This window comes from Lysinibacillus sphaericus, from assembly GCF_005217585.1.
GTDB classification, from domain to species: Bacteria; Bacillota; Bacilli; order Bacillales_A; family Planococcaceae; genus Lysinibacillus; species Lysinibacillus sphaericus.
The window spans coordinates 173,015-228,686 of the sequence record NZ_SZPT01000005.1; the positions used below are offsets into that span (position 1 = coordinate 173,015).

Consider the following 55,672-nt stretch of genomic DNA (forward strand, 5'->3'; position numbering starts at 1 on the left):
TAACCGCTGGAAAAGATCGTATTTAGCATTGAAATCACTTATTTTTTTGACAATTACTATTGTTAATGGCGATCTTTTAAAATCAATTCTTTGTGTAGATGTAAAACATTTTTCAGAGGACGGATCTCCATCCCATTTTAGATCTTCTAATTCTGGAACGTCTTCAGTTCCAAGCAATTCAAAAGGTTCAATAATTTCCCCTTCCTTGTTCTTCAATAATCCAACAAAATTTAATATTGTTGAAAGTCGTTGTAATCCATCAATAACTTCCCATTTTCCGTCCTCTCTCTGGGAAACATATATGGGAGGAATAGGTATTCCAAGAAGTATTGATTCAATTAATTTAGATTTTTGTATATCAGTCCATCTATAGAATCTTTGAAATATGGGATTTAGATATAGCTCTTGATCTCTATATAAATTTATTACTTCCCCTACTGACATATTATACTGTTGAGTATGTATGTTCCTTCTTTTTACATTTAGAATCTCTTCAAGATTGGTCATATTAAATCCTCCTAATAATGTGGAATCTTCTTACAATTATACCGTATAACATTAAATTGAAAATACTTATTTTAGAAATATTCTGTACGGTTGTATTAGTAAAGAAGAAACGACTTCAATTTGGGAAATTTCTTGGTATTTATTCAGAGTATTCTTAATAAACCGAACAGTGTTATAGCTGTAAGTCTCTATGGTGGTACGATTTGGATAATTTTTAATCTGCAATTCAAATATAAATTCTTTTAACAAGTCTTTAATAACCACGAAAAAACCTGATTTATAAGTGTTTATCACACTTATAAATCAGGGGTTGAACAATACAGTTGTATTACTAAATTCACTTAAATATATGACATAGCTCAAGCCTTACTAAAGTGTCGTATATGTCTAAGTTCAAACCATTTTTCATACAAGTAACACCTTATTTTAAGTTATAGAAAGAGTTTAAACCAAGGTATTCTGATGTTGCACCAAGTTGATCTTCGATGCGTAGAAGTTGGTTGTATTTCGCAACGCGGTCTGTACGAGATGGCGCACCAGTTTTGATTTGACCAGCATTTGTCGCAACTGCGATATCAGCGATTGTCGCATCTTCTGATTCACCAGAACGGTGAGAGATAACAGCTGTGTAACCAGCGCGTTTCGCCATTTCGATTGCTTCGAATGTTTCTGTTAATGTACCGATTTGGTTTACTTTGATTAAAATTGAGTTACCAACGCCTTGCTCAATACCAGCAGCTAATTTTTTCGTATTTGTTACGAATAAATCGTCTCCTACTAATTGAACGCGAGCGCCAATGCGATCTGTTAATAATTTATGACCAGCCCAGTCGTTTTCATCTAAGCCGTCTTCGATTGAGATGATTGGGTATTTAGCCGTTAACTGTTCATACCAGTCCACCATTTCTTCAGATGTTTTGACAACACCTTCACCATCTAAATGGTATTTGCCGTCTTCTTTATTAAATAATTCAGAAGAAGCAACGTCCATTGCTAATTTCACTTCTTCACCAGCTTTGTAGCCAGCTTTTTCGATAGCTTCAAGGATTACAGTGATTGCTTCTTCGTTCGAACCAAGGTTCGGTGCGAAACCACCTTCATCACCTACAGCTGTGTTGTAGCCTTTGTCTTTTAATACTGCTTTTAAGCTGTGGAAAATTTCAGCACCCATACGTAATGCATGACGGAAGTTTTCTGCGCCAACTGGCATTACCATGAATTCTTGGATGTCTACGTTGTTATCCGCATGAGCACCACCATTTAAGATGTTCATCATTGGTACTGGTAATTGTTTTGAGTTGAAACCGCCAAGATATTGATAAAGAGGTACATCTAAATAATCTGCTGCAGCATGTGCAACTGCCATTGATACACCTAGGATTGCGTTCGCACCTAGTTTACCTTTGTTTTCTGTGCCATCTAGCTCGATTAAAGCTTTGTCAATTACTACTTGGTCAAGAACTGAGAAATTACCTTCTAATTCTTGTGCAATAATTGTGTTTACATTTTCGACAGCTTTTAATACACCTTTGCCTAGGTAACGTGATTTGTCACCATCGCGTAATTCTACCGCTTCGTATTCACCTGTAGAGGCACCTGATGGCACGATTGCGCGACCAAAAGCACCTGATTCTGTAAATACTTCAACTTCTACTGTTGGGTTCCCACGTGAGTCTAAAACTTCGCGCGCATAAACTTGTGTAATAAATGGCATAACTAATTCTCCTCTTTTTCGATTAATGATTTCCCTGTCATTTCAATAGGTTGTGACACCTCTAATAATTCTAACATGGTTGGCGCCAAATCGGCTAAAATGCCACCATTTCTTAACATTAAATTTGGTTTTGTCACAATTACTGGAACAGGATTTGTTGTATGAGCTGTCATCGGTTCCCCTTCTAACGTAACAACCTCGTCAGAGTTACCGTGGTCAGCTGTAATAATAGCTGCACCGCCTTTTGCCAGCAGAGCATCTACTACTTTCCCAAGACATTCATCCACTGCTTCAATTGCTTTGATCGTTGGCTCTAACATGCCACTATGTCCCACCATATCGGGGTTCGCAAAGTTTAGAAGGATGCCATCAAATTTATCGGCTGCAATCTCTGCAAGCAATGCTTCTGTTACTTCATATGCACTCATTTCAGGTTTTAAATCGTATGTTGCGACCTTTGGAGAAGCAATTAAAATACGTTCTTCACCAGCGAATTTCTCCTCACGACCACCACTCATAAAGAATGTAACATGTGGATACTTTTCTGTTTCTGCAATACGAAGCTGTGTTTTCCCATTAGAGGCTAACACTTCACCTATCGTATTTTTTAAGTTGTCATTTTCATAAGCAACTTGCGCATTCACTTCATCACTATAATGAGTGAACGATACGAATTTTACATTTTGCGGGTGTTTTGCAGAGAGCGCAAACCCGTCAAATGTTGGATTTGTAAATACTTTTGATAATTGAATTGCGCGGTCAGGTCGGAAATTAAAGAAAATAACCGCGTCATTATCTGCAATTGTCGCAACGGCTTCACCATGTTCTTGCACACTAAATGGAATAACAAATTCGTCGGTTACTTCACGCTCATAGGACTCCGTCACACCAGCAATTGCGCTGTCCGCTGTTTGTCCTACACCATCCACCAGCACATTATACGTCAATGCCACTCGATCCCAACGCTTGTCGCGGTCCATTGCATAATAGCGACCATGAATCGAAGCGAATTTACCAATGCCAATCGAAGCCATTTGTTTTTCAGTTTCTTCAATATAGTTGATTGCTGTCGTTGGACCTACATCACGACCATCTAAAAATGCATGAACAAATACTTCATCTACGCCTTGTTCCTTCGCTAGCTTTAACAGCGCAAACATATGCTCATAATGGCTGTGAACACCACCATCTGATAGTAAACCCATTACATGTAGCTTCGACCCATGTGCTTTCACATGCGCTACAGCATCTAAAAATGCTTGGTTTTTAAAGAAGTCTCCTTCACGAATCGACTTGTTTAAACGTGTTAAGCTTTGATAGACGATACGACCGGCACCAATATTTAAGTGTCCTACTTCAGAGTTCCCCATTTGACCATTTGGCAACCCTACTGCTTCACCTGCCGCTGTTAATGTTGCATGTGGAAACTGATTCCAAAAACGATCAAAATTTGGTTTCTTTGCTTGCGCAACTGCATTTCCGAATGTTTCATCACGAAATGCAAAACCATCTAGTATAATTAATGCTACTGGCTTTTTAGGCATTTGCAGCCGCCTCCAATAATTTTAAATATGATTCGGCTTGTAAGCTCGCACCACCGACTAACGCACCATCGATATGCTCTTTTGATAACAATTCTTCAATATTATCAGGCTTTACGCTACCACCGTATTGAATACGAACAGCCTGTGCTGTTGCGGTATCGTATAATTTTTCAACAACTGCGCGAATAGCACCACATACTTGGTTGGCATCTTCTGCCGTTGCTGTTTTACCTGTGCCGATTGCCCAGATAGGCTCATAGGCAAGTACCATATGCTCCACATCCTGTGCCGCAAAACCGGCAAGTGCTGCTGTAATTTGACCAGCTACCTTTTGCTCTGTCGTACCAGCCTCACGTTCTTGCAATGTTTCACCACAGCAAATAATTGGGACGATATTATGCGAAAGTGCTGCAGCCACCTTTTTGTTAATAGCTTCATCTGTTTCGTTATAATACTCACGTCGTTCAGAGTGGCCTAAGATGACATAGTCCACAGCAACGCTCGCAAGTTGCGCAGGGCTAATTTCGCCAGTAAACGCCCCTTCATTTTCGTAATGCATTGTTTGTGCGCCAATTGCTAATTCAGATTCACTAGCAATTTGCACAAGCGTTGGTAGGAATAGTGCCGGTGCGCAAATAACTGCATCTACGTTGTCATTTGAAGGTAGTTTATCCTGCACAGCTTCAACAAACTGTATTGCCTCTTCAAATGTTTTATACATCTTCCAGTTACCTGCAATAATTGGTTTACGCATCGTTTATGCCTCCTATCTATTATGTTTGCTAAAAAGATTACTTTGATAAACGCTATTATTTGTCGTTTAATGCCACAATGCCAGGAAGCTCTTTGCCTTCCATTAACTCAAGTGAAGCACCGCCACCTGTCGAAATGTGATCCATCTTATCAGCTACTTCGAATTTTTCGACTGCTGCTGCAGAATCTCCGCCACCGATTACCGTGTAACCAGCAGTTGTTGCCATTGCCTCTGCTACAGTTTTCGTACCATTTGCGAATGGTTCCATTTCAAATACGCCCATTGGTCCATTCCAAATGATTAACTTCGATTTTTCAATCACCTCTGCATAATGCGCAGCTGTTTTCGGTCCAATATCAAGACCCATCCAATCAGCAGGAATAGCATCAACATCGACAATTTTTGTCTCTGCGTCTTTCGAAAATTCATTTGCTACTACCGCATCAATTGGCATATGTAACTGCACGCCTTTTGCCTGTGCTTTTTCAATGAAAGATTTTGCTAGTTCAATTTTATCTTCTTCTAATAAAGATTTACCGATATCATGACCTTGCGCTTTAATGAAGGTAAATGATAGTCCCCCACCAATAATTAAATGATCGACCTTTTCAAGTAAGCTCTCAATCACACCGATTTTATCTTTCACTTTTGCGCCACCAATAATAGCTGTGAAAGGACGCTCTGGGTTTGATAATGCTTTACCTAGCACATCTAATTCCTTTTGCATAAGGAAACCTGATACAGCAGGAACATGCTTAGCAATGCCTTCTGTTGATGCATGTGCACGGTGAGCAGCACCAAATGCATCGTTCACATAAATGTCCGCAATTTTAGCAAATTGTTCCGCTAATGCAGGATCATTTTTCTCTTCACCAGCATGGAAGCGTACATTTTCAAGCAGAACGATATCGCCGTTTTGCATGTTCGCGACAGTCGCTTCTACGTTTTGACCGATGGACTCGTCTAATTTAGTAACAGGCTTGCCAATGATTTCTGCTAGGCGAATACCGACTGCTGTTAAACGCATATCTTCTTTTACTTCACCTTTAGGACGACCTAAATGAGATGCTAAAATCACCTTTGCCCCTTGTTCGACTAAATAGTCAATCGTAGGAATGGCTGCACGAATACGCGTTTCGTCTGTGATAACCCCATCTGCCATTGGTACATTAAAATCAACACGTACGAAGACGCGCTTACCTTTTACATCAATATCTTTCATTGTTTTCTTATTTAACATGAAGAAACCCCCTTCAAAGTTCGTAGTACGGACATAATAAAATGTGCTTCACCCATCTTGGCTGTTCACATTTTGAATTGGCGAATAACAGTTTTGGTAACAAGATTTTTCGAGTATGCTTGTAAAATTCCTTTGCTTATCGAATGGCAAAATGTCCAAGCAAGTGAAAGTATACCTTTACCAATTTTAATAGTAGCAAAAGTACCGTTTGATGTCTTGCATCTAACATCTCCTATATCTGTGTACGTTATAACAAGCCATGCGCTCTAAATATATTTATTAAAAAAAGGAGTAAGGGTACATCCCTTACTCCTATTACCCTTGTATATTATATCTTTTCGATATTATAAAGGCTATACTATTTTTGCGTAAAAAGCCGTATTATGTCACACTTTTTACTTCAAATTGCGAATTATGACACTTATTTATGATTTAACCCTTGTTGAGCAATGTATAATGCAAGATCCATTAAACGAGTAGAGTAACCAATTTCGTTATCGTACCAAGCAAGAACTTTCACCATACAATTTTCTAAAACCATTGTAGAAAGGCCATCCACAGTTGAAGAATGATGATTACCATTGTAATCAATTGATACTAATGGTAGTTCATTGTAACCTAAAATACCTTTTAGCTCATTTTCTGAAGCTTCTTTTAAAGCGGCATTAATAGACTCTTTTGTAACATCTGCTTTTAGTTCTACCACTAAATCCACACATGATACATTCGGTGTTGGAACACGCATAGAAAATCCATCTAGTTTACCTTTTAATTGAGGTAATACTTTGGAAACTGCTACTGCTGCACCTGTCGTTGTTGGAATCATTGACACTGCCCCTGCACGCGCACGACGCGGATCAGAGTGCGGGAAGTCAAGGATACGTTGGTCGTTTGTATAAGAATGGATTGTTGTCATCATACCGCGTTCAATGCCAAATTTTTCATCTAAAATTTTGGCTACTGGTGCAAGACAGTTTGTTGTACAAGATGCATTTGAAATGACATCGTCTGTTTTTGGATTGTAATCCTCATGATTCACACCCATTACGAATGTCGGCATATCTCCTTTAGCTGGTGCAGATAAAATGGCTTTTTTAGCACCTGCTTCAATATGCTTCCCTACATCTTCCATTGAACGGAATCGACCTGTACATTCAAGGACAACATCTACACCAAGCTCGCCCCATGGCAACTGCGCTGGGTCTTTTTCAGCGTATACTTTAACCTTTTTTCCATTCACTACGAAAGAATCTTCATCTGCATTTACATCAGCATCATAGATACCATGTACAGAATCGTATTTTAATAAGTGTGCAAGCTGACCAGCATCTGTTAAGTCATTCACTGCAACTACTTCAAATTCATCATGCTTCATTGCTTCACGAAATACTAAACGACCAATACGTCCAAATCCATTAATTGCTAACTTTAATGCCATTGTCAATTCCTCCAATAATGTTTTCATTGATTTATTTTTACAGTAAACGTTCAGCGATTGCCTTTGCTGCAGCTTCATCTGTTATAAAAATCGTCTGCTTCGGTGCTACCTTAAAATAAGATAGCATGGCATTCACTTTTTGTTTGCCTGCTGCCACCGCAATAATATGCTTACATTTTTCAACTTGTTCAAGTTGAATACCAATCGTGCGAATACGATGCACAATTTGTCCTTCGGCATTAAAATAATAGCCGAATGCTTCACTAACAGCACCTTTTTCTTCGAGAATACGTAAATCTTCGGCAGATGTATTACGACGAATCGCCATTTCTTCAGCAGAGCCGATACCATGAATAACGCAGTCAGCACGGTCATAGTAAGCCATTATTTCTGTTACCATAGGCTCTGTTAACATCGCTTGATAAGCCTGTTCACTTAAATGCTCTGGTAAAAATAATGTACGGTGCTGGGCATCCATTTGCATAGCGAACGTAGCAACCAGTGTATTGGCCTGCATGTGCATTTCATGACCGATACCACCACGAGCAGCAACAAATGTAATATTTTGCTGATGATCGACTGGTTGTAAAAACTGCGCTAAGGAGGCAACTGATTTCCCTCCAGTAACAGCCACTACTTGCTCATTGGTAATAGTCAAAAGAAATTGCTGTGCCGCTTCTTTTCCGAGCAATGTTAAAACGGTTTCGTCATCGTTGTAATCACCTGGTACGACTAGCACATGTTGCAACCCTAATTGTTGTTCGAGCGCTTTGCCTAGTTGAGTAAGACCCGACCATTCATACACTAATGCTCTTAGCTGTTCAATCACTAATTCACCATCACTCGTACATACCATACCCGACTTTTGGGAATCTAATAACCCTTGCTCACGTAAAATATCTGTTTCTTTACGGATTTCACGTTCTGTCATTTTTAGTGACTCTGCCAGCGTTCGTCTACCAATTGGTTGCATCAGCTGTACCGATTGTAGAATACGATATCTCGATTGTAGAAGCGGATTCATTTCCGGAAGTAGTCTTCGCTGTGCCTCAGGTACAGTTAACATATCTATCTACTCCCTCTCACCTATAGTGGGTCAATTTTTATCCCACTGTATTAAATAATGTCCCACTTACAATTTAATTATAATATGCTTTATAAAAAAGAGCAAGTAATTAATGGTATGTGTTGCTAGTACAACCTTTATACACAGCGACACCCATTATTAGCAAAGTAAAAATGACATGCTGTACTGTTTTGTTGGCACAAAAAATCTCGCAATCATTCAATCTGATTGCGAGATGACTTTGTTCTTATTTAGTGAAAGACAATACTGCGTTTTTCTTGAAACCTGCTAAAGCTTTTGTAGCTTCTGTTTTGTTTGTGTATTCAAAAATACGAACGTCCTTTTGTTCAAATACTGTAATAACCCACATAGTCAAATCTCCCTTTAAGTTTATTTTTGTAATATAACAACCACGTAAAAATGTGATACTTTTTCTAATCTGTTTTATAACAACCTTTACTTGATTCTTATTCTACTCCTATTTTTTAAAAAATAAAGCTTTGTGTGAAGGTCTTCACAAACTGTTCATATTCATAACGCTTTCATTGAACAATTTGTGAATAACGTGAATATACAGGTTTAAAAATATAAAATCCGCTATTCTCTCGGCTAGAGAATAACGAATTTTTTCGCTTTATTTATAACCTTTTACCTCATTCGATATTACTTCATTTAGTGAATGATAATTTAGTTGGCTAAAATAGCTATGTTCTTCTCACGTAATAGCTCTTTGATTTGTCACAAACGTTCCATTAATGTTACATAATCTAAATTGCCATACTGTATAACTTCTCCATCCTTTTCCACTACCGGTATCATCAGCATATATTTTTCATGTATCGCTTCATCGGTTTCAATATCAATCATATCAATGGTAAAACCTAACTCTTCTTGAACAATTTTTAATGTGCGTAATCCTTCCACACAAAGCTCGCACTGGGAACGACTAAAAAATTTCACGTCCATTTTACCAACCCCTTTTACTTTATGGTGCCAGGCACGCAAACAATTCGCACACAATTTCGATTTACGTGCCTTGGCGTAATTATCTTTCTTTATTTTAAATGAAAAAAGACTGTGCAAGGTAATTTTTGCACAGTCTCATCGTTTGTTATTTTTTTAAATGGCTGTCGAAGAATTTAACCATTGCATTATAGAATTCAATGCGGTTTTCTTCGTTTTGGAAGCCATGCCCTTCATTTTCTTTCAGCATGTACTCTACTTCCACACCTCTCGCACGTAATGCTTCTACGATTTGATCAGATTCTGCCTGATTAACTCGTGGATCGTTTGCACCTTGCGCAACAAATAATGGTGTTTTAATTTTATCAACATGGAAGACAGGAGAAGCTTCTGTTAATAGCTCTTTGTCTGTCTCTGGATGCCCTACACGCTCATAGAACATGTTACGCATTGTTTCCCAATATGGTGGGATTGTATCAAGCAATGTGAAGATATTTGATACACCAACATAGTCAACTGCCGCAGCATATAAATCAGGTGTCTTTGTAATACCAGCTAATGTAGCATAGCCACCGAATGATGCACCATAAATACCGATGCGGTCAGGGTCCGCGATGCCTTGATCGATTGCCCATTGCACGCCATCTGTAATATCATCTTGAATTTTCAGACCCCATTGCTTATTACCAGCTTGTAAAAATTCTTTTCCGTATCCAGTTGAAGAACGGAAATTCACTTGTAGCACAGCATATCCTCGGTTTGCAAGAAGCTGTACTTCTGGGTTAAAGCCCCACATATCACGTGCCCATGGACCGCCGTGTGGATTCACGATAAGCGGTAAGTCTTTTGCTTCTTTGTTTTTTGGTAATGTTAAATAACCGTTAATTGTCAGTCCATCTCGGCTCTTATACGAAATTGGATGCATTTCAGCAAGTTCTTCTGACTTTAACCAAGGACTTAATGTTGCTAGTTCTGTTATTTCATCTGTTGTTGAGTCATAATAATAATATTTGCCGTATACAGTGTCACTTGACACGCTGACGATAAACTTAGTCATTTCTTTATTGTAGTCATTGATGCCTATTTCGCTTTCTTCAACACCTAGTTTGTTTTGAATTTTGCGGAATAGTTTCTCAAAATCTTCATCAAAGAATTGATAATGTACTTTATCAGTCATATATGCACCGTATAAAATTTTATCTTTTTCGCTATTATATAATACGCCTGCAACGTCTACTTCATCGTTCGACATAATTACTTCTTCTTTACCTTCAAGATCATATTTCACAGCTTGTACTTTATCTCGACCTTTATTAGAAGTAGCGTAAATATATTTATTATCTTTAGAGAAGGCAAGCGGATTTACTTCATCTCCTGCAGCCATTTCAATAAATGGTTTGAATTCATCTTTTTCTGTTTCTCGGTATAAAATTGTACCTTCTACACCATCAGAAACGACAGCGATACGAATATTGCCATCACGGTCCGCTACCCAATTCGATACGTTCCCAGGATTTTTGGCAACATGTTTTGTTTCGCCTGTTTTGACATTAAGCTTGTACACATCGAAAACTTTCGCATCTTCTTTGTTCATCATAATTAATATTTCATCTTTAACACCTTGTAAATTACTTAATACCCCTACAGTTACACCAGGGTAAGGTGTTAAATCTTTTTCTTCACTACCATTAAATGAAGATGAATAGATATGGAAGTTCTCATCGCCGCCTTTATCTTTTGCATAAAGCAATGTATCGTCTTTCCAGAAGAATCCTGAAATATCACGATCTTTTGAACTTGATACACGAACAGGTTCACTATCGTCATTCATTTTCTTCACAAATACATTTGAACGAGATTCCCATGCTGAAGCAAATGTAATGTAATTACCATCTGGTGACAATTGGTAACCGAAGTTTCCTGGATTTTTCATAAAATCCTCTACAGAAATTTCTTTTACCCCTTCGTTAGTCGTTCCGTTTTTTATAGACTTAAACGTTGTAAATATTTTAGTAGCATCTTGTTTTGAGATGGTTTCACTATTTTCAGAAATACCTTTAAATAAGCCTAGCTTATTCGCTTTTTCTAAATAGTCTGCTAATGATGCTTCTTTTTCCTCTTTATCAAGAGCTCTTACTAAAATTCGAGCAACTTCATCACGTTTAATGGCAGTACTTAAATTTTGTAATTCTCCCTCTTTAACCCACTTATCCATAATTTCTTGACGCATTGCTTGTGACCCATGTTGGAAAGTTAAAGAAGTCACAGCCAATTCAAGAAATTCTTTTGCTGTTAAGCGCTCCTCTTGTGCAACAATTACATTGCTCGTTTCATTTGCAGCTCGTACTTCCTGAATGGAAACAGGATAGACAACAGAAGCTGTTAAAATGACCGCTAAAGATGCTGACAAAAATCTTTTTTTCAAAATGATTCCTCCTTATATCAGTGTGCGTTATATCGTTAGTCGATACAAAGAAATTATAACAAATCTAGTTTTTTTGTCAATAAATGATAAAACTTATTTAATTATCCTCTTTATCCAAATTAAAAAGACTCTTCATATGTAGAAGAGTCTTTTAGCTAGTAAATTATTTTATTACGAAAACGTGTCAATCCACTGCGGTTCTAGCGACAAAATTGTTTGGGTGCCTGTCACCATTTTCGGTCACCATTTTCGGCTAGCGCCGCCACCAGCAGATGAGCCTCCGCCAAAGCCTCCAAATCCTCCGCTACCGGAGCCGCCTCTGCCAAAACCTCCACCAAAACCACCTGGATAACCTCCTCTTCCCCGTCCTCTTGAACGTGGTCCGCCTCCTCCATTGGAGAAGATAATGACGACGAGTACGAGGATTACGAGTAGTACAAACATCCAAGTGGGCATCGATTCATCCTCTACTGGTTGAGTTGGCATTTGACCTTCCCAATGATATTCTTGCGCTACAGTTTGATACAATGCTGTATACGTCGCTTGAAATGCTTGGTCAATTTCACCATTACTTGCAGAAGGATAAAAAGCAGAATCCAATATCCGTCCTAATTTCCCATCTGGTAACGCGCCCTCAAGCCCTTGGCCCACCGCGATCACCACATCATTTTTTCCTTGCCCTTGCTCAAATGTAGCCAGTAGCAAAACGCCGTTGTTTTTCTGCGCATCACCAATGCCCCAAGCACGAATCAATTGGGTAGCATACATTTTAGCTTCTTGCCCATGAATACTATCCACCGTTACAATCATAATTTCAGCACCAGTGCCTTTATCTAACTGCTCTGAATAAGAATTGAGTTCTTCCTTTACAGACGTTGATAGTACATTAGCGAAATCATGAATGTACGTATTTTTCATCGGTGTTGGGAACTGGGCATATGCATTGTCGACTGTTACAAAAAACATGAAACAAGCAAGTATTACGGTCAAACGCTTCATTATTGTTTACCTGAATCACTAAAATCTACTGCCGGTGCTTTTTCAGCCCCAGCTGCTGCCTTAAAGTATTCCTTTTGCTCGAAGCCAAACATACCTGCTACTACATTACCTGGAAAGCGTTTTACTATTTTATTAAAACCTTGCACTTCATTATTGTAATCTTCTCGTGCTACTGCTAAACGATTTTCCGTGCCTGCAAGCTCATCCATTAATTGGCGGAAATTCGCATCTGCTTTTAAATTCGGATAATTTTCTACCACTACAAGCAATCGACCAAGCGCACCATTTAACGCATCATTGGCGATCGCTTGTTGCTCTGGTGTTTGTGCATTACCTAACTGTGCACGTGCCTCTGTTATGCTGGCAATGACTTCTTGCTCATGTTTTGCGTATCCTTTGACCGATTCCACTAAATTCGGAATTAGATCGTAGCGGCGTTGTAGCTGATTTTCGACTTGAGCCCATTTCGAATCCACATTTTCCTCTGCCGTCACAAGGCTATTATATTTTGGAATAAATAATAAAGCGAATACACCTAAAATAATGACAATGATTGCGACAGGTCCAAAAATTTTTTTCAATTTTACAGCCTCCTTACTTTCTTTTCTTATACCTCTAATGTGTTGCAAAAAAACATCGCTATGCTAAATATATGCAAACAGTTTTATGTCGTATGAAATATGGCGAACAAGACATACTAATTACTGCAACAAACTATACATTCAGGAGGCGTTTTTTTTGTCACAATCTTTTTATAATGAATCAAATGATGTAACATCATCTAACCAACAACAAAGCCTAAACCACGGTGGACATGAAGTAATGGACATGCATGAAGCAATTGGCGAAATTATTGCATGTCTGAATCAATCCATGCTTTTACGTCCGCAAGTAAAAGATCCAGAATTACTTAGCATTTTGGACAATCAATATAATTTCACACTCGGTATGTACAATACGATTGTGGAGTCATTTAAAACAGGACATGATCCATCTGTGCCAACAGGTCGTTATGAAATGCAAACAGGAAACAACTTCCAATATGGCATTACGCCTTCACAGCCGAAAAAGCCAATGCAAAATGTGAGTGAGATTAATGATGAAATCATTTCTGGCTTCTTGCTTGGTGCACATAAAGGGTCTGCTAAATGTTTAACGGCAGCAGCGACAGAAACAACAAATCCAGTTGTGCGTCGTGTTGTTGCTGATAGTATTCCCAACTGTATCGAAATGGCATACGAACTTTCTATTTACCAAAATAAGCATGGCTATTATCAAGTGCCGCAATACTCACAACAAGATATGCGTGCATTGCTTGATTCGTACGGCACTACTACAAATCCCCTCCATTAATAACAAAAAACCATTCATTGCAAAATGCAATGAATGGTTTTTCCTATTATTAAAAATTAAAGAACTTTCCCTAAAAAAGCCTTTGTTCGCTCATTTTGTGGATTACCAAAAATCTCTTCTGGCGTACCTTCCTCTACAATAAAACCACCATCCATGAACACAACACGGTCGCCCACTTCTCGTGCAAAGCCCATTTCATGTGTGACTACAATCATTGTCATCCCTTCAGAAGCTAGATTTTTCATAACATCTAATACTTCTTTCACCATTTCTGGGTCAAGTGCAGAAGTTGGTTCATCAAATAATATAGCCTTTGGTTTCATCGCTAACGCTCTAGCAATCGCTACTCGTTGTTGTTGTCCACCTGAAAGCTGCTCAGGATAGCTATAAGCTTTGCTATCAAGACCGACCTTTTTCAAAAGCTCATGACCTAGTTGCTCTGCATCTGAACGGCTCATTTTGCGAATTTGCATCGGCGCCATCGTGACATTATCAATGACATTCATATGAGGGAACAAATTAAACTGTTGGAATACCATCCCGACTTCTGCTCGAATGGCATTAATATTTGTTTTTGGTGCATTTATCTTGATATCTTCTATATAAATGGCACCGTCCGTTACTTCTTCCAGCATATTGATGCAACGTAAAAAAGTACTTTTCCCTGACCCTGAAGGGCCAATGACACAAACGACTTGCTTCTCTTGTATTTCGTAATCAATGCCCTTCAATACTTCGAGCTTCCCAAAGTATTTGTGTAGGTTTTCAATTTTAATCATCTTGCTTCTCTCCCTTCTGCTTTACGAGGGACATAACTATTGCTAAATCGCTTCTCTATAAATGCGACTACCTTTGTTACAACATATGTTAAAACCAAGTATAGTAGGGCAGCGACAATATACGGTTCCCAGAAACGGAAACTCGCACCCGCTACTACTTTACTTGCATATAAAATATCTGGTGCTGCAATAACCGTTACTAGAGAAGAATCTTTTAGTAACGCAATAAATTCGTTACCAAGTGGTGGAATCATACGTCTAAAGGCTTGTGGTAAAATTACTTTTTTCATCGCTTGATTGTGTGTTAAGCCAAGTGAACGTGCTGCTTCCATTTGCCCTTTATCAATGCTCTGAATACCCGCACGAAAAATTTCTGCATTATAAGCAGCACAGTTTAGTACAAGTGCTGTAATACCAGAAACCATATAACCTAATGAATGACCAAAAATTGTTGGAATAACCGCTAAATGAATTAGTAAAATTTGCACAAGCATTGGTGTTCCACGGAATAAATCCACATATAGTTTAGATGGCCAGTAAATTAACTTATTTTGCGATAGTTTTCCTAAACCTAATAGTAAGCCTAAAATAATACCACCAAAATAACCGCTGAGTGTTAAAATGATTGTTATACCTATACCACGTATAAACATATCACGGTAGTTCCAAACTATGTCCCATTGTAAATCAAAGATGTCCATCAGAACCCCTACTTTCCCATTCAAATTCTCTACTATTAAATCCCCTAATAAATCAAATGAGCCGCTAGCATGATTCGGCTAACGGCATCGTTTATTACTTAAAGTCCTGACCAGTAATTTCTGCTAATTTACCATTGTCTTTAATTTTTTGTAGACCTTCATTTAATAGTTTTAATAACTCCGTATTGCCTTTTTTCACCATAAAGCCATAGTATTCTTTTTCAAATGCATCATCTTCAATTACTTTAAGTTTTGCATTTGGATTTGCCTTGATATATTCGTAAATAACTGCATTGTCGCCAATTGTTGCATCTACGTTACCGTTTAACATTTCTTGAATAGCAACTGGTTGGTTTTCAAATGCCATGATGTTTGTACTTGCATCGCCTTGTAATTTTTTTGCTGCCATATGACCCGTTGCATTAATTTGTACTGAAATCTTTTTATCTTTTAAATCAGCTAATGACTTAATATCAGAATCTTCTTTTACAACGATTAATAATTGAGATTCATAATATGGTTCTGTAAAATCAAATGATGCTTTACGTTCTTCATTGATCGTAATACCAGATGCACCGATATGTGTTTCACCATTTTTAATTGTTTGGAATACTGGCTCCCAGCCAATGTTTTCCCATTCTACTTTAAAGCCCATTTCATCAGCAATCGCTTGCAAAATATCGACATCTAATCCTACAATATTGCCTTTATCGTCAATTGACTCGAACGGTGCAAATGTAGCCTCTGTTCCTACCTTATACACCTTGTCCTTCGCGCCACCATCAGCCGGTGCATCACCAGTAGATGTGTCTTCTTTAGCACCGCAGCCCGCTAGCACAAGCGTAAATGCCGCCACGATCATCAATAACGTCCAAAAACGTTTTTTCATAGTTTTTCCCCCTAAACATTTAATCATTTTCCGACCACTTCATTTTTCTCAATTCGGAAATGTTAGACTATTAGGTCAATTATAGTGTCAATAGAGTTGATATACAATACGATTTCGTATAAAAGTGATTATTTTTTCATAAAAATGAATTTTACTAAGCATAATGAAGAAAAATTATGTAATAAAAACAAGATACTTGTCACAAAATGTATACTTATGCAATTTTAAGATCGTTTTTATACAGATTTTAGATATTTTTGGGCACAAAAAAAGAATCCCCTCAGATAGGATTCTTCTTTTGGGCTAGCGTGCTAGCCTCACGTTCGGTATGTTCACTAAAAAAAATTTTTGGAGTTGTTGCTTTTTGAAGGTTTAGAAAGGAATAAATCTGGGAATAATGCCTACGGGACAATATTCCCCCCTATTCCTCTCTTTCTCCCCTAAGCAGGCTGCTAAACTACTTATAGGAGAACGAGCTATAAAAGTATATCAAATAATCAGTAAAATGGCGCCCTCGGAGGGAATCGAACCCCCAGTGCAAGAACCGGAATCTTACGTGTTATCCATTACACCACGAGGGCAATTGAACATAAAAAAAAAGTACTCACTCTAAGGCTTTACGGTAAAGCATCATGTAGATAATCCTCATTTCAGAAGCATACCTGCAAAATAGTGTACTGTACTTTAACTTACGACCTTTCCATTATACAAACGTCTTGCCCATTTTTCAACTATAAATTTTTATTTTTGTTATATATTTTATTTCTTAATATCAGCGTTAATATTTGACCTTCCCTGACTATAATGTGTATGATAAGGTTACAACTGAAATATAATGGATGATTTCAGTAAAAGTATTCGAATTTAGTTTTTTAAGGAGGATTTAACATGAATTTAATTCCTACAGTTATTGAACAAACAAGTCGTGGTGAACGTGCTTATGACATTTATTCACGACTACTAAAAGACCGTATTATCCTATTAGGTAGTGCGATTGATGACAACGTTGCAAACTCAATCGTTGCACAGCTTCTATTCTTAGAAGCAGAAGATCCAGATAAAGATATTTCTCTTTACATTAACTCACCAGGTGGTTCGATTACAGCTGGTATGGCCATCTACGATACAATGCAATTCATCAAGCCAAAAGTACAAACAATTTGTATTGGTATGGCTGCATCTATGGGTGCTTTCCTACTTGCTGCTGGTGAACCTGGTAAACGTTATGCATTACCAAATGCAGAAGTAATGATTCACCAACCACTTGGTGGTGCACAAGGTCAAGCGACTGAAATTGAAATTGCGGCAAAACGCATTTTATTCCTTCGTGAAAAATTAAATGGTATTTTATCTGAACGTACAGGTCAGCCATTAGAAGTCATCTCAAGAGATACAGACCGTGATAACTTCATGACAGCTGAACGTGCGAAAGAATACGGCTTAATCGACCATATTTTTGTACGTAACGAACGCTAATTAGAAAAACCGCTAAGCTCAAATGGCTTAGCGGTTTTTTTAATGGGTGCTAAGCTCTCACGTAAGACATAAAACATCCGCTCACTAGCGAGAGTCGCAACTTTCATATGTGTCCGCCCAACGGCAATATCAAAAACCTCTAAGCTCTTGTGACTTAGAGGTTTTTGATTAGTCTTCCTTTTCAATAAGCGCAGCTAAGGATGAAACCGCTTGCTCTGCATCGCTACCTTCACTGCTTAAAACAACCTTCGTGCCTTTTGCAATGGCTAAGCTCATTACACCCATAATGGATTTGGCATTTACTTTTTTATCGTCTTTCTCAAGAAAAATATCAGCGCTGAAACGATTTGCTTCCTGTACAAACAACGCTGCTTGTCTAGCTTGAAGTCCTAATTTTAATTTTACCTGGACTGTTTTTTCAGTCATTCGCAATACTCCCCTTCACTACCGTTCATCTATTAGTATTATATTACCTCACTTAACAGCAGAAGAACAATAAGCGATTGTGCTTGCTTTCATATCGAATACGCATGAAAACTTAACCGCCTATCTTTTCACCTCTTCTTAATGCATCTGCTATTTCGTCTATTTTACGCAATCGATGATTGACTCCTGATTTACTAACCGTTCCACTTGATACCATTTCACCAAGTTCTTTTAACGTCACATCTTGATATTCCACACGTAGGCGTGCAATTTCGCGCAATTTTTCAGGCAACTGATCCAAGCCAATGGAATTTTCGATAAATCGAATATTTTCTACCTGACGCAGTGCAGCACCTATTGTTTTATTCAAGTTTGCTGTCTCACAGTTCACAATACGATTCACACTATTGCGCATATCGCGTAATATACGAACATCTTCAAATTTCATCATGGCTTGATGGGCTCCGACAATATTTAAAAAGTCGGAAATCTTTTCCGCTTCCTTTAAGTATGTCACAAAGCCCTTCTTGCGTTCAATGGTTTTTGCATTCAATTCAAATTCGTTCATTAAATCCATTAATGCCTCACCATGCTCTTTATACAAAGAATAAATTTCTAAATGATAGGCAGACGTTTCTGGATTATTTACCGAGCCACCTGCTAAAAACGCTCCACGTAAGTAGGCTCTTTTATGACCACTCTTTTTAATCAGCTCTTTAGAAATCGTATGATTAAATTGAAAATCATCTGAAATAATAGCTAAATTAATGAGCAATTCCCGTGCACCTTCACGTACACGACATATATACACATTATTTTTTTTCAATCGCATTTTCTTACGTACAAGTAGCTCCACATTATATGGATACAACTTCTTCATTATCGTATAAAGCCTTCGTGCGATTGCAGCATTTTCGGTTTGCACGTCTAAGCTAAGTTGTTTGTTAGCAAAAGATAACGAACCATTCATACGAATTAACGCGGATACTTCCGCTTTCATACAGTAGTCGTCCGCTTCTACCTGTGTAAGCTCTTTTTTTGTTTCTGAAGCAAATGACATAGCACGCCCCCCTTTCGACCTTTATTTCTATGTATATGTTCATCTTACCATATACAACAAGCATTCTTTAGGACTCTATTGTAGGCTTCCTTACTTTTTGGGTAAGATTTTTGCATAATCCACAAGCCATTTTGCAACATTTGCCGCATTATGGCGAACTGTCCCATCAGGTCGAATGGTTGCAATATCTCGTTTAATAACTTCTAATCCCATACTTTCAAGCTTTCCTACATCAAATGTTACAGGCTCTGCACATTCTTCTTTATATAGTTCTTTTACAGGATGTGGCAGTTGCTCATCATTGACTAAAATAGAATCGATAAAAGAATTACCAACATGCTTGTGTATCGCTTGCACATGGTCACCTGCTGTATAGGAAATTGTCTCACCTTTTTGAGTCATTAAATTACATACATAAATTTTGCGACCCCTTGCTTTTACAACAGCCTCCCCAATTGCTTTCACAAGCAAATTCGGAATAATACTCGTATATAAGCTTCCAGGTCCTATTAAAATATAGTCTGCCCGATTAATTGCCCGTATTGCTTCTGGTAGCGGTTGCACATTTTCAGGCACTAAAAAAACGCGGTTAATGCGTTTTGATGCTGTCGGGATTTTAGACTCACCTTCAATTATTACGCCATCTTCTAACTCGGCATGTAAAGTAATCTTTTTATTAGCAGCTGGAATCACTCGCCCATGTACTTTTAGCACTTTTCCCATCTCACTAATAGCATGGCTAAAATCCCCAGTTATATCTGTTAAAGCCGTTAACATTAAATTACCTAAAGAATGACCGTTCAAATCATCTGATACAGAAAAACGATATTGAAACATTTGCTCAACAAGTGGCTCCACGTCTGATAATGCAGCGATGACATTGCGGACATCCCCTGGTGGGGGAATATCATAGTCATCACGTAGACGTCCTGAGGAACCACCATCATCCGCAACTGTTACGATTGCAGTGATATCAAACGGGTGATGCTTTAAACCACGCAGTAACGTGGAAAGGCCAGTACCACCACCTATTACAACTAGCCTTGTATGCTTTTTCCCCATTCACTCAATCCTTTCTTCGATTGATGTCACGGTGCGATATCACAGCATTTTCATTTTTGGCTAAGCAAGCACCAAAATATTCTGCCAACGTCACCGAACGATGCTGTCCTCCTGTACAACCAAAAGCAATGACAAGTTGTGATTTCCCCTCTTGTTTATAAAGCGGTACCATAAATTCAAACAAATCCGTTAGTTTTTGAATTAGGATTTGTGTATCCTCTAACGCTAATACATAAGAAGAAACTTCTGTTTGCAAACCTGTTTTATGGCGCAATTCCTCCACATAATATGGATTTTTTAAAAAGCGCACATCAAATACTAAATCTGCATCTATTGGCATACCATGTTTAAATCCAAAGGACATAATATTAATTGAAAAAGTATGATCTGCATCGCTTGCAAATTCATTGACAATTTTCTCGCGTAACTCTTTTGGTTTCATGTTGGAGGTATTATAAACAAATTTAGCGCGGCCCTTCACTTCAGATAGAAGTATACGTTCTTGTTTAATACCATCTAAAGGTAAACCGGTTACAGCTAATGGGTGTGCACGTCTTGTTTCCTTATAGCGTCTTACAAGCGTCTGATCATCAGCATCTAAAAATAAAATCCGCGCAACAATATCGCCTTCTTTTAATATATGGTCAAGCGCACCAATGAGCGAATCGAAAAAGTCACCGCCACGCATATCCATGACCGCGGCAATACGTGTAATATTTTTACCTGAATCTCTAAGTAAAGTTAAAAAAGTTGTGAGTAACGCTGGTGGTAAATTATCAATACAGTAATACCCTAAATCCTCAAAGCTTTGAATAGCTACCGTTTTTCCAGCTCCAGACATTCCTGTAATAATGACCAATTCATGTTGTTGACTTTCAACCACCACTGTCATGCAGCTCCTTTATTGTTCTATTGATATTTGTATTTTTTCATGAAGTAATTCAAAATCCTTCGTGTATTCGAATGTACCGTACTGAATGCCTGATTGTGATACAGCAAATTGTAAATTTGTTCGGTCACCTTCAGCCATTGGCAAATGTTTCAAATCCTCAATTGGGTGCCATGCAAGCTTACCTTCTCTTGTTTCTTCGAATGGTACACCTTCTATATCCTTCGCTACAAAAGTATACAACATCCATTCATCTACCTTAACGTTATCTTCTTTAATAACCATCGTATAGACACCTTTTAAATGCGCTTTCAATGGGATTACATTTGTTTCTTCCTGAAACTCACGTAAAGCAGCCTCATAAATAGACTCACCGCTCTCCATTTTCCCGCCTGGTGCTACATACCAGCCACGTCTCGGCTTTTGAAGTAATAATACTTGGCCGTCTTTTACGGCGATTAAGTTTGCAATTCTTTGCATAGGCACACCTCTAATCTCTTTTGCATTCTATTTTTTATTATAGCAAGACCTATCAGAGTTTGTCCTCATTTCACAACTATGGAATCTTGCGCAAAAAAATGATTAAATCAACTTATCCCAAAGGTTTCAAATGCATGCAGAAAAGGTCAACGCATCTTTCAATAACCATTATTTTACACTATTCCCTCTACATATAGTATACAGTTTTCTACTGTAAGACATGACATATCCAAAATAATTAGCATTAGGCTTACTATTACGTAAAATAAGCTACTTGCAACGCTTTAAAAATTCAGAATTGTTTGAGTGACTGGCACTAAAAATAGGTTGCTCCCACCTAATTTAGGCGGAAACAACCTACTAAAAAAATAAAAGGGGGATTGCTAATTACAGTCTTTATATTACACCTTTTATATGTCATTCAAGTTACAGCAATATTAAAACCGTATTAAAAATTTGTATTTTTTTCCGGTAATAACGGCCAATTGCAATGCACTTCTAAGATTTTTGAGACCATCACTCGGTATAACGCTTATTATGCGTTAATTTTTTCTAGTAATTCTTCAACATAATGTTGTGCTGCTTGCGCCGCAATACTGCCATCGCCAGTCGCAGTAACGATTTGACGAAGCGTTTTTTCACGCACATCCCCAGCAGCAAAAATACCTGGTACATTTGTTTCCATATTGTCGTTAGTCACAATATAACCAGCTTCATTTAAAATGCCTAGTGATTCAAAAGGTTTTGTTAATGGCAACATCCCAATGTAAATAAATACGCCATCAGCCGCAAATTCAGATTCTGTGCCATCGACAGTTGATTGCAATGTAACGCTGCCTACTTTACCATCAGCTTCGTTAATTTCTTTCACTGTTGCATTCCAAATGAAATCAATTTTGTCGTTTGCAAATGCACGATCTTGTAGAATTTTTTGTGCACGTAATTTATCACGACGGTGAACAATTGTTACTTTATCAGCAAAACGCGTTAAATACACACCTTCTTCAACAGCAGAATCTCCGCCACCTACGACAACGAGATTTTTTTGTTTAAAGAATGCACCATCACATACAGCACAATAGCTGACACCACGTCCACCAAGCTCTTTTTCACCAGGTACACCCATTTTTTTATACTCTGCACCAGTAGAAAGTATAATTGAGCGTGTTTTATATTCCTTAGCACCTGATTTTATCGTTTTATATTCTTCACCATCAATGATTTCTGAGACATCACCGTAAGCATATTCAGCACCAAATTTTTTCGCATGCTCGAACATTTTAGTAGATAGCTCAGGCCCTAAAATAGTATCAAATCCTGGATAGTTTTCTACTTCTTCCGTATTCGCCATTTGTCCACCAGGGATACCACGTTCAATCATTAATGTTGAAAGATTTGCACGTGATGTATAAACAGCCGCAGTCATTCCGGCAGGACCTGCACCAATAATTACAACATCATAAATTTTTTCTTCTGACATACTTACTTCCTCCTAAACTCGTAATACTTTTTTATAATAACGTTCAGTATGTTCATCGTATGTGAAAGCATGAAGTTATTCAACTAAGTTGCTCACAACTTCAATTTAACTCGTTGGTAAGTACATTAATATTTCATCTATATATTTCGATAATGTTGCTACAGATATGCCATATTGCTCTGCGATTTCTTTTTTCGTCACCTTCAACATGCGAGATGAGCGGAATAAAAAGTCATTTGCACCTGCAATAGCAGCCGGATTTGTAAAGCGATAATTTTGACTAAGTGCTTGTTCACAAAGCACGAACCACATTTGGAACATTGGTGCGACGATTGTCGTCAACTTTCCATAGTGCTCCAACAAAATCTCGGGTACACGTACGGCTCTTAAAAAACTTGCCTCTACTTTGTTTTTCTCATCAAACTGATGGCCGAGTGCATAAGCTAAAAAAAGCTTTTCAAAAGCACCAAATTGCTCTACATCTATCCATTTAGGATGCGCAATGATTTCCTGCTTATGCGCTGTTCCTCGTAATAAAAATAAGCCAAATAAACGATCACTTATATACTCACTTTCAAGCTTCGCTACAATGAAGTCACGATCATGCTCTAATGCGTCAAGCTCATATGTATTTTCCTGCTGACGCCAAGGTTCAAAACCTTCTTTATCTGGATCTAACTCAAGCAACTGCTCCCAAGCATTTTTAGCAATATCATCGTAACCAGAAAAGTAGGCCGCATGAGATAACCAAAAGTAAAACCCTGGATCTCCTAAATAACCACGCTTCTGCATGCTTCGTAGCCATTTAAATGCAGTTTCATATTGACCAATCAGTGCAAGCGTTGCGCCCAATTTGTAACGATGATCCCAAGCATAAGGTTGAATTTTCACCAATACTTCTAAAAGAGCATTTAATTCCTCATCATTTTTCTCATAGTAGGCAATAACCGTTAGATTACACAATGCATGGAGATTCCCTTTATTCTCACGCAAAACCGTGTTCAAAATCGCTTTAGCCTGTTCCGCTTCACCTACATAAAAATAAGCTAAAGCTAAATTATTGTATGCTGACCAAAATTCCGGTCTATCTTCTACTAATTGTTCTAAAATATTGATTGCTTCTGGAAAGTCACCCTTTTCCATGCAACGACGTGCTTGCTCCTGCCGATATAAATCCTCGCCACTGCCTTCCAGCTCTTCATATTCATTGTGCTCAAAAGCAACAAAGTCTAATATTTCTGCCGCTTCATCCGCATATGCACCCTCAGGTTCCATTTCTAAGTATTGCTCTGCAAAGCGTTTGGCATCTTGAATAATGCCGACACATCCTGATACCTCAGCCATATAAAAAATAATTTCTGGCTCATTTGGGTCTAATTGATAGGCACGACGAAGCAGATCATAGGCTTCCTCAAAACCTTGACCTTCTAACTCTACAATCGCTAATTGCAATAAAATCATAGGATCATCTGGACTTAAATCTACAGCACGTTGTAAGTATTTATAGGCTTTATCCATTTGACCACTATTCATCGCTTGAATTGATTTTTTATAATAATAGTCGCCTGTTGGAATGAACGATACGACATTCGTTTGCTTCTCTTTTTGACGTTTCTTTTCCAAAATATTTCCTCCGAAACAAGAAATAAGGAACGTATTATACGTTCCTTTTTACAGTAACTTATATTATACCATACAATATGCGATATGCTGTTATTTCTCCTCGTGACGTTTTTCCAACACATGTAATACGTCAAAAACATTTACTTTTTGTTCTTGCAGTAAAACTAGTAAGTGGTAAATTAAATCAGCCGCTTCCCATTTTACTTCTTCTGCATCACGATTTTTTGCACCGATAACTACCTCTGTTGCTTCTTCCCCAACTTTTTTACAAATTTTATCGATGCCTTTATCGAATAAATATGTAGTATATGCACCCTCAGGCATATCTTGCTCACGCTTTTCAATGACTTTGACTAGCTCAGGGATAATACTAACCGAACCAACTTTTGCTTTTTCTTGCAGTACTGTCGTAAAGCAAGATGTTGTGCCATTGTGGCATGCGGGACCAGCAGGAAGTACTTCTACAACTAATGCATCGCCATCACAGTCGGCTTTAATGGACACTACTTTTTGTACGTTACCACTCGTCGCTCCTTTATGCCAAAGCGCTTCACGAGAACGTGAGTAAAACCAAGTTTCGCCTGATTCTAATGTTTTTTCTAATGATTCTTTATTCATATAAGCTACAGTTAATACTTCTTTTGTATTGGCATCTTGCACAACTGCTGTAACAAGACCTTTATCGTCAAATTTAATGTTCTCTATCATCTTACTGCCACTCCTTTTTCACGTAAGTATTGTTTTACTTGCGCTACACTCGTTTCTTTGTAATGGAAAATGGATGCTGCAAGTGCTGCATCTGCATCTACATCGTCCGCTAATACTTCGTAAAAATGTTCGGCATTCCCTGCACCACCACTTGCAATGACTGGGACTGTCACGGCCTGTCGTACAGCCTTCGTTAAAGCTAAATCAAAGCCAGATTTTTCACCGTCTTGATTCATACTTGTTAATAAAATCTCGCCAGCACCTAAGCGGACAGCTTCTTTTGCCCACTCTATTACTTGCCAAGATGTTTTGTTGCGACCACCGTGTGTATAGACCATCCACGTGCCGTCTTCTTCACTATAGCGCGCATCAATTGCAACAACAATACATTGTGCTCCGAAATAGTCAGAACCTTCTTTAATCAGCGCTGGGCGTTCTAAGGCAGAAGTATTAACAGATACTTTGTCAGCACCTGCGCGTAAAATACGCTTCATATCCTCTAACGAGCGAATACCGCCACCAACAGTAAATGGAATGGCTAGTGTCGCCGCAGTTTGGCGCACTACATCGACCATTGTGTCACGGCCTTCATGCGATGCTGAGATATCTAGGAAAACAAGCTCATCTGCACCTTGTTCATCATAAAACTTTGCAAGCTCTACCGGATCTCCTGCATCACGTAATGATACGAACTGTACACCTTTAACAACTCGTCCTTCCTTCACATCAAGACATGGAATAATACGTTTCGTTAGCACGCCGCCACCCCTTTTAACCATTGTTCTAATAAGTACACGCCTAACTCACCTGATTTTTCAGGATGGAATTGCATACCTGTGATCGAGCCTTTGGCAACAATCCCTGGGACTTCAATGCCATGGTAGTCAGCATAGGCCACTAGTTCTGTCGGTTCAATATTCGTCGCATAAAAAGAATGGACAAAATAAACGTGCTCGGCAGGTGTCTCGCCTTTGAGCCATGCTGGTCGATTCATCACAATTAATTCATTCCACCCCATATGAGGTACGCGATAGGATTGCTCCCCTTGAATGCCGCTAAAACGTTGAATGCTGCCTTTGAAGAAACCTAGTCCCTTCGTTGGTGTCACCTCTACGCTTTCCTCAAATAATAACTGCATGCCTAAACAAATACCGAGCAATGGTCGATTTTCTGCTTGTACTTTTTGTAAATAGCAATCTAATTTTGTTTCAGCTAAACGTTTCATAGCATCGGGAAAAGCACCCACACCTGGCAGTAACAAGGCATCAGCTTCATCTAGTTTCTGTTCTTGTGCTGTTACAATGACTTCACAGCCAAGTCGTTTTAGTGCTTGTTCAACACTAAATAAATTACCCATCCCATAGTCAATCACACCTATTTTCACGTTAACAGCCCCTTTGTGGAAGGTACACCCTTAACGCGAGGATCAATTTCAACTGCCGCATCAATGGCACGAGCTAATGCTTTAAAAATAGCTTCGATAATGTGGTGTGTATTATGACCGTACGGTACGATAACGTGGACATTCATTCTTGCTTCAAGCGCAAATTTCCATAAAAACTCATGCACTAACTCCGTATCAAAAGTTCCTACTTTCTCTTTTAGTTCAGGCACACGATACTCTAAATGTGGACGATTTGAACAATCGACAACAACTTGTGCCAGTGCATCATCCATTGGTACAAAGGCATTACCATAACGTTTAATACCTTTCTTATCGCCGAGCGCTTGACGAATGGCTTGTCCTAATACAATGCCAAGGTCTTCCGTTGTATGGTGGTCGTCAATATGCGTATCACCATTCGCTTGAATTGTGCCATTAAATAGACCATGTTTAATAAATAAATCCAGCATGTGATCCATAAAGCCAACACCTGTTTGGATATCCGCCTTGCCCTCTCCATCTAACTCAATGGCAACTGAAATTTGTGTTTCATTTGTTTTGCGTTCTACCTTTGCGTAGCGTTTCTGTTCTGTCATCGTATTACTCCTTTTCCCATCCACGAGATTCTACAGCACGAGCATGGCCCTCTAAGCCTTCCATCCGAGCTAAGCGTGCAATTTTCGGGGCGTTCGTTGCCCAAGTTTTTTCAGTATAATAAACGATACTCGATTTTTTTACGAAGTCATCCACATTTAAGCCACTTGCAAAACGCGCTGTGCTGTTTGTTGGTAGCACATGGTTTGTGCCAGCAAAATAATCTCCAACAGGCTCGGAGCTATATCGACCGATGAAAATACCACCTGCATGGCGCACTTGCTCTGCCACCGCTTCGGCATTTTTGGTCACGATTTCTAAATGCTCAGGGGCTAATGAATTAATTGCCTCCACTGCATCTGACATCGTTTCAGCAATATAAATTGCGCCAAAATTTTCGATTGAGGCACGCGCTACTTCTTCACGTGGTAAAGTCGCTAATTGTTTTTCTACTTCCAGCGCCACATTGTGAGCAAGTTGCTCAGACGTTGTCACTAAAATAGCACAGGCCATCTTATCGTGTTCTGCCTGTGATAATAGGTCTGCAGCTACCTCATCTGCAAAAGCTGTATCATCTGCGATTACGGCAATTTCACTTGGTCCAGCAATCATATCAATCGCGACCTCACCAAATACTTCGCGTTTAGCAAGTGCAACGTAAATATTACCTGGACCAGTTATTTTATCGACGGCTTGAATTGTTTCCGTTCCATAGGCAAGTGCTGCAATTGCCTGTGCCCCACCAATTTTATATACTTCTTCCACACCTAATATATGAGCGGCGGCAAGTACACCAGCAGGTAATTTCCCGTCACGCCCCGCAGGTGATGTGATAACAATTCGCTCAACACCCGCTACTTGAGCAGGAATAACGTTCATCAACACGGAAGAAGGATAGGCCGCTGTTCCTCCAGGAACGTAAAGACCTACTGCATCGAGTGCGGTAATCCGTTGCCCAAGCCAAGAGCCATCTGCTAATTCCAAACGATAGCCAGAACGTTTTTGTTGCTCATGATAAACGCGAATATTGTGGGCAGCTTCTGTTAAATCTGCAAATAATTGCGCGTCGATTGCCTCTACTCCCTCTTTAATCTCTGCCTTTATAACACGTAAATTGTCTGGAGCAAAGCCATCCCATTTTTCTGTATATGTACGTATTGCGCTGTCACCTTGTGCTCGCACATCTGCCAATACTTGTCGTACAATTTTTAATTGTTCTTCGTTGCCACCTTCAAGTGGTCGTTTCAAGGAAATACCTTTTGCTAACTTTGTGATTTTCATGGAAAAGTCTCCTTTAAATTTCTAGCTATTCGTGCAGTTCCTTTTCGCAACTTGCGTCTTTGCAATTATTACGATGAAACAACATTCATTAGTCGACACACTTCTTTAAACGTTTCACCAAATCGATTATGCGGTCACCTTTCATGCGGTAACTTACGGGATTGGCAATTAAGCGTGATGAAACTTCTGTAATATACTCATACTCAACTAAGCCATTTTCTTTTAACGTACGTCCAGTTGATACGATATCCACAATGCGGTCCGCTAAACCAATCATTGGCGCAAGCTCAATCGACCCGTTTAATTCAATAATTTCTACTTGTTCGCCAATCCCTTTATAATACTTCATGGCAATGTTCGGATACTTCGTCGCAATGCGTGGTGCAAGTTCGTTCATCGTCGTATTTGGTAAGCCAGCTGAAGCAATATAGCAAGTACTTATTTTCAAATCAAGAAGCTCATGTACCACGCGCTGTTGCTCCAGTAAAACATCTTTTCCAGCAATTCCAATATCGGCTACACCGTGCTCAACATAAACAGGTACATCCATAGGTTTCGCTAGAATAAAACGAATTTTTTCTTCTGGGATTTCGATCATTAATTTACGCGACATTTCAACCTCTTCTGGTAAATTAAAGCCCGCTTCAATAAGCATTTGGTATGCCTCTTCAAAAATGCGCCCTTTCGGCATAGCAATGGTTAATTCATTCACCGCGAATTTCCTCCTGTCCAACAACAACTACCTTTGTAAAATGCGTTAAAAAGGCTGCTTCATCAACTAAACTACTTCTCAACTGTAAAGTCGCTTGTTTACCTGCTGCTCTTAAAGCCTCTATTTTTTCTAGAGCCTCTTCAAAATTTTCTTCTTCGAATAGCACCACAATGGCTTCTTCCTTGTCCGAAGCTTGTGCAGTAATCGTTTCTAATAATCTATCTACACGAATGCTAAAGCCTGTAGCACCGACCTTTGATCCAAATACTTCAAGCAAACCATCGTAACGGCCACCATTTCCTAATGGGAAACCACTGCCTGAAGCAAATACTTCAAATAACATACCTGTGTAATAGCTCATATGGCTTGAAAGAGTAAAATCAAACGCGACATACTGTGCAAGATCAGCGACTTCTAATAATTTTGCAAGTTGTTGCATATATTCTAATGCGTCATTTTTACGCACATATTTTTCAATATCACGAATTTCCTTTAAGGTCATTGCCTCTTCAATAAACTGTAACAATGCATCTGATTTTGTTTTTGGTAAATCAAATGATGCAACTGCCTCCTCAAAGCCTACATAATTACGTTGTACAAGCAGTGTACGCAGTACATCTTCTTGTTCGATGCTTTCTGTATAGTCCTGTAAAATACAATTCAAGACACCTGCATGTCCTATTGTGACTTTGAAATTTTCTAATCCAAATTGTTTTAATAACTCCATTGCTGTAACAATTACTTCTGCATCCGCAAACACGGAATGATCACCAATTAACTCAATACCCATTTGCTCAAATTCTGCGGGACGTCCACCTTCTGTTTCCTGTGCACGGAATACACTTGCAAAGTAAGCTAAGCGCAGCGGTATCATTTCTTTCAATAATTTTGAAGTGGCTACTCGAGCAATCGGTGTTGTCATATCAGGACGTAGAACGAGCGTGTTGCCCTGACTATCTACAAGCTTAAATAAATGCGCATCGGAAATTGCAGATGCTTTCCCTACTGTATCGAAATACTCTACTGTAGGCGTTTTGATAAATTCATAGCCTCTTGAGCGTAAAAAATTTCGACCTGTATGTCTTACAGCTTCTACTTTTTCATAAATTTGCGGAAATTTATCACGCATACCAAGTGGCTTTTCGAACATTTTAATCGACGACATGTGGACACTTCCTTACGTTTCACTTTAATTCACTAGAGTATTAGAGAATTAGAATATGAAAGTATTTTAACTCATTCCTTCAGTTCAGTCAATGTTTTACACATTAAATTCACAAATAATTTCAATACTTCTGTTAATTATACACCTATTTACACAAAGTGAAATGTTTATCGAGACTATTGCCTCACTTATGTAGGGGACATCAAAATGCGGACATTACTTTAAATTTAGCTGTTCTTGCTTTAAAAATATAATAATTGCAAGCGAAATGAGTTGAAGGTTGCAGCCTTACTGTACTGAGCAGAAAGAACCGCTGAAGCGTACAATAACGCCATAGCAAAAAAAGAGGTTGGGACATTACTAAAAAATTTAAAGAACAGAGGAAAGGTGTTCATAAATTTTTGCTATATGGAGAACTTAGCTATTCTTGCTTTTGCAATAAATTAGAAGTGTTCACTAGTTGTTAGTAGCGAAGGCGGTGACTCCAGCACAGAACGCGCACAACGTAAGACGCTGGCATTCTGCGCGTTAGCGAGGGTTGCGGCTTACTGTGCTGAGCGGAAAGCACCGCCGTAATGTACAATAACGCCATAGCAAAAAAGTGTTAGATTGATTTGCAGTCAATCTAACACTTTTCATCTTCTTTACTTTTTCGGCGTGCACCATTGGACAACTTCACTTCGTTTACGCTCCGCCATCTGTTCCGCAGTGTAAATAATTTGCATCGGATTGCCACCTGCTAGACAACCTGCTGGTACATCCTTATGTACGAGTGTTGCCGCAGACACAATAGCACCGTCCCCTATTGTCACTCCTGGTAAAATGGTTGAATTGGCACCAACCATTACTTCATTGCCAATATGGACATCTCCTAAACGATACTCTTCAATTAAATATTCATGCGCTAAAATTGTCGTATTAAAGCCAATCACTGTATTATTGCCGACATGAATACGTTCTGGGAACATCGTATCTGGCATGACCATTAAAGCGAAAGACGTTTGGTCACCAATCTTCATTTTTAAAAAAGTGCGATACAGCCAGTTCTTCACGCGTAAAAAAGGTGTGAAGCGTCCAATTTGAATGACAATGAAGCACTTCATCACCTTCCAAAAGGACACCGTATCATATACATTCCATAGCGAATTTGCTCCTTCGACACGATATCTTTCCGTTTTACGCGCCATGCCTTTACCCCTCTTTCACAATAGCAAGTAAATCTTTCATATGGTGCAATAGATATTCTGGATTAAACTGCTGTAAATATTGCTCCCCTTTAATTGACCATGCGACACCCGCAGCTCTTACACCCGCATTGTGTCCAGCTTCAATATCATGTGAATTATCACCAATCATAATGGCATCTTCCTTTGCGACACCAAGACGTGTAAGAGCAAGTAAAACTGGCTCTGGATCAGGCTTCACATGTTGGACATCATCAGTTCCCACGATCACCTCAAATAGATGACTAGCACCTAGGATCTTCAACCCTCGGTCAATCATCGCATTGCGCTTTGTTGAGACGATGGCTAATTTAATCCCCATTGACTTTAATTGCTCTAAAGTTGACACAACATCAGGAAACTTTGTGACAAGCTCATCATGATGCGGTTCATTCCAAGCGCGGTATTTTGCTATCATTTCATCTTCTTCTCCTGGCGTTAAAACACTAAATGTCTGTTTTAATGACGGACCCATGAATTTCAAGCAATCTTTTGGCGAATATTGCCCGGGAAATCTCTCTTCTAACACGTGCATAAATGATTGTATGATTAAGTCATTTGTATTTAATAGTGTACCATCAAAATCAAAAAGCAATGCCTTTACAGCCATACTTTCCACTCCTTACTTATTGTCCAAATATTTCACAGCAGGTTTTACCTTCAATCTGCGGTAAATAATTGCCGCAAGACCTATCACAATGCCGATAATGGAAACAACCTGAGCCGAACGCAAGTCTCCTACTAAATAAAGACTATCCGTACGTAAACCTTCTATATAGAAGCGACCAATTGAATACCATATTAAATAGCTAAAGAAAATTTCACCGCGATTTAGATTCACTTTACGTAATGCCAATAATATTAATAAACCGATGAAGTTCCAAACAGACTCATATAAAAATGTAGGATGGACGTATGTGCCTAGTTCTTCAATGTACATTTGATTAATAATCCAATCAGGTAGCATCAGGTTTTCTAAAAATGAACGTGACACTGGGCCGCCAAATGCTTCTTGATTCATAAAGTTGCCCCAACGACCAATAATTTGACCAATCAAAATACTTGGTGCTGCAATATCAGCTACTCGTAAAAAGCTTACCCCTTTTATCCGCGTAAATATGTAAGCCGTCGCAAATGCACCTAATAACGCACCATGAATCGCAATACCACCATTCCAAATTTCAATAATATTGCCTGGATTTTCACTATAATAATCCCAACGCATAGAAACATAATAGATGCGCGCACAAACGATGGAAATCGGCACTGCCCATAATAATAAGTCAGCTAGAAAATCCTCAGGTAATCCGCGTTTTACCGCCTCTCGTTGTCCAACAAAATATGCTAATATTATCCCCGACACAATTAAAAGTCCGTACCATCGTACAGGAATTGGCCCTAAATGAAAGGCGACCGGGTTAATGTCTAATAGTAATAAATCCATCTTATGCTCCTCTCAATATGTTACAATCCGTTTTCCATTAATCATCTAACTCATCTGATGAAGCAATGACTTCATCTAAGCGTCTTGAAAACTCTTCCGCTGCATTGACACCCATTTTCTTCAAACGGTAATTCATCGCCGCTACTTCGATGATTACAGATACATTTCGTCCAGGTCGTACTGGAATTGTGAGTTTTGTTAGTTCCGTATCAATGATTTTCATTTTTTCTTCTTCTAAACCTAAACGATCATAAACCTTGTCTGGATCCCATATTTCTAGCTCAATAATTAAGGTAATACGTTTATATGGTCGTACAGCACTTGCCCCAAACAGTGTCATGATATCGATAATACCAATACCTCGTATTTCCAATAAATGCTCTAACAGCGGTGGCGGACTCCCTATTAAAAAGTTCTCCGACTCTTGACGGATCTCCACACAATCATCTGCAACTAATCGATGCCCTTTTTTTACTAGTTCAAGAGCTGTTTCACTTTTCCCAACCCCGCTTTTTCCGATAATAAGCACACCGATGCCATATACATCGACTAACACACCATGTGCCGCTGTCATAGGTGCTAAACGTCCCTCTAAATAATTGGTTAACCTACTCGAAAATTTCGTTGTTGTCATGTGAGTTTTAAATACAGGTACATGCTTTTCGTTTGAAGCTTGAATAAGCTCATCTGGTACTTCTAAATCACGCGAAATAATAATAGCAGGCGTATCCTGTGAACATAGCAATCGCATACGCTCAAGTTTAACATTCGCTGGTAACATTTCAAAAAAGGAAAGCTCTGTTTTCCCTAGTAGCTGTACTCGATTAGCAGGATAATGCGTAAAATAACCAGCCATTTCAAGCCCCGGTCTAGATATATCACTTGTGGTAATTGTTCTTCCTATACCTTCCTCGCCGCCTAATAACTCTAGCTTAAATTTTTCCATTACATCTCTTGTCAATACTACGACCAATATTTGCAGCCTCCATTCAAACGAATTGAATATTGTTTTATTTTAGCATGCCTATGTATAAAAGAAATGAATTTACACTTGTGTGCATGATGATTAGTAACACTATTATACTTACTTCTAGTTAAAGGTTGTACATAACAAATGTAAAACTATCTCAGAAAGCTTATGCACATGATAAAAATAGAAAAACTAGCGGTCTCCAGAACCGCTAGTTTTTTTCATTGTATTATTTTTGTGTAGCCAACCATTTTGCAACGGCTTCAGCATCTGCACCTTTAATAAGTCCAGGTGGCATAGCCCCACGACCATTGTTAATTACGTCTAAAATTTCTTGCTCAGATAAACGAGAACCTACATTGTTTAGTGCAGGTGTATTCCCCATACCTTGTAGCTCGCCACCGTGACAAGAAACACATGATTTCATTGCGATTGCTTTACCGTCTGGTTCAGCAGCAGTATCTTTGTTATCTGTAGCTGCTTTATCTCCGCCACCACCACATGCTGCTAAGAAAATCGCTGAACCGAACACTAATGTTAACATTGCTTTTTTCATTAGTACCCCTCCTATAGTAAATGAATATCTTTCCAAGCTATTATACCAAAATTATGCACGTTTGAAACCTTCACCTAACACCTCATAAGCATCAGAAACGATGACAAACGCTGATGGATCAACGTTTTTAATGAGTTGTTTCAGCTTTGTGAACTCTGTTTGATAGACAACGACCATTAAAACGGGTCGTGCTTCTCCTGTATAACCGCCAATTGCAGGTAACTTTGTCACACCACGATCAATTTCAGCATATATCGCATCACGCACTTCATCTTGTTTTAACGTAATAATATAAACCATTTTAGATTGACTAAAACCTAACTGGATAATATCAATCGTTTTCGTTGTGACGTACAGTCCAATTAACGCATAGAGCCCTTTTTCTAAGTCAAAAACAATTGCCGCACTAATTGCGATAATTCCATCAATTAATAGTACACTTGTACCAAGCGATAATCCGGTATACTTTGTAATAATTTGGGCTAGTAAATCAGTGCCACCAGTAGAAGCATTCCCCTTAAAGACAAGTCCTATTCCTAAGCCTACAACAATTCCGCCAAAAAGCGCACCAAGTAAAGGATTATCTGTCCACGGCTCCCAGTGATTTGTCAATAACACAATCAACGGTAATGTTATTGTCCCAATAAAAGATTTGACGCCAAACTTTTTACCAAGTATTATTACTCCTGCTAGAAACAATGGGATATTAAATGCATATTGTACAAGGCCAGGATTCCAGCCAAATAAACCATGTAAAATGGTACTTATGCCACTAACTCCACCTGACGCTACTTGATTTGGTAGTAAAAATACATTAAAACCTATTGCCACAACTGCGGCACCAATAATCACATAAACATATTCCACAATACTTGCCCTTACATCTTGTGTTTGATTCATTTCCTCACGCCCACTTCAACTATCAGATTTTTCTAAAGATGACGACATGATTATAGCAAATAGTTTTCACGTTGAGAACTTCATCTTGATAAAGAGAAAGTAGTTGGAATAAATGAGAAAAAGTGCTAGATTGATCCCAATCAATCTAACACTTTTTCTCAGCCATTGATGTCCGCTACAGGTGCACTTTCCGCACCGTAAGGACACATACCTCTTTTTTGCGTGCGGAATACCTTATAGGAGTCGCCTCTTGCTACAACTCCTATAAGCTGTCGTTTTCCCTAATTATAATGATGTTTCTGCCCATTCTAGTGCTTCATTATATAAAAGATCAATACTTGCCATTTCAATATTAATTTGTGGTGCTAATTCTTCTAATCGTTGCCAATCTAATTTTCCAAGCGCAATACTAAATTCAAGATAAGGTGTCATCTCTGTTTGACCACCTAATATTGTTTCTGTAATCGCCTCTGAAAAAGGTAATTGTTGCAAAATAACATTCATCGGTCTTTGTAAGATCGCATCAATTAACGAAAACATCCCAACTAAAAAGTATTCAGAAAAGTTTTGCTTATAATTGCGTTTGGCTAATTTTTCACAAACCTTTGCTCTGAACAAAGATGTTTGCATCAACTCTTGAAAAAGATCTGTATCTGCCCTACCATCGAATTCACGCAGAGCTAGTAAATAAATCCACTTGCGAAGATTTGCTAAGCCAAGTAATAAAATGGCTTGCTTAATGGAGCGTATTTTCGATTTTGAACGTTTACTAGAATTATTAATCATTTGTAATAATTTATACGTCAACGATATGTCCCGTTCAATATTTTCTGCTAACAGATGAACGTTCGGTTCTTCTTCCTTTAAGAGCGAAATTATATGAAAATATTGGATGGCATTTGCGGGAATATCCATCGCTTTAATGATTTGAGGTTGCTCAAAAAAGTAACCTTGAAAAAACTCATAGCCTGAATGCTTGGCGACTCTATATTGCTCTTGTGTTTCCACTTTTTCCGCAAGCAATTTAATATGGGGGAAATTTTCCTTTACCATATTTTCTATTTCCATTCTTTCAACTAAAGAAGATATTAAGAAATCCACTTTAATTAAATCAATATGCGGGAAAAGCGTATCATATATTGGTACATTTCCTTTTAAAATAAAATCATCTAACGCTATTTTAAACCCATGCGACTTCAGCTCAATGACACGCTTAACTAGATTTGGTGTTAGTGGTACATCTTCTAAAATCTCGATTACTACTTGCGAAGGATCTAAAAATTCATCGATTGAACTCATAAGCAAGTTTTCCGTAAAATTAACAAAACAAGGCTTACCTTTCGTTACCTCTTCAATACCAATTGATAAAAATGAGTTCACTAACACATCCACTGTTGCAGCATCTGAATCGACATCAGGAAATGAATTTACATTTTTGTTTCGATATAACAACTCATATGCAACGACCTGTTCATGAAGATTAAAGATTGGCTGTCTTCCGATGAATACTTCCATTTCGTTGCCTCCAATTCACCATTTTCTAGTAATTATTATAGCACTTTTCATTACCTTACGCTTATTTTTTCAACACTATAATAAATTTTTCTTATTGAGAAACTAGCATTTACCTATATAATTTACATTTTATGACTAAAAAAGATAAAGCATTACTACTTTATGCATCTATATTAAAAATTTGCTTTTACTTTTTACTTGCTTACCTTGCGCAACATTTACTAAAAAGGGTGTTATACTGATTTTTCAAAAGTAACAGGTTGGACAATAGCATCCTACAGTTTTGCATTGTGATAGTAAATTTTTAAGATTTTATATTTCATATTGATGCCGGACACTATAGTTGAGATTTTTTAAAGTTAACATAGATTTTCCTCCTACCATGGAAATAACAAAAAGCCCTACCACCAAAAATAGTGGTAGGGCTAGCCTGTGTAAATGATGCTTAACATAATTTTCTTTTAGTGTCAGCCTGCAAATGTTACCTGAGGCATCTTTTTATTTCCCACCAAATTTAGATTTAAAAGCGCCAATAACAGCCGGTATAACTGAGATAACTATGATTAAAATAAGCACTACTGAGAAGTTATCTTTAATAATTGGAATATTACCAAAGAAATATCCAAGGAGTGTACAGCTGAATACCCATAAAACAGCGCCTACGATGTTGTACAGCAAAAAGTAGCTATAATGCATCTTACTTGCCCCTGCAACAAACGGAATAAACGTACGAATGAAAGGCATGAAACGAGCAATTACAATTGTTTTGCCACCATGCGTGTTAAAAAATTTCTCCGCTGCTTCCATACGTTCTTTTTTAACAATCCGACCTAAAAAACTTTTCGGAGGAATCGATGTCCCAACTTTATGACCGATATGGTAATTCATTGTATCCCCTAAAATTGCTGCTGCCAAAAATACAGGAATTAGTATCCATAAGTCAAAGGCGCCCATTGCAGCTGTTAATGTACCACTTGCGAAAAGTAATGAGTCACCCGGTAAAAATGGGAAAATCACGACACCTGTTTCAACAAAGACAATGGCAAATAGAATAAGATAACTCCAATTACCAAAATCACGAATGATTTCTTCCAAATGCACATCAATATGCATTATAAAACTTATTAACTCTTGGATGAGTCCTATCATTGGTTTTGTATGCTCTCTTTCAATTTAATTTTTCTTAATAGCTTGGACGTTGTTGCGCACAAAAGGGTTCCAAAACAATACAACAAAGTATACAAGTTACTACTCCCCTACTATATGACAAGCCCTTTTAAAGTATGTAGAAGGATTACACATGACTGATTTTATCACTCCAGCTCAATGCACTCAACTTATTTCACCGTAAGTGCAAGACACCCAAACAATTCTGATAATTTAAAAGGCAGCTGTTCCAAAACCAACAAGCCCACCACAAATTTTTTTGTGGTGGGCCTGACTTATTAATTCGTTTATACTTTTTCTTTTAAAGTACGACGCAAAATTTTACCTGTTGTATTTTTGGGAAGCTCATCTAATATTTCCACAACTTTTGGCACTTTATATTTCACCATATGCTTTGCACAATATGCCAAAATATCATCTGTTGTCGTAGCCGCTACTTCCTTGAGTACGATATATGCATGTACTGCTTCACCAAAATTAGGGTCTGGGTAGCCAACAACTGCCGCCTCTACGATATTATCATGAGCAAATAGAACTTCCTCTACTTCTCTCGGATAAACATTATAACCGCCAACAATAATCATATCCTTTTTGCGATCGACGATATAGAAATAACCTTCGTCATCAACTTTTGCAAGATCCCCTGTGTAAAGCCAACCATCACGAATGGCCATCGCCGTTTCTTCAGGCATTTTATAATAGCCTTTCATGACATTTGGACCACGAACAACTAACTCACCAACTTCACCGACAGGAACATCTATACCATTAACATCGACCACTCTATTTTCAACGTTATTAATCGATGTACCGATAGAGCCAGCTTTTCGCTCACGGTCTAATGGATTGAAACATGTTACCGGTGAAGCTTCTGATAAACCATAGCCCTCTGATACACGTACATTAAATTTCTTCTCGAAATTATGTAATAGTGCAACAGGTAATGATGCGCCCCCTGAAATGGCTAAACGAATTGTTGAAAAATCTTCTGGTTTGCCTTCTGGTAATAAATACAAAAAGTTATACATCGTAGGCACACCCGCAAAGACAGTTGCCTGTTGCTCTCTCGCCAATGTGAAAATTTCACTTGGGCTAAAGCGAGGTGTAAGTAAAACGGTTGCTCCACTAATCAATGGTGCATTGACTACGACTGTTAATGCAAACACGTGGAAAACTGGTAATGTTGCAATAATACGATCATTTGCTCGATACCCTAAATACGTTGAGACATCACGTGCATTTGAATAAACATTTCCGTGTGTCAGCATGGCACCTTTTGGATTGCCTGTTGTTCCCGAAGTGTATAATATAATAGCCGTATCATCTTGTGCGATATCTACCGGTTCTAACGATCCAGTGGCACTTGCAACAATATGCGAAAATAAATGTGTTTTCGCTTTTGCCTCTTCCGATAAAGCCGCTATTTTTTCAGCTACATCTGCTGTTGTTTCACAAACGACAAATGTCACTACTTCTGGGAATGCCTGTACACCTACTTCTACTAATGGAAGCAATGCATCAAGTGCAATAACCGCCTTAACATCGCCATTTCGTAAAATATAAGATATCTCATCTGGCGTATAGATTGGATTCACAGGAATTGCTGTTGCTCCTAGACGCATCGTTGCATATAAAGCGATTAAATAATGTGGCGTGTTGCCGAGTAAAAACGCCACATGGTCCCCTTTTTGTACCCCTAAATCTTGTAACCCCTGTGCAAAGCGGCCAACTGTGTGCTCAAATTCCCCATATGAAGTATCTTTCCCCATAAAATGATACGCAATTTTTTCCGGCTGCTCTGCTGCTTGTTGACGAACACATGAAACTAAATTCAATTACACCATCCCCTTATCGTATAAAATGAATCGTTATTCAGTAATATTATATAAGAAATATATCTAAAAAACAATGAAACTTTTTATTTCGTGTCAATATTACCTTTAAAAAATTCACTTTTTTCTCTTTTGTACGTATTTTTAAGAACGGATATGGGAGATGTAACGCCAACGAATTAAGTAAAAATAGATAACCTGTATTAGGACAAAAAAGCCAAATGCAAAGAACACTTCTTTAACAATTGAAATATTGGCAATGTCCTTTAAAATGCCTTGTACCATAAAGAAAGCAAAGCCACTGTGCATCATAGCAACGCCCCACGGTAAGAAAAATTGTGGGAATAAATGACGGTTGACTAGCTTTTTCAACTCAATATCTGTTAAGCCCATGCGTTTTAACACATCAAATTTCCGCTTTTCTCGTTCAAGTGAGGTATGCAATTTAAAGTAAATAAAACTACCAGCAGCTAGTAAAAATACAGTGGCCACTAAAACACCAACTAATGTAAATAATGAGTAGGTAGCTAATATATAAGAATAATTTAATCCTGCATTTTCAAAATAAAATGGGCTATGCTTGCCCTTTTTTATACTATAAAAATATTCTGTTGAGGCATCATCCACTATGTCCTTACCAATTTCCTTCGTCTCCATCCACTGTGGAATATCGAATGTAAATAAATGATAGACGGGTTGCAAAGCGTCCTTACTAGTAATCGGCTTTACAAGCTTCCCAAAGTCTTCATCACTGATCACAATCGAGTTTACACTAACAATGGAACCTGGGAATACGATTTTAGGATATACACTATCAATGGTAATTGGAATTTCGTTTTCTTCTAAAATTGTATGGACTACTATATTTTTAAGTTTCTTCAAAGACTCTTCGGAATATGGTATAAACACAGCTTCACCAGACGCCAAATCAATTAACGGATAGTTAAAAGAAGACAACAAAACATTCATATCAGATTCGCGGAATACTTCTACCTCATTGTGTGTAAAGGAGGATGTTTGCTTGACAACAAGAAAACGGGATAAATGATAGGATAAACCCTTGTCTTCTAACTGCATACGCAAAGAATTGATATGCTCAGCCTCAAACGGATTATTAATATCTCCTTTATAAATAAGCCCTAATGGATTTAATCGGTCATATTGGGTCGTATAAGAAGACATTGTAGCTAAAACACCGACTGATAAAAACGCCAGTGTCGAAACCATTGTAACAACGAAGAACATTTTCACATTATCCATCATAATATGTGTCTGCTCGGCTAAAGATAATAAGCGATAACGTCGCCAATGAAATTTACGCTTCCCACGAGCAATTTCTAAAAAGAATGGTACTGAATCACTAAAAAAATAATACGTTCCAAATGTTGCCGAGAAAGGAATCAATAAAGTTAAACCTATCATCGTCGTATGAGAAACAATAACTGCCAATGCATACGTTGCTAAAATCAAAATAACACCATATGTTGCGCGAATCTTTGAATAACTAGCCACACTAGTTAAATAATCATTCCCTTTGATTAAATCTCGCAATTTTCTCTCACGTGTAAAATATACGCTAATAAACGAAATAACCACAAAAGCACTTGTGAAGACGCCTATCGTAAGTAAAAAAGGTTGCCAAGATACATAGAGCGGCAAATTTTCTAAATGTAAAATTTCTCGAACAATCATAAAGAAAAACTTTGAAAATGAGAAGCCAAAAATAATGCCCACAATAATCGAACCAGAGCCAATAATCATCGTTTCTAAAAAGACAAGTTTGTTCATTTGGCGCTTTTCCATCCCAAGATGCAATAATATAGCGAACTCATGGGATCTCGCCTCTAAAAAGGCACTCATGGAATAATATAAAAAGAACAAAGTAAAGAGGACAAGTACGATTTCTGCACCAATCATGCCGACTAACGATACTTCTCCTAAAATACCTCGTTCAATATCTGGATGAAACATCAGCATTGAATAGATAAAAAATACAGCCACAGAAAAAAAGCTTGCCATAAAAAAGGCACCGTAAATACGGCTGTTCCGTACGACATTACGGTAAGCGAATTGTCGAAAGGTCACCTACTTGCCCTCCTCCTAGTAAGCTCAATACATTTAAAATTCGTTGGAAAAACATTTGACGTCGATCATCACGATAAATCTCATTGAAAAATTCCCCATCCTTAATAAAGAGCACACGATCACAATAACTTGCGGCGATTGGATCATGTGTCACCATCACGATTGTCGTTTGTTTTTCTTTATTAATTTTTGTTAATAGTTCAAGGACATCACGCGAGGAATTCGAATCTAAATTCCCTGTTGGTTCATCAGCTAAAATAAGGCTCGGATTGTGAATCAGCGCCCGTCCAATGGCGGTTCTCTGTGCTTGTCCACCTGAAATTTCATTGGGACGTTTATGCAAAAAGGACGTTAAATCAAGCTTTTCTACAATACCTGCAAGACGCTCCTCCATTACTTCTAACGGCTGCTGATCGAGCGTTAACGGCAATACAATATTTTCTTCAACCGTAAGCATATGCAATAAATTAAAATCCTGAAATACAAAGCCGAGTTGTCTTCTTCTAAAATAAGCAAGCTCAGTAGCATTTAGCTTATGCGGGTTCATGCCATCTAAAATGATTTCCCCACTCGTTGGTTCATCAATCGTAGAAATAATATTTAATAACGTCGTCTTGCCGCTTCCTGATGGACCCATTACTGCTAAAAACTCGCCTTGTTCAACCTCAAAGCTTAATTGATTGAGTGCACGATGCGTCACCTTGCCCTCATATACTTTCGTAACATCCTTTATTTCTAAAATAGGCATACTTTGTTCACCTTATTTCTCGATTAATTCCATAGATTTTGGTAAAAGCCAATTGAATACCACCTCAAAGCCAATTTGAAAGTGTGGTTCTATTTCGGCTGAAGCATTCTTCGCTTCTTCTTGCACTAGACTAAAGCAATGCTCTCCAACTATGACATCCCATGCATCTAACTCACCTTCAATTATTTCACCATAAACTGCATAGTGCCCACTATACATCACTTGCTCGCCTTCAACAGGGAAAGCATTTAGGAGACTTGGTTTATGTAAGTTTAGCCCAAGTGCATCACAAAAATGCACAACTTCATCTTGTAGGAATAAGCTTGCCTGACGGAAATTTTCACAAAACAAACAATCACATAGTTCTGTGTGTGACGCGTACAACTCCTTCGTTTTATCTAATTCAATATTTAATACCCAGTCTTCAATCCGTACTTCTCCCATTTCTGATCCCCCTAATTTGTAAATGTCACGGTGACAATCGTCCCTTTGCCTACTTCTGATGTAATGTCCAATTGATGCCCTAGTTTTCCGCAGATTTCCTTTGCTAAATACAAGCCCATACCTGTGGATTCTCCAGTTTTACGCCCATTTTCACCTGTAAAAAAGGCTTTGGTCACACGTGAAAGGTCAGAAGCGGGAATACCAATTCCTTCATCACAAATCGCTAACTGAATATGATCATCTTGTTTAATAGCAGACATCACGATCTTTTTATTCTCTTCAAATGTATATTTAACTGCGTTTGTTACAAATTGCCCGATGATAAATCGAAGCCACTTTGAATCACTTGCTACGATAATATCGTCCTCAATATGGATTTCTGGAAAAACACGATTCGTAATAAATAAACGTTTATTTTCATTAACAGTTGCAGTAACAATTGTTTTTAACGGAATTTGTTCGACTTGCATATCCTCTTCAAAGTTTTCTAGACGCGCGTTAACAAGCACCATATCCAACCCTCTACGTAAACGATCTATTTCTTCTTGCACATTCTTTTTATCAAGAGGGCGTTCATCCTGCAATAGCATCTCAATGACAGAAATAGGCGTTTTCATTTGATGTACCCATTGATTCATAAATTGATCGTGGCGCTTTTGGCTAGCATACAAGGAATGAAGCTCATGCTGATACAGTCGGTACAGTTCATGCATATATTTTTCTACTTGCACCGCTTCTGGTGTCTTGGCATTTTTTTGTAACACATCTTCCATTGATTTTGGAAGATGTAATATTTTACCCAAATAACTTTGGCGCATTAAATAACGAATAAGTAAAAAAGAGCATAGTAATACTAAGCTAATACTTACAGAATAAATAGCCGTATCGACGTTACGAAAGCCATCGAGCCAGTACAACACCATAATAAAACCGACTAAAATCAGTTGAAAAATAAAAAATGTTGCATAATCACGTAAAAATAATTTCCAGCCCATTACAACTCACCCGCACTTAATATAAAACGATAGCCTGCTCCACGAACCGTCTCAATTGTTGAGGCAATATGATAATCGGCTAGCTTCTTGCGAACACGTGTCATGTTCACATTTAACGTATTTTCATCAACAAATGCTTGATCGTCCCATAGCTCCTCTAGCAGTTGCTCACGTGTTACTACTTTGGGTGCATGGCCCATTAACAATTCTAAAATAATACATTCTTTTTTCTGTAATGGAATTTCTAAATCATTTTTGTGCAGCTCCATACGCTCTAAATGCAGTACAAGCTGTCCTTGTTTAATCGTCCGTTCTTCTTGTCTAGCGGCATATTCTCCATATGTACGACGCAAGTGACTACGGATTTTAGCGAGAACGATTTCGTAATTAAATGGCTTAGTAATAAAATCGTCACCCCCATTTTCAAGCGCAAAAATTTGATCCATTTCGCCAGAGCGCGCTGAAATGAAAATGATAGGACATGTTGTATGTTGACGTAGCTGACGACACCAGTAATAGCCGTCATACGCAGGTAAATTTATATCAAGCAATACCATATGTGGATTAAAGGCTGTAAATTCTTCTATTAAGTGTTCAAATTCTTGAATCGTTTCCACTTCGTATTGATATTTTCTCAGTGTTTCTGCAAGCAATGATGCAATTTTCACATCATCCTCGACAATAAATATTCGATGCTTCTCCATAATGACACTCCTTTCTATCATATATTGTACCAAAAAAAGGCTACGCGCCCTAATTGCGCGTGCCCTATTTATTGTGAATATATTGGTAACTTCAAGTTCAACGGTTCCATCATGTTTAGACTTTAATTTTTCCACAGCATAGCCGCCTACATTATACGCCAAGTTAGGCTAAAATATCTTTTTTAGGAAAAGGCATTAGCCAACTATTTTTTGTCTACTGTTAATAAATTAATTGTAAAAACTCTTCTGTAGAAATGCCGCCAAAGTATGTTGGGATATTGATATCCGCTAATGACATCGCAATCGCAGCACGATCATAGTTTGTACCAACTAAGCGTTGCTCAACATCTGCAATATCGCCTACACCGAAGAAATCACCAAATATATGTGCTTCTTCAATCACACCATGATTCACTTCTAAGCGAATGTCAATCCCGCCTGAAGGGAAACGATGTGTTTTTTGAATATTAAAGCGAGGGGATTTCCCGTAGTTCCATTCCCAAGTTTGATAGCGTTCAGCAGATAATTGATGAATATTTGCCCAGTCTTCTTCTGAAAGCTCATGATAGCGAATGTTTTCTTCTCCACCGAAAATAGATTTTAAAATTTCTAAGCGGAATGCTTCAACGGTCATTTTATCCTTTAAAAACTCAGAAATATTTGCTACACGTGAACGAATGGATTTAATACCCTTTGATTCAATTTTATCTTTCTTTACTTTCAATGCAGATACAACTGCATCTATTTCTGTATCAAACAGTAATGTCCCATGACTAAACATGCGACCTTTAGTAGAAAACTGCGCGTTACCAGATACTTTACGCCCTTCAGCTAAAATATCATTACGACCCGATAACTCCGCATTTACGCCCATTTTCGCAAGCGCGTCGACAACTGGCTGTGTGAATTTTTTATAATTCATAAAGCTATCGCCATCGTCCTTCGTAATAAAACTAAAGTTCAAGTTTCCAAGGTCATGATACACCGCACCCCCACCAGAAAGGCGGCGCACAACAATGATACCATTATCTTCAACATAATCTGTATTAATCTCTTCAATCGTATTTTGGTTCTTACCAATAATAATAGATGGCTGATTTATGTAAAATAACAGCACCGGTTCCTTCTCTACATCCATTGTCTTTAGTAAATACTCCTCAATGGCAAGGTTAATGCGTGGATCATGAATCCCTTTATTATCAACGAAAATCATAGTCGTTTCCTCCTTCACAAAATATCCATATTTTATTTTAACGTAAATTAGGCATTTTGTGTTGACGAAACGCATCTGTTATAATACACTAGAAAATAATAAAACAGTAATAGTACAGATGAACTTAAAGGAGGAGTCCACAATGTTAGAAAACGTAGTTGAATTTTTCAAGAACTTACCTGCAAAACAATGCACAGAATGCGGTGAAAAGATCGAAGAACAAAGCGAATGCTACAGCAACACTTGTGAAAAATGTAACTGCCTATAAGCATTTGCCTATGCTGTAACGTCATTTCGTGCCCCACACGAACTAATAATGACACCACTCATCATACATTTATGATGAACCATTAATTAAATCTCTTACACTTACACAAAACAGCAGCTGATACGCTCATATCAGCTGCTGTTTTACATTTAAAATGAAATTGTTTGAGTGACTGGCACTTTGCATATGCGCCAGCCATGACATTAAGGCGGGTACAGACACTAATACAATTTCCATGCTAGCTGTATATTTTATAGCTTACTAAGTAGACTCCTGCGGGAACAGCGCAAGTTGTAAGACGCAACAAACCGCGCGACAGCGAGGGTTGTGGCTTACACTGTGCCCGCGAAAAGCGAAGTGGATTTTTACGATTTAGGAGCCTATATTATGCTAGGTGCCAAATTGTTTGAGTGACAGGCACTAAAAAACACCCACCAAGTAAATGATGGGTGCAAAGTGTTTTTAATCTTCCGCTACTTTTGAGTAACGTTTTGTGTGTAATAACATGAAATAACCAAAAGTAATGACTAAGAACACAATTAGGTAGCCAAATAACATACCATAGTTTTGCCATAAATACGTCATATCGCCTGTTGAGATGCTTGCTTTAAATGCTTGAACAGTATATGTCATTGGCAATAATTTATTAAATACTTGCAATGGTGACGGAATCAGTTCAAGTGGGAATGTACCCGCGCTTGTTGTAAGTTGTAAAATCAGTACAACAATGGCAATGAAACGACCTGGATCACCGAAAATAGAAACTAACATTTGAATTAAAGCTAGGAACACATAACTTGTTAGTAACGCCGTTAGTACAAAGTAACCTAAATTTTGTACTTCAAGACCTAAGCCCCATTTTACAATGGCTACTGTTAATAATGTTTGCACTAAACCTACGAATGCAAGGACTGTCACTTTACTTGTAAACCATGATGCGCCATTTTTCGGACGAATTGCAGGTTCTACAAGTGGGAATACGATTGAAATTAGCAGTGCTCCAACAAATAATCCAAGTGAAATAAAGTAAGGTGCGAAACCTGTACCATAGTTTGGAACATGGTTGATTGATTCTTTTTCTACTTCAACCGGACTACCGACCATATCATATGTGTCATTATTTGCATGTACTTCGTTTGCTTTTTCACTAGCTTCACCTAATTTGCTAGATAGTGTCGCTGTACCATCGGCAAGTTCAGTTGACCCATCAGCAAGTGTTGCAGAGCCTTCTGCTAACTCGCCAGATTTTGAAGCAAGTGTTGAAGTACCTTTATTCAATGTTGTTGTACCACTCGCTAAGTCATTTAATCCTGAAGCTAATGTTTGTGAACCAGCAACAGCTGTGTTTACACCTGCATGTAATTCACCTAGTTTACTAGCAAGAGTGGCGTTACCAGCTTGAAGGCTTTGTGCACCTTGAACTAGTTCATTGCTTTTTGCTGCTAATGCATTTGCACCAGCTAAAACATCTTTTTGACCTGCAGCAATTTGTGATGCACCACCGCTAACTTGGTTAGCACCAGCTTGTAATTTTTCAGTACCTGCTGCTAATGCATTTAAACCATTGTGCACATTGGTACTACCAGCTTGTAGCTCAGCTAACGTTTGCTTTAAAGCAGCGGCTTGCTCTGCTGGCATTGCATCAATTGTACTTTTTAACTGTGCTGTTAGAGCCGCAATACCCGCTTCTACTTGTGCAGAACCATTAGATAACTGATTTGCTGAACTGTTTAGCTTACCAGCATTTTCAGCAACAGATGTTGCACCAGCAATAATTTGCTGTTGTTTTTCAGTTATTGTTGTAAGGCCTGCTTCTACTTTCGCTACACCTTGTGTGTATTGAGACAGACCTTGTTGAAGACTTGTTGCACCTGCAGCTGCCTGCTGTGCACCTTGCTGTAACTGCACTGTACCATTTTCTAATTTCACAAGACCAGTTGATAAGTCGTTAGCACCATTAGCTGCTTGCGCTGCACCTTTGGTAATTTTATCTGTACCATCAGAAAGTTCAATTGTGCTAGAAGCTAACTGTTCTAAATATCCTTTTAAATCTTTCGCTCCATTTGCTACTTTTTTAGCGCCTTCGTCTAACTTAACAGAACCATCAGCTGCTTCTGTAAAGCCATCTCCTAATGTCGCAATAGAATCAAATAATTTCTCTGCATATGTAGCAGAAACTTGCGTATTTACTTCCGCACGAATGCGATCCATTGCTGTTTCGCCAATTTGTGCTCCTAAGAAGTTCAAGCCTTCATTCGGAATATAATTCATGACTAATTTAGAAGGTTTGTCATCAAGTAAAGTCGTAGCATGCTCTGAGAAATTTGTTGGGATTTCTAAAATCATGTAATAGTCTCGACCATTTAATCCTTTTTCCGCCTCTTCTTTTGACACTTCTATAAAGTCAAATTGCTTACTATCGACGAGTTTATCGACTAAGGTATCTCCTAAGTCTAACTTCACTCCATCCATTTCTGCACCCTTATCATCATTAACAATCGCTACCGGTAAATTAGACATGCCTGCATATGGATCCCAAAACGCCCATAAAAACATGCCTGCATACATGACCGGAATAAATAGAACAGCGATTATTGAAACAAGCATTTTTCTTGTTTTAAGGATTTTCAGCCATTCAGCTTTAATCATATTTTTTCTCACTCCTATACTAATTGACCGAAAACGTCATTTGGTCATTTTACTGCAAAAAAATCGCAAACTTCATCATGTGTAAAATTTGTAGATTTTTTCTTAAAGAACGAGCCCTCGAAAGATTGTCTCCTTAAAAAGATTTAGTATCTTCTCTTCTGGAATCATGTCGCCATGTAGCTCATGCCAATCTACTACGAACGCTAAATACGCTTTTAATAACAGGTAGCTTACTAACTCTGCATCACAATCTCGAATTTCACCTTTATCAATTCGTCGTTGAATTAATGTTGCCATATAAGATAATATTTCAGACTCAATGCGAATTAGAACTTGTTTGACCGCTGGCGTACGTAATTCTTTTTCTTCTTCTATTAACTTCGCAAATAAAAGATGCTTCTCACGGAACTGTAGCATTTTCATCAAAGCATGATGCGCATTATCCATAAAGCTTGCTGATACATCCAACACTGCATCCGCTTCCGCCTTCATCTCACGTACAAGTGACATCGCAATCTCTTGAAATAAAATTTCTTTATTTGCAAAGAATGTATAAATCGTTCCTTTACCGACATTCGCAATTTTCGCCACTTGTTCCATCGTCGTTGCCTTGTAGCCAAACAACGTAAATGATTTTGCAGCTGCTTCAATAATTTCCTGCCTACGATCCATTTGTGACATCCTTTCCTGTTAAGTTATGTACACCTTTTGTACACTGAAATTAAATAATGACCAGAAAACCATTTCGGTCATCTGGTCATTATAATATTCCTATTTTAAAAATAATGCAAGCTTTTAATGATGATTTTTTTCATTTTCTTGTTGCTCTGTGTCCTCTGATGAATCTGTACCCTGATTTGGCATGCTCATATTGGCTTTTTCATCTTCTTGAATTACTTTTGTCATATCAGGTGTACCAGCAGTAATTTGCTGTTTCGGCATATTATGAATGCCATTAGCTGTAGTATGAGCAAACATATAATATACGCCGTCATGATCGAATGTTGTCTGAGCTTTATAGACGCCATCTTTCTCTAATTTACCTTCTAACATTTGACCTTCATCCCGTTTACCTGATTCCCACACTTCGAATTCTACGATTGCATCATCAATATTTTCTTTACCTTGGGTAACGTGAGCAGCTAGCTCTATCGGAGCATTTATTGCTACTTCTTTTGACGTTAAAATTTCTACTTCCAACATTTGAGGCTCCTCTAATGTGGAAGTTGTAGCTGGTTCTTTCTTTTCCCCACACCCAACTAATAATGCGGGTACAGCTAACAATGTCAAAATCCATTTCTTCATGTTCTATTCCTCCATTAACGGCATCGTAATCTTTACTTTTGTACCTTTATCTAATTCACTTTCAATTTCAATTTTACCATGTAACTGCTTTAATAATTGTTCCACTATAGATAGACCTAAGCCACTGCCACCATCTGCACGACTACGCGCTTTATTAACACGATAGAAACGCTCTGTCACATGCGATAAATCTTCCAGCGGTATACCAATGCCATCATCCTTTATCGTAATAAGTGCATTTCCATTATTTTCAACTGCCACAATGTCCACTTTTGACTGTTCATAAGAGTAATTAATAGCATTTTCGATAATGTTAATAAATATTTGCTTAAGCTTCACTTCATCCGCTTTGACAATTAGTTCATCATCTACATTAAGATGCAACGTAATATTCTTTTTTTGAGCTTGATGCATTAAAATTTTTCGTACTTCTCGTAATGTTTCTGCAAGTGGAATCGGATAAAGGGCAATATCCTTCTGTTCGTTTTCCATCCGAGCAAGTTGAAGAAGCTCATTTGTTAAACGTTCCATACGATTTGCTTCTCGCACAATCAACTGAATAGTCTCTTGTTTTTGCTCTTCTGCAATAATACCATTTTGCATTGCTTCACTATACCCTTTTACATAGCTAATAGGTGTTCGTAATTCATGAGAAACAGTTGCTAAAAATGTTTTTTGTACTTCATCTTCACGTTGTATAGCCTCCGCCATACCGTTAAAAGTGCTGGATAGTTTACCTATTTCATCACTAGATTTAACCGGCACTCGTGTTTCATAATGACCATACGACATTTGCTCCACCGCTATTTGTAAGTTATTTAATGGACGCATAATACGTTGAATACCTTTATATACAAAGAAGCTCATCACAATCAAAAAGACAAATGCGCTCAAAAATAAGAAAATGACTTCTTGACTTGCTAACTCACTGATTTTTGCTAATGGGAAGTAAATATAAATAATGCCCTCTAACCTGTTTTGATCTACTAAAGGCAGTACAACTGAAATAAGTTGTCGATCGAACCGAGGCTCATAGCCAATCTTTTGCACATAATTACCTTCTAGCAATTGTTCTCGTTCTTCTGCACCTATCAATGTTTCATAATCAATATCAAACGGAACACATGCACTAAGCTCACGTGGATTTCTAACAGCAAAAATATTTAAATTAGAATAATTATTATAATGTTCAATATCAGCAATAAATTCATCTGTCACTTTGCCACTCGTATACATTGTTTGTAACTTTGTACCGACCTCGATCATCATGCTTTCTGTATCTTCCACATAAAGCTGTTCATATAAAAAATCAGTCAGTACGTACATAAAAACAACTGTAATAATCAAAAATGCAAATATTAGTAGCCAAATACGTGTGGAAATCTTTTTCATTCGCCAGGGTCAAAGCGGTAGCCGACTCCCCAAACGGTTTGAATATACCCTGCCGCTTCCTTTCCAAGCTTCAAGCGTAATGTTTTTATATGGGTATCAACCGTTCTTGTTCCCCCTAAATAATCTATATCCCAAATACGCTCTAACAATTGTTCACGTGAATAGGCATTGCCTGGATTTTTCATAAATAAATGTAATAATTCAAATTCCTTTAAAGTTAACGGGATTACTTTCCCTTCAACTGAAACTTTCCGAGAAATCTCATCTAATTTAATGGACCCAAAGACAACAATTTTTTGCTGCAAATCGGTTATATTAGAACCGCTTCTTCTTAATACAGCATGCATTCGTGCCACTAGTTCATCATTTGTAAACGGCTTTACGATATAATCATCTCCACCGAGTGTCAGCCCCTTTACTTTATCCTCATTCGCATCTCGTGCCGTTAAGAAAATTACAGGAACATTCGACATCGCACGAATACTTTGACAAACTGTAAAACCATCTTCATGTGGCATCATTACATCTAATAGAACTAAGTCGATTTTTTCTCGCACAATAATATCGTACGCCTCCGTTCCATTTGCAGCTGTAAAGGTCTCGAACTTGGAATTATTGAGCATCATCTCGATTAAATTACGCATATCTTGCTCATCATCAACAATTAATACTGTTGTCACTTTTCTTCCTCCCTTACTAACAGTTGAAATGCACCTTTACCAACATCAACTGTTTTTTGTACCTGACCGTCTTTTATAAAATATAATGTGTGGTCGTCATAGCCAGCTACAACAATATTATTCTTAAACTGATTTACAACAAATGGGTTGGCCCCTACCTCTTTATGCCATTTCACTGTACCATTAAAATCAACGACATATAATTCATTATGACCATGGCTGACCACTAACACATTATCTTTCGTCTTTGTTAAACCTACTGGCATTAAAGGCATTTCTATTTCACCATGAACAGCACCCGTTGTAAGATCATAACGTTTCACCGAACTATTCGGTTTGCTTCCTTCACCGTGTCCACCAATCCATAACTCATTTGTCTCTTCAATAATGACAATCCCATGTGACGATTTTTCTATTGGCCACTGTTGTTCTATCGTTAAATCTTTAATGGATAACACTGATAGTTTCGTGTCTTTATAGTTCACCACATAAAGCTTATCTTTATACGTTGCCATCGACATCGGATAATTGCCAAGCCGCTGTGAAGCAAGTTCATTGCCTTCCACATCAAAGCTTGTCACTGTATTCATCTTACTATTCGTAACAAAAAATTGTTTGAACTTCGGCGCATAATACACATTGGTCGTGCCAATTTCTACTTTTTTTGAATAGAGCTTTTTACCTGTCGAAAGTGCAAAAACATCTATCTCATCTAATTGATGACCATATAGTAAAATTTGGTCCTTATCGAGGAGTATTGCGCCTGTATACGCTTTGTCAAATGTCCAAGATGCAAAAACTCCACCTTGATCATCAATAAAATCAAGCGATGGTTCTTGAATATTGAGAGACGCTATAAAATTCTGATTACGTTCAATTGGCTCAAAAGATTTCTCTGTACACCCTGCTAACCAAATAATTTGTATAAAAGAAAAAATGAAGAATGCCCATTTTTTCAAAATCATCACCTCTGCCCTCTAACTATACTTCACATTTGTGAAATCTGCGTGAAACTTGAAAGGTAAATTTATGACACATTCCCAGCTGATAACAGCGCGTCTTTACTATCAATAGCAAAAGACTTAAGCATCGCAAAAATGCCTATTAACACATATACTACAAAGATTATCGTAAGGAGGAATCACATTATGGTAACCATTAGTTTATGTATGATTGTGAAAAATGAAGAAGATGTCATTGCCAGATGTCTTGAATCAGTAAAAGATTTAGTGGATGAAATAAATATAGTTGATACTGGCTCCAGCGACAATACAAAGAAAATTGTAAAACAGTTTACTGATCGTATTTTTGAATTTGAGTGGGTGCATCATTTTGCCCAAGCGCGAAATTTTTCATTCCAACAAGCTACACAGGACTATATTCTTTGGTTAGACGCTGATGATGTGTTATTGGCGGAAGATCAGGAGAAATTTAAAGCCTTAAAGGAATCTTTAGCCCCTGAAATTGATGCTGTCTCGATGAATTATTATTTAAGCTTTGATGCTGAAGGAAAAGTGAACTCTCTTTTAAGAAGATATCGATTAGTTAAAAGAGATAAGCAATTTCAATGGATTGGTGCAGTTCATGAATATTTAGAGGTTAGTGGACATCTTTACGAAAGTGATGTCGCTATTAGCCACTTACCACTTCATCATGACCACCAGCGGAATATTACCATTTATAGAAAACTCCTTCAATCAGGTGAAGCATTAACTCCACGTGACACATTTTATTATGCCAATGAATTACTAGATCATAATGAAATTGAGGATGCAATCTTTTACTATGAACTTTTTTTAACATCAAAACGTGGTTGGGTAGAAGATAATATTCAATCCTGTTTTAAACTAGCAGATTGTTACTCGACTTTAAATGATAAAGAAAATAATGTAAGTTCTATTTTAAGAAGCTTTGAATATGACATCCCACGTCCAGAGGCATGCTGTAGGCTTGGCCATCATTTTATGGAGCAAGGGAAAAATCAGGAGGCAATCTTTTGGTATGAACAAGCATTGACAATAAAAACAAAACCAAACGCTCCATTTCTAAATACAACTTTTACCACGTGGTTACCTCATATACAACTTTGCGTCCTCTATGACCGTTTACAACAATACGAATTAGCCAATACCCATAATGAATTGGCACGAGGCTACTTACCGAACGATGAAAAAATCTTACACAACAAAACTTACTTTGAGCAATTGTTAAAAAAGATGAATGACAACGCTTAGATTACTATTAAACTTTATGAAAATCAGGAAATGCAATTCTTATAAGAAAGTCTTCTTTATCTCCTAAGCTTCTTCCCCTATAAGATCATAGTGATTAGCTAGTACACAATTTATAATGCTTATATGAATAAGCAAAGTAGTTAACCGTCCACTTCCTCTATCATTTTTATGAATAGGATATTTGAGAGAGGAGGTGAATAAATGAATTTCCACGATTTTATTTTAAATAACATTTGCAAGAGATGTAATAGTTATCCATGCCGTTGCATTAATAGACCAGAGCAAAACTGTTCTATTTGGCCTGTTAAACCTACTGGTACAACAGGGACGACTGGACCGACCGGACCTACGGGCGCTACGGGGGCTACTGGGGCTACTGGGGCTACTGGGGCCACTGGGGCCACTGGCGCTACGGGCATCACTGGTGCTACAGGCGACATCGGGCCGACCGGACCTATGGGCGCTACGGGCATCACGGGCGCGACTGGCGATATTGGGCCAATCGGACCTACGGGCGCTACGGGCATCACGGGCGCTACAGGCGATATCGGGCCGACCGGACCTACGGGCGCGACGGGCATCACTGGTGCTACAGGCGATATTGGGCCAATCGGACCTACGGGCGTGACGGGCATC

The 55,672-nt window shown here is 38.2% G+C and carries 55 protein-coding genes and 1 tRNA gene (1 of these 56 only partly in view); 5 read left to right on the forward strand and 51 right to left on the reverse strand.

Going from position 1 to position 55,672, the window contains the following annotated elements; all coding sequences use genetic code 11:
* The 12 genes from FC748_RS18235 to FC748_RS18290 form a co-directional block, all read right to left on the reverse strand.
* Window positions 1-507, reverse strand: the start of a protein-coding gene (locus FC748_RS18235) for a DUF262 domain-containing protein (protein ID WP_108031036.1). It extends 609 nt beyond the left edge of the window; only the first 507 of its 1,116 coding nucleotides appear in the window; the start codon lies at window positions 505-507; the stop codon falls past the left edge of the window.
* A 421-nt stretch (window positions 508-928) separates the two neighbouring features.
* On the reverse strand, window positions 929-2,221 hold the full coding sequence (gene eno / locus FC748_RS18245; protein WP_024363916.1) for a phosphopyruvate hydratase: 1,293 nt from the start codon (window positions 2,219-2,221) through the stop codon (window positions 929-931).
* A gap of 2 nt (window positions 2,222-2,223) precedes the next feature.
* Window positions 2,224-3,765, reverse strand: a complete 1,542-nt coding sequence (gpmI, locus tag FC748_RS18250) for a 2,3-bisphosphoglycerate-independent phosphoglycerate mutase (RefSeq protein ID WP_108031037.1) — start codon at window positions 3,763-3,765, stop codon at window positions 2,224-2,226.
* On the reverse strand, window positions 3,758-4,519 hold the full coding sequence (gene tpiA, locus FC748_RS18255) for a triose-phosphate isomerase (RefSeq protein WP_025220484.1): 762 nt from the start codon (window positions 4,517-4,519) through the stop codon (window positions 3,758-3,760). Before tpiA ends, gpmI begins: the two co-directional genes overlap by 8 nt.
* A gap of 55 nt (window positions 4,520-4,574) precedes the next feature.
* Complete coding sequence (locus FC748_RS18260; RefSeq protein ID WP_108031038.1) at window positions 4,575-5,759, reverse strand: phosphoglycerate kinase; 1,185 nt, start codon at window positions 5,757-5,759, stop codon at window positions 4,575-4,577.
* A gap of 421 nt (window positions 5,760-6,180) precedes the next feature.
* Window positions 6,181-7,197, reverse strand: coding sequence for a type I glyceraldehyde-3-phosphate dehydrogenase (gene gap, locus FC748_RS18265; protein WP_108031039.1), 1,017 nt, complete (start codon window positions 7,195-7,197; stop codon window positions 6,181-6,183).
* Window positions 7,198-7,234: 37 nt separating this feature from the next.
* A complete protein-coding gene (locus FC748_RS18270) occupies window positions 7,235-8,263 on the reverse strand; it encodes a sugar-binding transcriptional regulator (RefSeq protein ID WP_108031040.1) in 1,029 nt (342 codons plus the stop codon).
* 247 nt (window positions 8,264-8,510) lie between these two features.
* Window positions 8,511-8,633, reverse strand: coding sequence for a hypothetical protein (locus FC748_RS22485; protein ID WP_255313811.1), 123 nt, complete (start codon window positions 8,631-8,633; stop codon window positions 8,511-8,513).
* A gap of 368 nt (window positions 8,634-9,001) precedes the next feature.
* Window positions 9,002-9,229, reverse strand: coding sequence for a glutaredoxin family protein (locus FC748_RS18275; protein ID WP_108031041.1), 228 nt, complete (start codon window positions 9,227-9,229; stop codon window positions 9,002-9,004).
* A 145-nt stretch (window positions 9,230-9,374) separates the two neighbouring features.
* On the reverse strand, window positions 9,375-11,651 hold the full coding sequence (locus FC748_RS18280; protein WP_108031042.1) for a S9 family peptidase: 2,277 nt from the start codon (window positions 11,649-11,651) through the stop codon (window positions 9,375-9,377).
* A gap of 240 nt (window positions 11,652-11,891) precedes the next feature.
* Window positions 11,892-12,650 (reverse strand): TPM domain-containing protein, encoded by a 759-nt coding sequence (locus FC748_RS18285; RefSeq protein ID WP_108031043.1) that lies wholly within the window; start codon window positions 12,648-12,650, stop codon window positions 11,892-11,894.
* Window positions 12,650-13,231: a LemA family protein gene (locus FC748_RS18290; protein WP_108031044.1), complete on the reverse strand. Its 582-nt coding sequence runs from the start codon at window positions 13,229-13,231 to the stop codon at window positions 12,650-12,652. Before FC748_RS18290 ends, FC748_RS18285 begins: the two co-directional genes overlap by 1 nt.
* 157 nt (window positions 13,232-13,388) lie before the next feature.
* Between FC748_RS18290 and FC748_RS18295 the strand changes: the two genes are divergently transcribed.
* A complete protein-coding gene (locus FC748_RS18295) occupies window positions 13,389-14,003 on the forward strand; it encodes a spore coat protein (RefSeq protein WP_024363905.1) in 615 nt (204 codons plus the stop codon).
* Between the two features lie 56 nt (window positions 14,004-14,059).
* Here FC748_RS18295 and FC748_RS18300 read toward each other — a convergent pair whose 3' ends face one another.
* From FC748_RS18300 to FC748_RS18315, 4 genes are all read right to left on the reverse strand, one after another.
* Window positions 14,060-14,782: an amino acid ABC transporter ATP-binding protein gene (locus tag FC748_RS18300; protein ID WP_108031045.1), complete on the reverse strand. Its 723-nt coding sequence runs from the start codon at window positions 14,780-14,782 to the stop codon at window positions 14,060-14,062.
* Entirely contained in the window at window positions 14,779-15,483 is a 705-nt protein-coding gene (locus FC748_RS18305) for an amino acid ABC transporter permease (protein WP_024363903.1), read from the reverse strand. The genes FC748_RS18300 and FC748_RS18305 overlap by 4 nt, the downstream gene beginning before the upstream one ends.
* 94 nt (window positions 15,484-15,577) lie before the next feature.
* Window positions 15,578-16,372 carry a basic amino acid ABC transporter substrate-binding protein gene (locus FC748_RS18310; RefSeq protein ID WP_024363902.1) on the reverse strand — a complete coding sequence of 265 codons (795 nt, stop codon included), beginning with the start codon at window positions 16,370-16,372 and terminating at the stop codon, window positions 15,578-15,580.
* Between the two features lie 506 nt (window positions 16,373-16,878).
* A tRNA-Arg gene (locus FC748_RS18315) sits at window positions 16,879-16,953 on the reverse strand.
* A 307-nt stretch (window positions 16,954-17,260) separates the two neighbouring features.
* On the opposite strand from FC748_RS18315, the gene clpP reads away from it, so the two are divergent.
* Complete coding sequence (gene clpP, locus FC748_RS18320) at window positions 17,261-17,848, forward strand: ATP-dependent Clp endopeptidase proteolytic subunit ClpP (RefSeq protein WP_024363901.1); 588 nt, start codon at window positions 17,261-17,263, stop codon at window positions 17,846-17,848.
* 168 nt (window positions 17,849-18,016) lie between these two features.
* Here the strand turns inward: clpP and FC748_RS18325 are convergent, their stop codons facing one another.
* From FC748_RS18325 to lplA, 29 genes are all read right to left on the reverse strand, one after another.
* The gene (locus FC748_RS18325) at window positions 18,017-18,274 is read right to left on the reverse strand and encodes an HPr family phosphocarrier protein (RefSeq protein WP_024363900.1); all 258 of its coding nucleotides are present in this window, start codon (window positions 18,272-18,274) and stop codon (window positions 18,017-18,019) included.
* A gap of 112 nt (window positions 18,275-18,386) precedes the next feature.
* Window positions 18,387-19,334: a DNA-binding protein WhiA gene (whiA, locus tag FC748_RS18330; RefSeq protein WP_024363899.1), complete on the reverse strand. Its 948-nt coding sequence runs from the start codon at window positions 19,332-19,334 to the stop codon at window positions 18,387-18,389.
* Between the two features lie 90 nt (window positions 19,335-19,424).
* Window positions 19,425-20,396: a gluconeogenesis morphogenetic factor MgfK gene (locus FC748_RS18335; protein WP_024363898.1), complete on the reverse strand. Its 972-nt coding sequence runs from the start codon at window positions 20,394-20,396 to the stop codon at window positions 19,425-19,427.
* 4 nt (window positions 20,397-20,400) lie between these two features.
* A complete protein-coding gene (gene rapZ, locus FC748_RS18340; RefSeq protein ID WP_029747357.1) occupies window positions 20,401-21,288 on the reverse strand; it encodes an RNase adapter RapZ in 888 nt (295 codons plus the stop codon).
* A gap of 9 nt (window positions 21,289-21,297) precedes the next feature.
* A complete protein-coding gene (locus FC748_RS18345) occupies window positions 21,298-21,765 on the reverse strand; it encodes an NUDIX hydrolase (protein WP_024363896.1) in 468 nt (155 codons plus the stop codon).
* 535 nt (window positions 21,766-22,300) lie between these two features.
* Window positions 22,301-23,245: a thioredoxin-disulfide reductase gene (trxB, locus tag FC748_RS18350; RefSeq protein WP_024363895.1), complete on the reverse strand. Its 945-nt coding sequence runs from the start codon at window positions 23,243-23,245 to the stop codon at window positions 22,301-22,303.
* A gap of 105 nt (window positions 23,246-23,350) precedes the next feature.
* Window positions 23,351-24,868, reverse strand: a complete 1,518-nt coding sequence (locus FC748_RS18355) for a tetratricopeptide repeat protein (RefSeq protein WP_024363894.1) — start codon at window positions 24,866-24,868, stop codon at window positions 23,351-23,353.
* Between the two features lie 90 nt (window positions 24,869-24,958).
* A complete protein-coding gene (gene hisIE, locus FC748_RS18360) occupies window positions 24,959-25,576 on the reverse strand; it encodes a bifunctional phosphoribosyl-AMP cyclohydrolase/phosphoribosyl-ATP diphosphatase HisIE (RefSeq protein WP_024363893.1) in 618 nt (205 codons plus the stop codon).
* Window positions 25,573-26,334 (reverse strand): imidazole glycerol phosphate synthase subunit HisF, encoded by a 762-nt coding sequence (gene hisF, locus FC748_RS18365; RefSeq protein ID WP_024363892.1) that lies wholly within the window; start codon window positions 26,332-26,334, stop codon window positions 25,573-25,575. The genes hisIE and hisF overlap by 4 nt, the downstream gene beginning before the upstream one ends.
* On the reverse strand, window positions 26,328-26,960 hold the full coding sequence (hisH, locus tag FC748_RS18370) for an imidazole glycerol phosphate synthase subunit HisH (RefSeq protein WP_108031046.1): 633 nt from the start codon (window positions 26,958-26,960) through the stop codon (window positions 26,328-26,330). Before hisH ends, hisF begins: the two co-directional genes overlap by 7 nt.
* On the reverse strand, window positions 26,957-27,556 hold the full coding sequence (gene hisB / locus FC748_RS18375; protein WP_024363890.1) for an imidazoleglycerol-phosphate dehydratase HisB: 600 nt from the start codon (window positions 27,554-27,556) through the stop codon (window positions 26,957-26,959). The genes hisH and hisB overlap by 4 nt, the downstream gene beginning before the upstream one ends.
* Before the next feature lie 4 nt (window positions 27,557-27,560).
* Window positions 27,561-28,835, reverse strand: coding sequence for a histidinol dehydrogenase (gene hisD / locus FC748_RS18380; RefSeq protein WP_108031047.1), 1,275 nt, complete (start codon window positions 28,833-28,835; stop codon window positions 27,561-27,563).
* A gap of 88 nt (window positions 28,836-28,923) precedes the next feature.
* Window positions 28,924-29,547, reverse strand: coding sequence for an ATP phosphoribosyltransferase (gene hisG, locus FC748_RS18385; RefSeq protein ID WP_024363888.1), 624 nt, complete (start codon window positions 29,545-29,547; stop codon window positions 28,924-28,926).
* The gene (locus tag FC748_RS18390) at window positions 29,540-30,712 is read right to left on the reverse strand and encodes an ATP phosphoribosyltransferase regulatory subunit (protein ID WP_024363887.1); all 1,173 of its coding nucleotides are present in this window, start codon (window positions 30,710-30,712) and stop codon (window positions 29,540-29,542) included. Before FC748_RS18390 ends, hisG begins: the two co-directional genes overlap by 8 nt.
* 644 nt (window positions 30,713-31,356) lie before the next feature.
* Window positions 31,357-31,899 (reverse strand): acyltransferase, encoded by a 543-nt coding sequence (locus FC748_RS18395; RefSeq protein ID WP_024363886.1) that lies wholly within the window; start codon window positions 31,897-31,899, stop codon window positions 31,357-31,359.
* 4 nt (window positions 31,900-31,903) lie between these two features.
* Complete coding sequence (gene ppaX, locus FC748_RS18400) at window positions 31,904-32,545, reverse strand: pyrophosphatase PpaX (protein WP_108031048.1); 642 nt, start codon at window positions 32,543-32,545, stop codon at window positions 31,904-31,906.
* 12 nt (window positions 32,546-32,557) lie between these two features.
* The gene (gene lgt, locus FC748_RS18405) at window positions 32,558-33,379 is read right to left on the reverse strand and encodes a prolipoprotein diacylglyceryl transferase (RefSeq protein WP_025220495.1); all 822 of its coding nucleotides are present in this window, start codon (window positions 33,377-33,379) and stop codon (window positions 32,558-32,560) included.
* Between the two features lie 37 nt (window positions 33,380-33,416).
* Window positions 33,417-34,352, reverse strand: a complete 936-nt coding sequence (gene hprK, locus FC748_RS18410; protein WP_024363883.1) for an HPr(Ser) kinase/phosphatase — start codon at window positions 34,350-34,352, stop codon at window positions 33,417-33,419.
* 226 nt (window positions 34,353-34,578) lie between these two features.
* On the reverse strand, window positions 34,579-34,905 hold the full coding sequence (gene cccB / locus FC748_RS18415) for a cytochrome c551 (RefSeq protein WP_108031049.1): 327 nt from the start codon (window positions 34,903-34,905) through the stop codon (window positions 34,579-34,581).
* A gap of 51 nt (window positions 34,906-34,956) precedes the next feature.
* The gene (locus FC748_RS18420; RefSeq protein WP_024363881.1) at window positions 34,957-35,805 is read right to left on the reverse strand and encodes a YitT family protein; all 849 of its coding nucleotides are present in this window, start codon (window positions 35,803-35,805) and stop codon (window positions 34,957-34,959) included.
* Between the two features lie 285 nt (window positions 35,806-36,090).
* Complete coding sequence (locus tag FC748_RS18425; protein WP_024363880.1) at window positions 36,091-37,320, reverse strand: EAL and HDOD domain-containing protein; 1,230 nt, start codon at window positions 37,318-37,320, stop codon at window positions 36,091-36,093.
* A gap of 498 nt (window positions 37,321-37,818) precedes the next feature.
* Window positions 37,819-38,466, reverse strand: coding sequence for a VTT domain-containing protein (locus tag FC748_RS18430; protein WP_370510660.1), 648 nt, complete (start codon window positions 38,464-38,466; stop codon window positions 37,819-37,821).
* Window positions 38,467-38,774: 308 nt separating this feature from the next.
* Window positions 38,775-40,322, reverse strand: coding sequence for a fatty acid--CoA ligase family protein (locus FC748_RS18435; protein ID WP_024363878.1), 1,548 nt, complete (start codon window positions 40,320-40,322; stop codon window positions 38,775-38,777).
* A gap of 141 nt (window positions 40,323-40,463) precedes the next feature.
* Window positions 40,464-42,404: an FtsX-like permease family protein gene (locus FC748_RS18440; protein WP_024363877.1), complete on the reverse strand. Its 1,941-nt coding sequence runs from the start codon at window positions 42,402-42,404 to the stop codon at window positions 40,464-40,466.
* Window positions 42,376-43,152 carry an ABC transporter ATP-binding protein gene (locus FC748_RS18445; RefSeq protein ID WP_024363876.1) on the reverse strand — a complete coding sequence of 259 codons (777 nt, stop codon included), beginning with the start codon at window positions 43,150-43,152 and terminating at the stop codon, window positions 42,376-42,378. Before FC748_RS18445 ends, FC748_RS18440 begins: the two co-directional genes overlap by 29 nt.
* A 12-nt stretch (window positions 43,153-43,164) precedes the next feature.
* Entirely contained in the window at window positions 43,165-43,596 is a 432-nt protein-coding gene (locus FC748_RS18450) for a hypothetical protein (RefSeq protein WP_108031050.1), read from the reverse strand.
* A gap of 11 nt (window positions 43,597-43,607) precedes the next feature.
* Entirely contained in the window at window positions 43,608-44,591 is a 984-nt protein-coding gene (locus FC748_RS18455) for a sensor histidine kinase (RefSeq protein ID WP_024363874.1), read from the reverse strand.
* Window positions 44,591-45,295 carry a response regulator transcription factor gene (locus FC748_RS18460; RefSeq protein WP_024363873.1) on the reverse strand — a complete coding sequence of 235 codons (705 nt, stop codon included), beginning with the start codon at window positions 45,293-45,295 and terminating at the stop codon, window positions 44,591-44,593. The genes FC748_RS18455 and FC748_RS18460 overlap by 1 nt, the downstream gene beginning before the upstream one ends.
* A gap of 220 nt (window positions 45,296-45,515) precedes the next feature.
* Window positions 45,516-46,508 (reverse strand): lipoate--protein ligase, encoded by a 993-nt coding sequence (gene lplA, locus FC748_RS18465; protein WP_024363872.1) that lies wholly within the window; start codon window positions 46,506-46,508, stop codon window positions 45,516-45,518.
* A gap of 142 nt (window positions 46,509-46,650) precedes the next feature.
* On the opposite strand from lplA, the gene yhfH reads away from it, so the two are divergent.
* Window positions 46,651-46,776: a protein YhfH gene (gene yhfH, locus FC748_RS18470; RefSeq protein ID WP_069514604.1), complete on the forward strand. Its 126-nt coding sequence runs from the start codon at window positions 46,651-46,653 to the stop codon at window positions 46,774-46,776.
* A 462-nt stretch (window positions 46,777-47,238) separates the two neighbouring features.
* Here the strand turns inward: yhfH and FC748_RS18475 are convergent, their stop codons facing one another.
* From FC748_RS18475 to FC748_RS18500, 6 genes are all read right to left on the reverse strand, one after another.
* Window positions 47,239-49,425 (reverse strand): YhgE/Pip domain-containing protein, encoded by a 2,187-nt coding sequence (locus tag FC748_RS18475; RefSeq protein ID WP_025220502.1) that lies wholly within the window; start codon window positions 49,423-49,425, stop codon window positions 47,239-47,241.
* 102 nt (window positions 49,426-49,527) lie between these two features.
* On the reverse strand, window positions 49,528-50,097 hold the full coding sequence (locus FC748_RS18480) for a TetR/AcrR family transcriptional regulator (protein ID WP_024363870.1): 570 nt from the start codon (window positions 50,095-50,097) through the stop codon (window positions 49,528-49,530).
* Between the two features lie 123 nt (window positions 50,098-50,220).
* Window positions 50,221-50,730, reverse strand: a complete 510-nt coding sequence (locus tag FC748_RS18485) for a FixH family protein (protein ID WP_024363869.1) — start codon at window positions 50,728-50,730, stop codon at window positions 50,221-50,223.
* Window positions 50,731-50,733: 3 nt separating this feature from the next.
* On the reverse strand, window positions 50,734-52,122 hold the full coding sequence (locus tag FC748_RS18490) for a sensor histidine kinase (protein ID WP_024363868.1): 1,389 nt from the start codon (window positions 52,120-52,122) through the stop codon (window positions 50,734-50,736).
* The gene (locus tag FC748_RS18495; protein WP_024363867.1) at window positions 52,119-52,802 is read right to left on the reverse strand and encodes a response regulator transcription factor; all 684 of its coding nucleotides are present in this window, start codon (window positions 52,800-52,802) and stop codon (window positions 52,119-52,121) included. Before FC748_RS18495 ends, FC748_RS18490 begins: the two co-directional genes overlap by 4 nt.
* On the reverse strand, window positions 52,799-53,767 hold the full coding sequence (locus FC748_RS18500) for a YncE family protein (RefSeq protein WP_233433830.1): 969 nt from the start codon (window positions 53,765-53,767) through the stop codon (window positions 52,799-52,801). The genes FC748_RS18495 and FC748_RS18500 overlap by 4 nt, the downstream gene beginning before the upstream one ends.
* A 183-nt stretch (window positions 53,768-53,950) precedes the next feature.
* Between FC748_RS18500 and FC748_RS18505 the strand changes: the two genes are divergently transcribed.
* Both FC748_RS18505 and FC748_RS18510 read left to right on the forward strand, forming a co-directional pair.
* On the forward strand, window positions 53,951-55,036 hold the full coding sequence (locus tag FC748_RS18505) for a glycosyltransferase (protein WP_024363865.1): 1,086 nt from the start codon (window positions 53,951-53,953) through the stop codon (window positions 55,034-55,036).
* Between the two features lie 201 nt (window positions 55,037-55,237).
* On the forward strand, window positions 55,238-55,672 hold a 435-nt coding region (locus tag FC748_RS18510; protein ID WP_137102312.1), incomplete at its 3' end, for a collagen-like triple helix repeat-containing protein.

Excerpts from the sequence above, each read along its gene's own strand:
- FC748_RS18480 (WP_024363870.1), bottom strand. The coding sequence starts at position 50,097 with ATGGATCGTAGGCAGGAAATTATTGAAGCAGCTGCAAAATCATTTACG.
- FC748_RS18335 (WP_024363898.1), bottom strand. The coding sequence starts at position 20,396 with ATGGGGAAAAAGCATACAAGGCTAGTTGTAATAGGTGGTGGTACTGGC.
- FC748_RS18455 (WP_024363874.1), bottom strand. The coding sequence starts at position 44,591 with ATGGGCTGGAAATTATTTTTACGTGATTATGCAACATTTTTTATTTTT.
- rapZ (WP_029747357.1), bottom strand. The coding sequence starts at position 21,288 with ATGACAGTGGTGGTTGAAAGTCAACAACATGAATTGGTCATTATTACA.
- FC748_RS18305 (WP_024363903.1), bottom strand. The coding sequence starts at position 15,483 with ATGGACATCTTTGATTTACAATGGGACATAGTTTGGAACTACCGTGAT.
- FC748_RS18300 (WP_108031045.1), bottom strand. The coding sequence starts at position 14,782 with ATGATTAAAATTGAAAACCTACACAAATACTTTGGGAAGCTCGAAGTA.
- ppaX (WP_108031048.1), bottom strand. The coding sequence starts at position 32,545 with ATGGCTGTAAAGGCATTGCTTTTTGATTTTGATGGTACACTATTAAAT.
- hisB (WP_024363890.1), bottom strand. The coding sequence starts at position 27,556 with ATGACAGAACAGAAACGCTACGCAAAGGTAGAACGCAAAACAAATGAA.
- FC748_RS18270 (WP_108031040.1), bottom strand. The coding sequence starts at position 8,263 with ATGTTAACTGTACCTGAGGCACAGCGAAGACTACTTCCGGAAATGAAT.
- FC748_RS18485 (WP_024363869.1), bottom strand. The coding sequence starts at position 50,730 with ATGAAGAAATGGATTTTGACATTGTTAGCTGTACCCGCATTATTAGTT.
- trxB (WP_024363895.1), bottom strand. The coding sequence starts at position 23,245 with ATGTCAGAAGAAAAAATTTATGATGTTGTAATTATTGGTGCAGGTCCT.
- FC748_RS18505 (WP_024363865.1), top strand. The coding sequence starts at position 53,951 with ATGGTAACCATTAGTTTATGTATGATTGTGAAAAATGAAGAAGATGTC.
- FC748_RS18260 (WP_108031038.1), bottom strand. The coding sequence starts at position 5,759 with ATGTTAAATAAGAAAACAATGAAAGATATTGATGTAAAAGGTAAGCGC.
- hisIE (WP_024363893.1), bottom strand. The coding sequence starts at position 25,576 with ATGATAGAGAACATTAAATTTGACGATAAAGGTCTTGTTACAGCAGTT.
- FC748_RS18445 (WP_024363876.1), bottom strand. The coding sequence starts at position 43,152 with ATGCCTATTTTAGAAATAAAGGATGTTACGAAAGTATATGAGGGCAAG.
- whiA (WP_024363899.1), bottom strand. The coding sequence starts at position 19,334 with ATGTCATTTGCTTCAGAAACAAAAAAAGAGCTTACACAGGTAGAAGCG.
- FC748_RS18460 (WP_024363873.1), bottom strand. The coding sequence starts at position 45,295 with ATGGAGAAGCATCGAATATTTATTGTCGAGGATGATGTGAAAATTGCA.
- clpP (WP_024363901.1), top strand. The coding sequence starts at position 17,261 with ATGAATTTAATTCCTACAGTTATTGAACAAACAAGTCGTGGTGAACGT.
- FC748_RS18420 (WP_024363881.1), bottom strand. The coding sequence starts at position 35,805 with ATGAATCAAACACAAGATGTAAGGGCAAGTATTGTGGAATATGTTTAT.
- FC748_RS22485 (WP_255313811.1), bottom strand. The coding sequence starts at position 8,633 with ATGTGGGTTATTACAGTATTTGAACAAAAGGACGTTCGTATTTTTGAA.
- FC748_RS18475 (WP_025220502.1), bottom strand. The coding sequence starts at position 49,425 with ATGATTAAAGCTGAATGGCTGAAAATCCTTAAAACAAGAAAAATGCTT.
- eno (WP_024363916.1), bottom strand. The coding sequence starts at position 2,221 with ATGCCATTTATTACACAAGTTTATGCGCGCGAAGTTTTAGACTCACGT.
- FC748_RS18500 (WP_233433830.1), bottom strand. The coding sequence starts at position 53,767 with ATGATTTTGAAAAAATGGGCATTCTTCATTTTTTCTTTTATACAAATT.
- lplA (WP_024363872.1), bottom strand. The coding sequence starts at position 46,508 with ATGATTTTCGTTGATAATAAAGGGATTCATGATCCACGCATTAACCTT.
- FC748_RS18450 (WP_108031050.1), bottom strand. The coding sequence starts at position 43,596 with ATGGGAGAAGTACGGATTGAAGACTGGGTATTAAATATTGAATTAGAT.
- FC748_RS18425 (WP_024363880.1), bottom strand. The coding sequence starts at position 37,320 with ATGGAAGTATTCATCGGAAGACAGCCAATCTTTAATCTTCATGAACAG.
- FC748_RS18345 (WP_024363896.1), bottom strand. The coding sequence starts at position 21,765 with ATGCAAAGAATTGCAAACTTAATCGCCGTAAAAGACGGCCAAGTATTA.
- FC748_RS18275 (WP_108031041.1), bottom strand. The coding sequence starts at position 9,229 with ATGGACGTGAAATTTTTTAGTCGTTCCCAGTGCGAGCTTTGTGTGGAA.
- hisD (WP_108031047.1), bottom strand. The coding sequence starts at position 28,835 with ATGAAAATCACAAAGTTAGCAAAAGGTATTTCCTTGAAACGACCACTT.
- FC748_RS18310 (WP_024363902.1), bottom strand. The coding sequence starts at position 16,372 with ATGAAAAAACGTTTTTGGACGTTATTGATGATCGTGGCGGCATTTACG.
- cccB (WP_108031049.1), bottom strand. The coding sequence starts at position 34,905 with ATGAAAAAAGCAATGTTAACATTAGTGTTCGGTTCAGCGATTTTCTTA.
- yhfH (WP_069514604.1), top strand. The coding sequence starts at position 46,651 with ATGTTAGAAAACGTAGTTGAATTTTTCAAGAACTTACCTGCAAAACAA.
- FC748_RS18390 (WP_024363887.1), bottom strand. The coding sequence starts at position 30,712 with ATGTCGTCGATTAAAATGTTCGAAAAGCCACTTGGTATGCGTGATAAA.
- gpmI (WP_108031037.1), bottom strand. The coding sequence starts at position 3,765 with ATGCCTAAAAAGCCAGTAGCATTAATTATACTAGATGGTTTTGCATTT.
- FC748_RS18325 (WP_024363900.1), bottom strand. The coding sequence starts at position 18,274 with ATGACTGAAAAAACAGTCCAGGTAAAATTAAAATTAGGACTTCAAGCT.
- lgt (WP_025220495.1), bottom strand. The coding sequence starts at position 33,379 with ATGGATTTATTACTATTAGACATTAACCCGGTCGCCTTTCATTTAGGG.
- FC748_RS18285 (WP_108031043.1), bottom strand. The coding sequence starts at position 12,650 with ATGAAGCGTTTGACCGTAATACTTGCTTGTTTCATGTTTTTTGTAACA.
- FC748_RS18395 (WP_024363886.1), bottom strand. The coding sequence starts at position 31,899 with ATGGCGCGTAAAACGGAAAGATATCGTGTCGAAGGAGCAAATTCGCTA.
- FC748_RS18490 (WP_024363868.1), bottom strand. The coding sequence starts at position 52,122 with ATGAAAAAGATTTCCACACGTATTTGGCTACTAATATTTGCATTTTTG.
- tpiA (WP_025220484.1), bottom strand. The coding sequence starts at position 4,519 with ATGCGTAAACCAATTATTGCAGGTAACTGGAAGATGTATAAAACATTT.
- gap (WP_108031039.1), bottom strand. The coding sequence starts at position 7,197 with ATGGCATTAAAGTTAGCAATTAATGGATTTGGACGTATTGGTCGTTTA.